General features: G+C 73.2%; 52 protein-coding genes (2 of these 52 running past the window's edge). 40 read left to right on the top strand and 12 right to left on the bottom strand.

Going from position 1 to position 57,181, the window contains the following annotated elements; genetic code table 11:
* A protein-coding gene (locus tag D5H75_RS21550; RefSeq protein ID WP_119928307.1) for an anti-sigma factor crosses the window boundary here: on the top strand, positions 1-134 show its 3' portion. Its footprint begins 598 nt before the window's first position; the window shows 134 of its 732 coding nt (coding positions 599-732); the start codon falls outside the window, past its left edge; it ends in the stop codon at positions 132-134.
* Positions 135-355: 221 nt separating this feature from the next.
* Here D5H75_RS21550 and D5H75_RS21545 read toward each other — a convergent pair whose 3' ends face one another.
* Entirely contained in the window at positions 356-1,090 is a 735-nt protein-coding gene (locus tag D5H75_RS21545; protein WP_242454410.1) for a GntR family transcriptional regulator, read from the bottom strand.
* A gap of 148 nt (positions 1,091-1,238) precedes the next feature.
* On the opposite strand from D5H75_RS21545, the gene D5H75_RS21540 reads away from it, so the two are divergent.
* From D5H75_RS21540 to D5H75_RS21500, 10 genes are all read left to right on the top strand, one after another.
* Positions 1,239-2,510 carry an extracellular solute-binding protein gene (locus D5H75_RS21540; RefSeq protein WP_119928306.1) on the top strand — a complete coding sequence of 424 codons (1,272 nt, stop codon included), beginning with the start codon at positions 1,239-1,241 and terminating at the stop codon, positions 2,508-2,510.
* A gap of 105 nt (positions 2,511-2,615) precedes the next feature.
* Entirely contained in the window at positions 2,616-3,587 is a 972-nt protein-coding gene (locus D5H75_RS21535; RefSeq protein ID WP_202638368.1) for a carbohydrate ABC transporter permease, read from the top strand.
* Positions 3,584-4,405: a carbohydrate ABC transporter permease gene (locus D5H75_RS21530; protein ID WP_119928305.1), complete on the top strand. Its 822-nt coding sequence runs from the start codon at positions 3,584-3,586 to the stop codon at positions 4,403-4,405. Before D5H75_RS21535 ends, D5H75_RS21530 begins: the two co-directional genes overlap by 4 nt.
* 190 nt (positions 4,406-4,595) lie before the next feature.
* Positions 4,596-5,870 (top strand): beta-N-acetylhexosaminidase, encoded by a 1,275-nt coding sequence (locus D5H75_RS21525; protein WP_119928304.1) that lies wholly within the window; start codon positions 4,596-4,598, stop codon positions 5,868-5,870.
* 112 nt (positions 5,871-5,982) lie between these two features.
* On the top strand, positions 5,983-7,395 hold the full coding sequence (locus D5H75_RS44205) for a cellulose binding domain-containing protein (protein ID WP_119928303.1): 1,413 nt from the start codon (positions 5,983-5,985) through the stop codon (positions 7,393-7,395).
* A gap of 177 nt (positions 7,396-7,572) precedes the next feature.
* Positions 7,573-7,908, top strand: coding sequence for a TlpA family protein disulfide reductase (locus tag D5H75_RS21515; RefSeq protein ID WP_119928302.1), 336 nt, complete (start codon positions 7,573-7,575; stop codon positions 7,906-7,908).
* A gap of 129 nt (positions 7,909-8,037) precedes the next feature.
* The gene (locus tag D5H75_RS44635) at positions 8,038-8,121 is read left to right on the top strand and encodes a putative leader peptide (protein WP_422674046.1); all 84 of its coding nucleotides are present in this window, start codon (positions 8,038-8,040) and stop codon (positions 8,119-8,121) included.
* Positions 8,122-8,406: 285 nt separating this feature from the next.
* Entirely contained in the window at positions 8,407-9,246 is an 840-nt protein-coding gene (locus D5H75_RS21510; protein ID WP_119928301.1) for a sulfurtransferase, read from the top strand.
* Between the two features lies 1 nt (position 9,247).
* The gene (locus D5H75_RS21505) at positions 9,248-9,559 is read left to right on the top strand and encodes a DUF1416 domain-containing protein (RefSeq protein ID WP_119928300.1); all 312 of its coding nucleotides are present in this window, start codon (positions 9,248-9,250) and stop codon (positions 9,557-9,559) included.
* A gap of 143 nt (positions 9,560-9,702) precedes the next feature.
* Positions 9,703-11,061: a hypothetical protein gene (locus tag D5H75_RS21500; protein WP_147425237.1), complete on the top strand. Its 1,359-nt coding sequence runs from the start codon at positions 9,703-9,705 to the stop codon at positions 11,059-11,061.
* Here the strand turns inward: D5H75_RS21500 and D5H75_RS21495 are convergent.
* The 3 genes from D5H75_RS21495 to D5H75_RS41790 form a co-directional block, all read right to left on the bottom strand.
* Positions 10,964-11,455 (bottom strand): hypothetical protein, encoded by a 492-nt coding sequence (locus D5H75_RS21495; RefSeq protein WP_119928298.1) that lies wholly within the window; start codon positions 11,453-11,455, stop codon positions 10,964-10,966. The genes D5H75_RS21500 and D5H75_RS21495 overlap by 98 nt on opposite strands.
* A gap of 527 nt (positions 11,456-11,982) precedes the next feature.
* Positions 11,983-12,549, bottom strand: a complete 567-nt coding sequence (locus D5H75_RS21490; protein WP_119928297.1) for a hypothetical protein — start codon at positions 12,547-12,549, stop codon at positions 11,983-11,985.
* 425 nt (positions 12,550-12,974) lie between these two features.
* Positions 12,975-13,706, bottom strand: a complete 732-nt coding sequence (locus D5H75_RS41790; protein WP_202638367.1) for a hypothetical protein — start codon at positions 13,704-13,706, stop codon at positions 12,975-12,977.
* A 150-nt stretch (positions 13,707-13,856) separates the two neighbouring features.
* Between D5H75_RS41790 and D5H75_RS21475 the strand changes: the two genes are divergently transcribed.
* The 10 genes from D5H75_RS21475 (at position 13,857) to D5H75_RS21430 (ending at position 27,851) form a co-directional block, all read left to right on the top strand.
* Positions 13,857-16,457, top strand: coding sequence for a hypothetical protein (locus D5H75_RS21475; protein WP_242454409.1), 2,601 nt, complete (start codon positions 13,857-13,859; stop codon positions 16,455-16,457).
* A 68-nt stretch (positions 16,458-16,525) separates the two neighbouring features.
* Positions 16,526-17,179 carry a response regulator gene (locus D5H75_RS44200; protein WP_119928295.1) on the top strand — a complete coding sequence of 218 codons (654 nt, stop codon included), beginning with the start codon at positions 16,526-16,528 and terminating at the stop codon, positions 17,177-17,179.
* A gap of 315 nt (positions 17,180-17,494) precedes the next feature.
* Positions 17,495-19,009, top strand: coding sequence for a GumC domain-containing protein (locus D5H75_RS21465; protein WP_119928294.1), 1,515 nt, complete (start codon positions 17,495-17,497; stop codon positions 19,007-19,009).
* 107 nt (positions 19,010-19,116) lie between these two features.
* Complete coding sequence (locus tag D5H75_RS21460; protein ID WP_119928293.1) at positions 19,117-20,253, top strand: DegT/DnrJ/EryC1/StrS family aminotransferase; 1,137 nt, start codon at positions 19,117-19,119, stop codon at positions 20,251-20,253.
* Positions 20,244-21,722, top strand: a complete 1,479-nt coding sequence (locus D5H75_RS21455) for a polysaccharide biosynthesis protein (RefSeq protein WP_119928292.1) — start codon at positions 20,244-20,246, stop codon at positions 21,720-21,722. The genes D5H75_RS21460 and D5H75_RS21455 overlap by 10 nt, the downstream gene beginning before the upstream one ends.
* A 30-nt stretch (positions 21,723-21,752) precedes the next feature.
* Positions 21,753-23,039 (top strand): glycosyltransferase family 4 protein, encoded by a 1,287-nt coding sequence (locus D5H75_RS21450; RefSeq protein WP_119928291.1) that lies wholly within the window; start codon positions 21,753-21,755, stop codon positions 23,037-23,039.
* Positions 23,036-24,361 (top strand): O-antigen ligase family protein, encoded by a 1,326-nt coding sequence (locus D5H75_RS21445; RefSeq protein WP_119928290.1) that lies wholly within the window; start codon positions 23,036-23,038, stop codon positions 24,359-24,361. Before D5H75_RS21450 ends, D5H75_RS21445 begins: the two co-directional genes overlap by 4 nt.
* Positions 24,358-25,692 carry an oligosaccharide flippase family protein gene (locus tag D5H75_RS21440; RefSeq protein WP_119928289.1) on the top strand — a complete coding sequence of 445 codons (1,335 nt, stop codon included), beginning with the start codon at positions 24,358-24,360 and terminating at the stop codon, positions 25,690-25,692. The genes D5H75_RS21445 and D5H75_RS21440 overlap by 4 nt, the downstream gene beginning before the upstream one ends.
* A complete protein-coding gene (locus D5H75_RS21435) occupies positions 25,689-26,807 on the top strand; it encodes a hypothetical protein (RefSeq protein WP_119928288.1) in 1,119 nt (372 codons plus the stop codon). Before D5H75_RS21440 ends, D5H75_RS21435 begins: the two co-directional genes overlap by 4 nt.
* A gap of 3 nt (positions 26,808-26,810) precedes the next feature.
* The gene (locus D5H75_RS21430) at positions 26,811-27,851 is read left to right on the top strand and encodes a sugar transferase (RefSeq protein ID WP_119928287.1); all 1,041 of its coding nucleotides are present in this window, start codon (positions 26,811-26,813) and stop codon (positions 27,849-27,851) included.
* Positions 27,852-28,098: 247 nt separating this feature from the next.
* On the opposite strand, the gene D5H75_RS21425 is transcribed toward D5H75_RS21430, so the two are convergent.
* Positions 28,099-29,676, bottom strand: a complete 1,578-nt coding sequence (locus D5H75_RS21425) for an MBL fold metallo-hydrolase (RefSeq protein WP_119928286.1) — start codon at positions 29,674-29,676, stop codon at positions 28,099-28,101.
* 681 nt (positions 29,677-30,357) lie between these two features.
* Here D5H75_RS21425 and D5H75_RS21420 point away from each other — a divergent pair.
* The 5 genes from D5H75_RS21420 to D5H75_RS21400 all read left to right on the top strand — a co-directional run bounded on the left by D5H75_RS21420 (position 30,358) and on the right by D5H75_RS21400 (position 37,293).
* The gene (locus tag D5H75_RS21420) at positions 30,358-31,110 is read left to right on the top strand and encodes a sensor histidine kinase (RefSeq protein ID WP_119928285.1); all 753 of its coding nucleotides are present in this window, start codon (positions 30,358-30,360) and stop codon (positions 31,108-31,110) included.
* A gap of 5 nt (positions 31,111-31,115) precedes the next feature.
* Entirely contained in the window at positions 31,116-31,916 is an 801-nt protein-coding gene (locus tag D5H75_RS21415; RefSeq protein WP_147425236.1) for a response regulator, read from the top strand.
* A gap of 362 nt (positions 31,917-32,278) precedes the next feature.
* A complete protein-coding gene (locus D5H75_RS21410) occupies positions 32,279-35,464 on the top strand; it encodes an ATP-binding protein (protein WP_242454408.1) in 3,186 nt (1,061 codons plus the stop codon).
* A gap of 60 nt (positions 35,465-35,524) precedes the next feature.
* On the top strand, positions 35,525-36,070 hold the full coding sequence (locus D5H75_RS21405; protein ID WP_242454407.1) for an RNA polymerase sigma factor: 546 nt from the start codon (positions 35,525-35,527) through the stop codon (positions 36,068-36,070).
* Positions 36,067-37,293, top strand: coding sequence for a hypothetical protein (locus D5H75_RS21400; RefSeq protein WP_119928283.1), 1,227 nt, complete (start codon positions 36,067-36,069; stop codon positions 37,291-37,293). Before D5H75_RS21405 ends, D5H75_RS21400 begins: the two co-directional genes overlap by 4 nt.
* A gap of 39 nt (positions 37,294-37,332) precedes the next feature.
* Here the strand turns inward: D5H75_RS21400 and D5H75_RS21395 are convergent, their stop codons facing one another.
* Complete coding sequence (locus tag D5H75_RS21395; RefSeq protein ID WP_119928282.1) at positions 37,333-39,114, bottom strand: SpoIIE family protein phosphatase; 1,782 nt, start codon at positions 39,112-39,114, stop codon at positions 37,333-37,335.
* 811 nt (positions 39,115-39,925) lie between these two features.
* Between D5H75_RS21395 and D5H75_RS21390 the strand changes: the two genes are divergently transcribed.
* From D5H75_RS21390 to D5H75_RS21375, 4 genes are all read left to right on the top strand, one after another.
* Positions 39,926-41,137 carry a helix-turn-helix domain-containing protein gene (locus D5H75_RS21390; RefSeq protein ID WP_202638366.1) on the top strand — a complete coding sequence of 404 codons (1,212 nt, stop codon included), beginning with the start codon at positions 39,926-39,928 and terminating at the stop codon, positions 41,135-41,137.
* Positions 41,138-41,251: 114 nt separating this feature from the next.
* Positions 41,252-41,485: a hypothetical protein gene (locus D5H75_RS21385; protein ID WP_119928443.1), complete on the top strand. Its 234-nt coding sequence runs from the start codon at positions 41,252-41,254 to the stop codon at positions 41,483-41,485.
* Positions 41,482-41,775, top strand: coding sequence for a hypothetical protein (locus D5H75_RS21380; protein WP_119928280.1), 294 nt, complete (start codon positions 41,482-41,484; stop codon positions 41,773-41,775). The genes D5H75_RS21385 and D5H75_RS21380 overlap by 4 nt, the downstream gene beginning before the upstream one ends.
* Positions 41,772-42,095, top strand: coding sequence for a hypothetical protein (locus tag D5H75_RS21375; protein ID WP_119928279.1), 324 nt, complete (start codon positions 41,772-41,774; stop codon positions 42,093-42,095). Before D5H75_RS21380 ends, D5H75_RS21375 begins: the two co-directional genes overlap by 4 nt.
* Before the next feature lie 64 nt (positions 42,096-42,159).
* Here the strand turns inward: D5H75_RS21375 and D5H75_RS21370 are convergent, their stop codons facing one another.
* Positions 42,160-43,131 (bottom strand): NAD(P)-dependent alcohol dehydrogenase, encoded by a 972-nt coding sequence (locus tag D5H75_RS21370; RefSeq protein ID WP_119928278.1) that lies wholly within the window; start codon positions 43,129-43,131, stop codon positions 42,160-42,162.
* A 354-nt stretch (positions 43,132-43,485) separates the two neighbouring features.
* Here D5H75_RS21370 and D5H75_RS21365 point away from each other — a divergent pair, with 354 nt between their 5' ends.
* The 4 genes from D5H75_RS21365 (at position 43,486) to D5H75_RS21350 (ending at position 46,990) form a co-directional block, all read left to right on the top strand.
* The gene (locus D5H75_RS21365) at positions 43,486-44,724 is read left to right on the top strand and encodes a MurT ligase domain-containing protein (protein ID WP_119928277.1); all 1,239 of its coding nucleotides are present in this window, start codon (positions 43,486-43,488) and stop codon (positions 44,722-44,724) included.
* Positions 44,714-45,427 (top strand): type 1 glutamine amidotransferase, encoded by a 714-nt coding sequence (locus D5H75_RS21360; protein WP_119928276.1) that lies wholly within the window; start codon positions 44,714-44,716, stop codon positions 45,425-45,427. Before D5H75_RS21365 ends, D5H75_RS21360 begins: the two co-directional genes overlap by 11 nt.
* Positions 45,428-45,565: 138 nt before the next feature.
* Complete coding sequence (locus D5H75_RS21355; protein ID WP_119928275.1) at positions 45,566-45,928, top strand: DsrE family protein; 363 nt, start codon at positions 45,566-45,568, stop codon at positions 45,926-45,928.
* 552 nt (positions 45,929-46,480) lie between these two features.
* A complete protein-coding gene (locus tag D5H75_RS21350) occupies positions 46,481-46,990 on the top strand; it encodes a heme-binding beta-barrel domain-containing protein (RefSeq protein WP_119928274.1) in 510 nt (169 codons plus the stop codon).
* Here D5H75_RS21350 and D5H75_RS21345 read toward each other — a convergent pair.
* Positions 46,987-47,523 (bottom strand): MarR family winged helix-turn-helix transcriptional regulator, encoded by a 537-nt coding sequence (locus tag D5H75_RS21345; protein WP_119928273.1) that lies wholly within the window; start codon positions 47,521-47,523, stop codon positions 46,987-46,989. The two genes, D5H75_RS21350 and D5H75_RS21345, sit on opposite strands and share 4 nt — an antisense overlap.
* 93 nt (positions 47,524-47,616) lie before the next feature.
* On the opposite strand from D5H75_RS21345, the gene D5H75_RS21340 reads away from it, so the two are divergent.
* Complete coding sequence (locus D5H75_RS21340; RefSeq protein WP_119928272.1) at positions 47,617-48,900, top strand: amidohydrolase family protein; 1,284 nt, start codon at positions 47,617-47,619, stop codon at positions 48,898-48,900.
* 92 nt (positions 48,901-48,992) lie between these two features.
* Entirely contained in the window at positions 48,993-50,618 is a 1,626-nt protein-coding gene (locus tag D5H75_RS41785) for a PLL family lectin (RefSeq protein WP_202638364.1), read from the top strand.
* Between the two features lie 227 nt (positions 50,619-50,845).
* Here D5H75_RS41785 and D5H75_RS21330 read toward each other — a convergent pair whose 3' ends face one another.
* The gene (locus tag D5H75_RS21330) at positions 50,846-51,640 is read right to left on the bottom strand and encodes a GIDE domain-containing protein (protein WP_119928271.1); all 795 of its coding nucleotides are present in this window, start codon (positions 51,638-51,640) and stop codon (positions 50,846-50,848) included.
* 371 nt (positions 51,641-52,011) lie between these two features.
* Between D5H75_RS21330 and D5H75_RS21325 the strand changes: the two genes are divergently transcribed.
* Positions 52,012-52,953 carry a hypothetical protein gene (locus D5H75_RS21325; protein WP_147425235.1) on the top strand — a complete coding sequence of 314 codons (942 nt, stop codon included), beginning with the start codon at positions 52,012-52,014 and terminating at the stop codon, positions 52,951-52,953.
* Here the strand turns inward: D5H75_RS21325 and D5H75_RS21320 are convergent.
* Entirely contained in the window at positions 52,948-53,346 is a 399-nt protein-coding gene (locus D5H75_RS21320) for an iron chaperone (protein ID WP_119928442.1), read from the bottom strand. The genes D5H75_RS21325 and D5H75_RS21320 overlap by 6 nt on opposite strands.
* A gap of 210 nt (positions 53,347-53,556) precedes the next feature.
* On the opposite strand from D5H75_RS21320, the gene D5H75_RS21315 reads away from it, so the two are divergent.
* Both D5H75_RS21315 and ygfZ read left to right on the top strand, forming a co-directional pair.
* Positions 53,557-53,979 (top strand): Fur family transcriptional regulator, encoded by a 423-nt coding sequence (locus D5H75_RS21315; protein ID WP_119928269.1) that lies wholly within the window; start codon positions 53,557-53,559, stop codon positions 53,977-53,979.
* A 30-nt stretch (positions 53,980-54,009) separates the two neighbouring features.
* Positions 54,010-54,993, top strand: coding sequence for a CAF17-like 4Fe-4S cluster assembly/insertion protein YgfZ (gene ygfZ / locus D5H75_RS21310; protein ID WP_119928268.1), 984 nt, complete (start codon positions 54,010-54,012; stop codon positions 54,991-54,993).
* A gap of 203 nt (positions 54,994-55,196) precedes the next feature.
* Here ygfZ and lpdA read toward each other — a convergent pair whose 3' ends face one another.
* On the bottom strand, positions 55,197-56,579 hold the full coding sequence (gene lpdA / locus D5H75_RS21305; protein WP_119928267.1) for a dihydrolipoyl dehydrogenase: 1,383 nt from the start codon (positions 56,577-56,579) through the stop codon (positions 55,197-55,199).
* Positions 56,580-56,636: 57 nt separating this feature from the next.
* Positions 56,637-57,062, bottom strand: coding sequence for a D-aminoacyl-tRNA deacylase (gene dtd / locus D5H75_RS21300; RefSeq protein ID WP_119928441.1), 426 nt, complete (start codon positions 57,060-57,062; stop codon positions 56,637-56,639).
* Between the two features lie 19 nt (positions 57,063-57,081).
* On the opposite strand from dtd, the gene D5H75_RS21295 reads away from it, so the two are divergent.
* On the top strand, positions 57,082-57,181 hold the beginning of the coding sequence (locus D5H75_RS21295) for a beta-keto acid cleavage family enzyme (RefSeq protein WP_119928266.1). Its footprint extends 722 nt past the window's final position; only the first 100 of its 822 coding nucleotides appear in the window; its start codon is at positions 57,082-57,084; its stop codon lies off the right edge, out of view.

The following is a 57,181-nucleotide window of genomic DNA, read 5'->3' as shown; positions in this document are numbered from 1 at the left end:
ACACGTCGAGCTGGTTCGTGGACTACTACGGCCCGGCCCGCTACACCGGCATGACCAGCTTCCCCCGGGACCAGATCAAGGCCTTCGAGATAGTCACCGCCGACGGCCGCACCCTCCTCCGCATCCCCGCCTGAGGGCGCGAGGCGTCCTCCTCCGGCCGGCGGCGCGGGCCCTTCCTCCGCGGCCTGACGGCCCTCCTCCGGCCCGCCCGGTGTGACCGGAGAGCCCCGCCGCGTGGCCGTACGCGAGGGGCCGTACGCGAGGGGCCGTACGCGAGGGGCGCGGACGGAGGCGGCACGGCGGGGGCGCGCGGGGGGCACGTGCGGGGGGCGCGTGCGGGGAGCGCGTGCGGGGGTCAGCCGGAGGCGGCGTCGAAGTGGAGTTCGGAGGTGACCCGGTAGCGGTCGCCGCGGTAGATGGAGCGGGTGAACTCCACGACCCGGTCGAGGGTGTCGCGGGTGGTGCGCTCGACCAGGAGGGCGGGGGCGTGCTGGGGGACGTGCAGCAGCCCGGCCTCGGTCTCGTCGGTGACGGTGGCCTCGATGGTCTGCACCGCTCCGCTCACGTCCACGCCGAAACGCTCACGCAGGACGCGGTAGAAGACCCCCGACTCCAGGTCGGCGGGTTCGAGACCGGGGATCAGCGCGTGGGGCAGGTGGAGGCGCTCGATGGACATGGGCTCGTCGTCCACCAGGCGCAGCCGTACGATCCGGACGACGGGGTCGGGCGGGGAGATCTGGAGTCTGGCGGACAGCGGGGCGCCCGCGGGGATCACCCCGAACTCCAGGACCCGGCTGAGCCAGTGACCCTCGGCGGGGGGCGTGTAGAAGGCGTTCGTGCCGGTGCCGCGGAGGGCCTGGACGACGCGGCGCGGGCCGGTGAAGGTGCCGCGGCCGTGCTCGCGGACCAGCATGCCGGACCTGACCAGGTCGTCTATGGCGGCGCGCAGCGTGGGCCGGGAGACGCCGAGCTCCTTGCAGAGCGCCCGCTCGGACGGGATCGCCTCGCCCGCCTTCTTGTCCGCGATGAGGTCGAGCAGGAAGTCACGGACCCGATCGCGCTTGAGCCCGGCCGGCAGGTTCAGAGTCACACCGTCAACCTTACCAAGATCTTACCTCTTGAGCTGACCACCTGATCCGGAATTCCGGTCATATCCAGGTCTTGACGCGACAACTGGTAAGACACATGCTACCTGTCCAAGGCCAATAATTTACCAATATCTGACCTATGGAGCGCAGATGAGGTATCGCCTCCGCACCGCCCCCGCCCTGCTGGCGCTCACCGCCCTGCTCGCCGCCGCCTGCGGCTCCCCCGCCGGGCCCCCGGCGGGGGAGAAGAACGCGGGGCCCGTCACCCTCACCGTGTGGTTCATGCGCGACACCCTCTCCGACGCGCTCGTCTCCCGCTTCAAGGCCGACTTCGAGAAGACCCGCCCCGATGTGCGGCTGGACATCCAGATCCAGGAGTGGGACGGCATCGGCCAGAAGGTCACCAGCGCCCTGGCCAGCAACGACCCGCCCGACGTGATCGAGGTGGGCAACACCCAGGTAGCCGAGTACGCCGCGAGCGGCGGCCTGAAGGACCTCACCGACAAGACCGTCGACCTGGGCGGCTCCGACTGGCTCCCCGGCCTCGCCGAGCCGGGCGAGATCGACGGCAAGCAGTACGGCGTGCCGTGGTACGCCGCCAACCGCGTGGTGATCTACAACAAGGAGGTCTTCGAGAAGGCCGGGGTCAAGGAGCCGCCGAAGACCCGCGACGAGTGGCTCAAGGTGACCGGGAAGGTCAACGGGTCGGGGGCGCAGGGGATCTACCTGTCCGGCCAGACGTGGTACGCCCTCGCCGGGTTCGTCTGGGACGAGGGCGGCGACCTGGCCGTCAACGAGGGAGTCCGGTGGAAGGGCGCCCTGGACACCCCGCAGGCCCTGGCCGGGATGGACTTCTACAAGCGGCTCCAGGCGCTCGGCAAGGGCCCGAAGGACGCCGACGAGGCCAAGCCGCTCCAGGCCGAGGTGTTCGCCAAGGGCGACGTCGGTCAGATCATCTCCGTGCCCGGCGGCGCGGCGGCGGTCGAGAGGGCCAACCCCGCGATGAAGGGCAAGCTCGGCTTCTTCCCGATCCCCGGCAAGACCGCCGACAAGCCCGGCGCGGTCTTCACCGGCGGCTCGGACCTGGTCATCCCCGAGGCGTCCCAGCACCACGACGCGGCCTACGAGGTGGTCAAGGCCCTGGCGGGGGAGAGGTTCCAGACCGACATGGCCGTGGAGATGAAGTACGTCCCCAACCGCGTCGCCTTCGCCGGGGCCCTGAAGAACGACGAGGCCGGCGCCGCGATGGCGGCGGGCGCGGCGAACGGCCGGGCCACCCCCAACACGCCGCAGTGGGCCGCCGTCGAGGCCCGCGGCGTGATCAAGGAGTACATGACGAAGGTCCTCACCGGCGGCGACCCCAGGACCGAGGCCGCCAGGGCGAGCCAGGTCATCACCGAGATCCTCAACACCAGGTCGTAGGGACCCACGTTGCCGACGACCCCCCTGACCGACCCCGGGACCGGCCCCGGCTCCGGCCCTGGTCCCGGCTCCGGCTCCGGCTCCGGGACCGGGACAGGGACCGGCGTGAGGCCCGGATCCGGGGCCGGGCGGCCGCCCCTCCGGGCCCGGTCCGCGCCGCCCGCCCCCGTCCCGGCGCGGGCGGCGCGCCTGGTCGGCCTGTGGCCGTACCTGCTCATCGCCCCGACCGTGGCAGGGGCCGGATACCTGCTGCTCTATCCGCTGCTGCGGAACGTGGTCATCTCCTTCCAGCACTTCCGCGCCGGGGAGCTGATCCGGGGCGGGGCCGCCTTCGTGGGGCTGGAGAACTACCGGCGGGTGCTCGGTGACCCCGAGTTCTGGGAGGTGACCCGGCGGACCCTGGTCTGGACCGGCGTCAACGTCGTCTCGATCATGGTGCTGGGCACGCTCACCGCGCTCGTGCTGGCGGCGCTCGGCCGGAGGATGCGGCTCGCGCTCATGAGCGGGATGGTGCTCGTGTGGGCGGTGCCCGTGCTCGCCGCGACCACGGTCTTCCAGTGGCTCTTCCAGTCCCGCCTCGGCGTGGTGAACTGGCTGCTGACCGCGCTGGGCCTGGAGTCGTTCCGGGGCCACACCTGGTTCGCCGACGGGACCTCCACGTTCGTGATCCTCGTCCTGCTCGTGGTGTGGCAGTCGGTGCCGTTCGTCGCGCTCACGCTCTACGCCGGGATCACCACGATCCCCGGCGAGCTGTACGAGTCGGCCCGGATCGACGGAGCGGGGTCGTGGCGGCTGTTCGGCCTGGTCACGTTCCCGATCCTGCGGCCGCTGTTCGGGCTGATCACCTCGCTGGAGGTGATCTGGGTGTTCAAGTGCTTCGCCCAGATCTGGGCGGTGAGCAAGGGCGGGCCCGACGGGGCGACCACGACCCTGCCCGTGTACGCCTTCCAGGTGGCGCGCTCGCTGAACAAGTACGACCTGGGGGCGGCGATCTCCACGCTCACGGTGCTGATGCTGGTCACCCTCCTGCTGTTCCACCTGCGGCGCCTGCACCGGCACGAAGGAGAGCCGCCATGATCCGCCGCGTCCTGCTCAACGCGCTCGCGCTGGCGATCCTGCTGGTCTCGGTGTTCCCCGTGTACTGGATGGTCGTCACCGCCGTCAAGCCCACCCTTGAGATCACGTCCGAGACCCCGGCGTTCTGGCCCTCCCGCCCGACGCTGGAGCACTTCGCCACGGCCGTCGCCGCGGACGGGTTCTGGGGGTTCTGGCGCAACAGCCTGCTGGTCACGGCGGGAGCCGTACTGCTGTCGCTGGCCGTGGCGCTGCTCGCGGCCTTCGCCGTGGCGCGGCTGCGGTGGCGGGGGCGGCGGGCGTTCGTGCTCATGGTGTTCATCGCGCAGATGGCCCCGTGGGAGGCGCTGCTCACGGTGATGTTCATCATCGCCAGGGACACGAACATGCTCGACCGGGCGGCGATGCTCACCCTCGTCTACTTCATGATCACCCTGCCCATCGCGATCGTGACCCTGCGCGGGTTCCTCGCCTCGATCCCGCCCGAACTGGAGGAGGCGGCGCTCACCGACGGGGCGAGCCGGCCGGCCGCGTTCCGCCGGGTCGTGCTGCCGCTGCTCGCCCCCGGGCTGATGTCCACCTCGCTGCTCGGCTTCATCACCGCCTGGAACGAGTTCGCCTTCGCCAACACGCTGATCATCAAGAACCAGGACGACCGCACCCTGCCGGTCTGGCTCTCGTCGTTCTCCAACGTCTTCGGCACCGACTGGGGCGCGACCATGGCCGCCTCGACCCTCTTCATGCTCCCCGTGCTGCTCGTCTTCCTCGTCCTGCAACGCCGCGTCGTCACCGGCGCCCTCGCCGGCGCCGTCAAGGGCTGACCGGTCCGGGTACGGCGGGGCGCCAGGGCACCGCCGCGCCCTGCGGGCCCTGGGGCGCCGCCGTACCGGACGTCCCGGCGCCGGGCCCGGTGGTCCCGGCGTCCTCCGACCCTCCGACCCTCCGACCCTCCGACCCTCCGACCCTCCGACCGTTCGGCGTGCCCGCGCACGCCGTGAAGGGATCCGCAACGTGATCATTCCCCGGCCGCGCTCGTCCGCCCTCCGCGACGGGTCCGTCGCCGTCCACCCTGGTCTCGTACGGCTCGCGCCGCACGACCCCGCGCTCGGCGAGGAGGGGTACCGCGTCGAGGCCGGCCCCCCCGGCGTCCTGCTGACCGCGGGCGGTCCCGCCGGGCGCTTCTACGGGCTGCGCACGCTGGAGCAGTTCGGGCCCGCGGTGCCGTACGGGACGATCGAGGACCGGCCCCGGTACGGCTGGCGCGGCGTGCTGCTCGACGTGGCGCGGCACTTCATGCCCAAGGAGTTCGTGCTGCGGCTCATCGACCTGATCGCCGCCCACAAGCTCAACGTGCTGCACCTGCACCTGACCGACGACCAGGGCTGGCGGCTGGAGATCAAGCGGTACCCGAGGCTGACCGAGGTGGGCGCGGCGGGCGGCGGCTTCTACACCCGCGAGGACGTCGCCGAGATCGTCGCCCACGCCGCCGAGCGGTTCGTCACGGTCGTCCCCGAGATCGAGATGCCCGGCCACGCCCAGGCGGCGATCGCCGCGTACCCGCGCCTCGGCAACCACCCGGACCGGCGGCTCGGCGTCTGGGACGGGTGGGGGATCAGCGAGCACGTGTTCAACCTGGAGGAGAGCACGCTCGCGTTCTGCCGGGACGTGCTCGACGAGGTGATCGAGCTCTTCCCCGGAGAGTTCGTCCACGTCGGCGGTGAGGAGTGCCCGCACGCCGAGTGGGCCGCCGATCCCCGGGCGCTCCGGCGGATCGGGGAGCTGGGGCTGAGCGGCCCGGAGGCGGCGCGCGGCTGGTTCGTCGGGCGCATGGCCGAGCACCTGGCCGCGCGCGGCAGGCGCCTGGTGAGCTGGGACGACCCCGCCCAGCCGCCGCCCCCGGGCACGACGGCGATGGTGTGGCTGGAGGAACGGGCGGGGCCCGGCCGCGACGACGTCGTCCTCACCCCGCACACGAGGACCTACCTGGACTACCGCCCCTCGCCGGAGGACCCCGGGGGCCTGCCCGCCCCGGCCCCGGTGCTGCCCCTCGCCGAGGTGTACGGCTTCGCGCCCGACCCCGGCGTGCGCGGGGTGCAGTGCCAGCTCTGGACGGAGTACATGCCCGCGCCGGAGCGGGTGGAGTACATGGCCTTCCCCCGCCTGTGCGCGTTCGCCGAGGTCGCCTGGGGCACGGCGGGCGACTACGGCGAATTCCTCGCCCGGCTCGGCCCGCACCTGGACCGCCTCCGCGCCCAGGGCGTCAACGCGGGCCCGCTGATCCCCTAGCCGATCCCGCCCCCTCGCCCCGCCGTCGCCGCCCGGCCGTTCCCGTCACCCGCGACGCGGGCCCTGATCCCTCAGCCGTTCCCGTCCCCCACGAGGAAGGAAGAGCCAGGAGATGTCACGAGGAAGGAACCTGCTGCTGGGCGGCGTGCTGACCGCCCTGCTGGCCACCGTCGCCGCCGTGGCCGCCGGCCCGGCGGGCGCCGCGCCCGGGCTGCGGCTCCAGTACAAGACGAGCGCGCCCGGCGCCACCGCGGACCAGGCCGAGCCCTGGTTCGACCTGATCAACGAGGGGACGTCCCCCGTCTCCCTCGCAGACGTGAGGATCCGTTACTTCTTCCGGGCCGACTCCCCGGCGCAGCAGTACCGCTTCGCCTGCTCCTGGGCGGTGGTGTCCTGCTCCCGGATCACCGGGACGTTCGGCGCCGTCTCCCCCGCCACGCCCACCGCCGACCGCTACCTGGAGGTGGGCTTCACCTCCGGCCACCTGGCCGCGGGCGCGCGCACGGGCGACATGCAGCTCCGCTTCCACCGCTCCGACTGGCAGAGGCTCACCCAGAGCGACGACTTCTCCTTCGGCCCGGCCCGCACGACGTACGGCGACTGGACCAAGGTCGCGGTCTACCGGGGCGGCGAGCGCGTCTGGGGCGAGGCCCCCGGCGGCGCGGACCCCACGCCGACGCCCACCCCGACCGTGACGCCCACCGGGCCGCCCGGCGGCTCCGGCGTCGTGTTCGACGACTTCGCCTACTCCGGCCCCGACGACCCGGCGCTCTCGGCCCACCACTGGACCGTCCGCACCAACGCCGGCGGCCCCGGCGTGCCCGGCGCCTCCTGGCCCAGGGAGAACGTCTCGTTCCCGGTCCTGTCCGGCGGGAACCGCGCGCTCCAGCTCCGCGCCGGCACCGACGGCACGGCCGCGGGCACCACGCAGTCGGAGGTGCTGCACCAGCGCAAGTTCCTGGAGGGCACGTACGCCGCCCGGGTGAGGTTCTCCGACGCGCCCGTCGCCGGCCCCGACGGCGACCACGTCGTCCAGACGTTCTTCACGATCACCCCGCTCCGGTACGACCTGGACCCCGACTACAGCGAGCAGGACTTCGAGTACCTGCCGAACGGCGGCTGGGGAGAACCGGGCAACATCCTCTACGCCACGAGCTGGGAGACCTACCGCAACGAGCCCTGGCAGGCCGTCAACGTCCACACCGAGGTGCGCCAGAGCTACGAAGGCTGGCACGACCTGGTGCTCCAGGTGGCCGACGGCAGGATCCGTTACTACGTGGACGGCGCCCTGTTCGCCGAGCACGGAGGGGACTACTACCCCGAGACCGTCCAGTCGGTGAACTTCAACCTGTGGTTCATCTCGGGCGGCCTGCTCGGTTCGTCCACCCCGCGCCACTACGTCCAGCAGGTGGACTGGTTCTACCACTCCAAGAACGAGGTCGTGGCCCCCGCCGACGTCCTCGCCCGCGTCGGCCGCTACCGCGCCGACTCCGTCCCCTGGGTGGACACCGTCCCCGCCTCCTGACCCCCGCCCGTCCCGTACGGCTCGCGCCGCCCCGCGCGAGCCGTACGGCGTGCGGGTGAACCGCGCGGATGGGGGTGGGGGAGGCGGCGGGAGGCCCCGGCGGGAGCCGTACACGCGCCGGCGGGGCCGGTGGCGTAGCCTCGATCGCGAAGGGGACGGCGTTCCGGGAGGTCACGGGTGGAGGGCGAGCGGGTGATCACGGCGGCGGAGATCGGGGCCGAGCTGGGGGAGCGGGCGACGCTCGTGCAGTTCTCGACCGCGTTCTGCCAGCCGTGCCGCGCGACCCGGCGGGTGCTCGCCGACGTGGCCGCGCTGGTGCCCGGGGTGCGGCACGTCGAGATCGACGCCGAGTCGCACCTCGACCTGGTCCGCTCGCTCGGCGTGCGGAGCACCCCCGCGGTGTTCGTGCTCGACGCGCGCGGCCGGGTGACCAGGCACGCCGCCGGCCAGCCGCGCAAGCTCGACGTGCTCGCCGCCCTCGGCGAGGCCATCGAGCCCGGCACGGCCGCCTGACCCGGCCGCCTGACCCGGCCGCCTGACCTGGGCGCCTGTCCGGCCCGGCGCGGGCCGCCGACCTCCGGCGCCGTCTCAGGAACCGGACCACATGTGACAGATGACGAGACGCCGTGTAGCGTCGTGCCCATGCATCCGAGGACAGAGCTGCTGACGAAGCGGCGCGCGGTCGACTTCTGCCGCGTCGCCACCGCGCTCTGTCGCGCGGCCTGAGGCGATTCCCGCAGCGGAGCACACTCCGCGAACTCAGGTCCCGAAGGAGCATCCCGTGATGCGCGTCGATCCAAGCGGCGCACGTCCCGCCGCGATCTCAACCACCGGTCACCCGCCCGCCCTTCTCGCGCGGCCGCGGGTTCCCGTGGCGTACGACGGCGTCCATGCCTCCTCGTGGCCCTCTGTGACGCGGTCCCCGGCCATCCACGCCGGCCGCGTCCCGCACCTCACCGACGGATAACACCCGCCGAAACCGATAGACGAATACAAAACGGAGGTTCCCCCATGAGCCGTTCCGCCGTACTGGTGGACGCCGACTGGGTCGAGGCCCGCCTCGACGACCCGAAGGTCGTCCTGGTCGAGGTCGACGAGGACACCAGCGCCTACGACAAGGGCCACATCCGTGGCGCCGTGAAGATCGACTGGCGGCAGGACCTGCAGGATCCGGTGCGCCGCGACTTCGTGGACCGCACCGGGTTCGAGGCCCTGCTGTCCGAGCGCGGCATCGCCAACGACGACCTGGTGGTGCTCTACGGCGGCAACAACAACTGGTTCGCCGCCTACGCCTACTGGTACTTCAAGCTCTACGGCCACGAGAACGTCCGCCTGCTCGACGGCGGCCGCAAGAAGTGGGAGCTGGACTCCCGCGAGCTGGTCACCGAGGTCCCGCAGCGCGAGAAGACGTCCTACGTGGCCAAGGACCAGGACCTGTCCCTGCGCGCCTTCCGCGACGACGTGGTCAACGCGATCGGCAAGCTGAACCTCGTGGACGTCCGCTCGCCCGACGAGTTCACCGGCAAGCTGCTCGCCCCGGCCCACCTCCCGCAGGAGCAGGCGCAGCGCGCGGGCCACGTGCCCACCGCCCGCAACATCCCCTGGTCCAAGGCGGCGAACGACGACGGCACGTTCAAGTCCGACGACGACCTCAAGGCGCTCTACGCCGGCGAGGGCGTGGACCTCTCCAAGGACACCATCGCCTACTGCCGCATCGGCGAGCGCTCGGCGCACACGTGGTTCGTGCTGCACGAGATCCTCGACCTGCCCAACGTGAAGAACTACGACGGCTCGTGGACCGAATACGGCTCGCTCGTCGGCGTGCCGATCGAACTCGGGGAGGCCCGCTAACATGACCACCGCCGCTGCTCAGGGCTGCGGAGCCCCTGAAGTCACCGCCACCCTCCCGGCCGGCGTGGACCTGTCCACCCAGGCCGTGATCCAGGGCGTCGTCACCGGCTCCTCCGGTACGGCGTACGCCCGCCTCCTCGACTCCACCGGCGAGTTCACCGGTGAGGTCGTGGTCAACGACGAGGGCATCTTCCGCTTCTTCGCCGCCCCCGGCTCCTGGACCGTCCGTGTGATCGCCGGTGGCGGCCGCACCAAGGACACCAGCGTCCAGGCCAACCTCGGCGAGGTCGCCCAGCTCCAGGTAACCCTGTAACCACGTATCGCGCCCCCCTCCCTCGGGACGCGAACGACGCGAGGACCGGCCCCTCCCACAACCGGGGGGCCGGTCCTTCGTCGTTCCCCGATATCCCTCCGGTCTCCCCCACCTCGTCACCGCCCCCCGATACGATGCACCAGATGTCCAGATCCGCGCCCCCCATGCCTTCCGTCTGGTCCCTGCCGCTGCACACCCTGCGCCTGCTGGGCCGGAGCATCCTGCCGCTCCTCATCTGGTTCACGGCCGGGCAGCTCGCGCGCCACGGCCTCCTGGTGGCCGCCACCGAGCTGTCCCACGGATCGATGCGGCAGCTCCGGCTGGTCTTCGTGATCCTGCTGTTCTGCCTGATGGTGATGCTCTCGCTCATCGTCACGGCGGGCATGTTGTACTCGCTGCGCGGCGGGATGTGGGAGATCAGGGCGCGGCGCGAGGACGGCGAGAGCGACGAGCCGTTCATCGGCGGCCTCGGCCGCGCGATCATCGTCTTCGTGGGCCTCTATCTCACCTGGGGCCTGGCGAAGCAGGACGTGATCGACTTCTACCAGATGGACGTCGCGCGTCAGAGCGCCGAGAAGGGCTATCTCGGCGCGTGGCTCGACCGGACCACGGCCCAGGGGATCACCGGCCTGGACTGGGAGCTCTCGCTCTACCTCATGGGCGGCGCGTTCGTCATCCGGTATCTGTCCCAGCAGTGGCACGAGCGGCGTGAGAGCGGGCCCGCCGCGGCGCTGACCGCGCTGTTCGAGCTGATCTTCACGTACATCGGCATGAACGCGATGATCACGCTGGTGGGCGGCCGGTCCGAATGGGTCGGCAGCCGGGCGGTGACGGTCTGGCTGGGCGAGGTGACCGAAGAGCTGAGGAAGGCGATCCCCGGCTGGGAGGCGTTCTGGAACCTCGTCGGCGAGGTCCGGCCCTACGTGTTCGACTCGGTGGTGATGTCGCTCGTCTGGCTGACCGTGGCCATCCTGATCTACGGTGCGTACGCCGAGGACGCGCGCGAGGTGATCGCCGGAACGCGTCTGGAGACGGTGGCGACCCGGGGGCAGGCGCTCATGGCCGAGCGGACGCACACCTGGACGCGGAAGGCGCTGGCGCGGTTCGTCGGCCGCTGGGGCAAGTGGACCCCGCTGGCGAACACGCTCCGCCTCACGGTCAGGGCCGGCGCGCCGCTGTTCGGGCTGTTCGCCCTCTGCTACGTGTGCATCCAGGTTCTCGGCGAGCGGATCTTCCGGGCCGGGATCCACATCATCGGGGACGACCATCCGTTCATGTTCTGGAACGTCGCGCTCATCCCCTTCGACTTCCTCGGCGAGCTGGTACGGACGACGCTGACCATCGCCCTGCTGGCGGCGACCTTCGACCTGGCGGCCACCCGCGAGCGCGCCCGGAACGCCGCGGTCAGCGCGCGAACCGGAGAAGATCCCCCCGGTCCAGGTTCAGCGAATCCCCCATCACCAGCTCAACCTCCGACGCCTGCTGCGCCGGCACCACGCTGAGCAACTGGTAACTGTCCGACTTCCCGGGCTTGAGCGCGAAGGGCCGGGTGCTCTCCTCGGCGAGCCACGCCCTGTCCTTCTTGTCGCGCATCTGGAAGAAGACGCCGTACGTGGCCTCCTCTGCGCCCTTCGCGTTGAGCGGCGTCACGTGCAGCGTGATCCTCAGAACCTTCAGGCCGGGCAGGATCCGGTTCTTCGGGTTGTCCGGCATCACCTGGACGACCGGCCTCCACCGCGCGTTCTTGTGCGTGGCCTCCTGCCCGGCGGGGATCACGTGGACCCGCTGGACCGGCTCCCGGTCCTTGTAGACCGCGTACGCCTCGGTCAGCTGCCAGCCGAGCAGCCCGCCCAGGAGCACGAGCACGGCGAGCAGTTGAACGCCGACCCTGGCCATCGGGTTGGGCGCCGGCTTCCGCCGGGTTCCGCGCCTCGACGTGGCCTGCGGCTGGGGTCCTGTGACCGGTGCCGGCGGAGGCTCGGCCGAGGCGGGCATGTGGTGCCGCGCCGGCGGCGTCCGCGCGTCCGGCCCTGGCTCGTTCTGGTACGGCGAACCGCCGGGCACGCCCGAGGGTGCCGGCGGACTCGGAGGCGCGGGCGCGGCGCCGTAGCCGGAAGGCGGCGGGGCGTACCCGGAAGGCGGAGCGGGCGTCGCGCCGTACCCGGGGGCGTGGTGGCCCGGGGCGGGTGCGCCGAGAGGGGCGCCGGTGTGATCGGCGGGCATCCCCTGGTAGGGCGGCGCGGCGGGTGGCACGCTCCCGTGCCGCTGCGGGGCGGAGGCCCCGGGCCAGGACGGGCCCGGGGGCGGCACGGGAGGGCGGCCGGAGGGCGGGACCGCGTCGCGCCCGTCGGACGAGGGCGGCCAGACCGGGCCCCCGGCGGGATCGGAGTCGCCGTACGGAGGGCGGCGGTCCGCGGGGTCCGTCATCGTCTCACCACCTGGTAGTCGTTCTTCGCCTGCGCCGCGAGCTTCGCGGCCTTGTCCTCGTCGAGGCCCGGGTCCATGCGCGCGTAGAACTGGAACTGCTCGCCGAACAGAGGGCTCGGCTCGGGACCGACGACGATGCGCGCCCCCGGCAGCGCCTCCTTCGGCACCTCGAAGAAGTAGAGGCCCCTGAACCACCAGCCGACCTGCACGGATCTCGTGTTGAGGGACACTCCGGCGGGCAGCATGTCGGTCGTGTCGTACCGCTTCCCGTCCTCGGTGAGCAGGTAGGCGGTCCCCAGCTTGGTGGGACGTTTCGTCGCCATCCCCGCGACCTTGGCGATCAGGAAGAGGCTGTCCGTCTTCACCACGTCGGCGGGAAGGCCCTTCTTGACGATCTTCAGCGAACGGGCCGCCTCGATCCCCTCCAGCTTGACGGAGTAGTCGGCCCGCGAGATCACCTCGTTCAGACCGCCGTCGGTCATCACCGGCTGGGTGGCCTCACCCGGCTCGTAGACCAGCGTCTGGACCCAGGCGGCGGCCGCCGCGAGGAGCACGCCGAGCACGCCGGCTCCGAAGCGGCGCCACCGGGCCGGGCCTGGCCCGGTCCGGTGGCCTCCGGGCGGCGAGGCGGACGCGTCCGCGCCCTCGTCGGTACGCGTTTCCTGGGGGATGGAGAACGTCGCGGTCGCGCCTGGACCAGGCCTGCCGCCCGGAGGCGCCGAACCAGGCGGCACGGGCGCGGGCGGCGCCGCTCCGCCCAGCGCCGCCGGTCCGGCACCCGGGGGCGCCGCGGCCCCGGGGGGAGCGGATGCCGCGGGCGGCCACGCTCCGCCCGCGGGCGGCGGTGATCCGGGTGCTCCGTACTGCGGGGCCTGCTGGGGCGGCCACGGGGGCGCGGACTCGCCCTGCGGCGGAGGGGCCGGAGATCGCGGCGGGCCCGGGCGGAGGTCGCGCCCGGGCGGGGGCACCGAAGGCGGCGGGGGGATGCTCATGACACCTTCTCCATCCGCACGGGGAGCGTCACCTGAGCCTTGATCACGCCGACGTGCTGCTTCTTCCCATTGATCACCTTCTCCTCCCACAGAAGTTCCCAGTACGACTGGTCCTGAAGGGGAGTGGAGTACCACCTGAAAGCGCCGAGGTCGATCTTCAGCTGAGGTGGCGGCGGCGTCTTCAGCCGGTAACTGACGACGAGCGTGTACGGGCCGCCGGGATTCACCGAATCGCTGGTGGTGTTCTTGCCCAGGCGCTTCATCTGGCCCGTCTCGACCGCCGCCTGGTCCAGGGGGGCGACCTTGCGCAGAACCGCGCTCGGGCCGATCTTGGCCTCCCCGGGCGCCCGTGGGGGGAGGCCGATCTTCACCGTCCGCTTGTCCTTGTTGGTCAGGCGCAGGATGATCTCCAGGATCGTCTCGCCGGGCTCGGCCGGCCTGCCGCCGAGGATGGACTTCTTGCGGGCCACCGCCTCGACGTACTGGATCTCGAACTGGCCGTGGTCGAAGGTGTCGCCCGCCTTCAGCTGCTCCGGAGGGGGTTTGGGGGCTTCTTTGAGGCCGCCGAAGGCGGCGGTGACCGCGAGGGCGGCGGTGGCCAGGGCGGTGGTGACCAGGAGGGCCACGGGGCGGCGGCGCGGGGCCTCGGCGCTCGGCTGCGCAGGGGTCTCGGGGCTCTCCTGGGGGGAGCCCGGGCCGGGGGTGCCTGGTGTGGCGGGAGACGTCACGTCAGGAGATGTTAGTCGGAGCGCCTGTGGCACTTGTCGGGTTCGTCCCTTACGGGGTGGCGAACCGTTTTCGTGAGAAGGCTGCCCGGAAAGGGTCTTAGCTCATACGCTGTCACGGAGGAACGATCCGTACTGGCGGAGGTCTCGAAGGTGGCCGAGGTGACACCGGGGGACCCGGCGCAGCACGCGCAGCTCCAGGCCGACCGGATTTATCTGGGGTGGCAGTACGCCCTGCTCCACACCGATCCGGGGCCGCCGCCGAAACGGCCCACACCACCCGACAACGGGCAGACGCTCGACCCGGAGTGGGTGAAGGAGCGCTACCGCGAGGAGAGCCTTCTCAACCGGCCGGTGAAGTTCTTCTGCGGCGTCATGCTGACGATCGCGCTGCTGTTCGTCGTGCTGCTGCTCTCGGGGCTGCTGGCGTGGCCGTTCGCGCTGGTGGGGCTGGTCGCCTCGCTGGTCGTGGGCGGGATCGCCGGGTGGGCCGTGCACCAGGGGGAGCGGGCCGTGAAGGCGCGCATCGCCGAGGAGCGCGCCAAGGTCGAGGGCAAGCGGGCCGAGCGCGAGCGGGAGCTGTTCGCCGCGCAGGAGGAGCACGCCCGGCGCTACCGCGAGTGGGAGGCGCGCAAGAACGCCTTCGACCAGCAGGTCAACTGGTACGCCGTGGCGCTGCCCGACGACATCGACCGCGTGGACGTCGCCGGGGGCACGCTCGCCGGATGGTCCGCGCTGATCACGATCCTCGGCGCGACCCGGCTCTACAGCGGCGGGCACCTGACCGTGCTCGACCTGTCCGAGGGCGCGATCGCCAAGGACCTGATCGAGCTGGCCCGGCGCGGCGGCGACGACCCGCTGGTCTGGGTGCTCCCGGTGGACCTGCCCCGGCTCGACCTGGGCGCCTCGCTCCCGCCCGAGGCCTTCTCCGACGTACTCGCGCACGTCGTCAGCGTCAGCGAGGAGACCAGGACCAACCGCGACCTGTCGTTCGACAACGCGATCCTGGAGCGGGTGCTGGAGGTGCTCGGCCCGCACGCCACGATCCAGCAGGTCACCGCCGCGCTGCGGGCGCTGGCGCAGGTGGGCGACCCGCGCGACGACCTGAAGTACGGCCTGCTGACGGCCTCCCAGCTCGAACGCATCGGCACGCTCTTCGGCCGGGGCGCGACCGACCGCGTGGTGATCGAGCGGGCGTGGGCGCTGGAGTCGCAGCTCCGCAAGCTGGAGACGCTGGGCACCCAGGCCGTGCGGCTGCCGCCGGCGCGGCTGCGGGTGGTGTCCATGGACCGGCACGCGGGCGTGTTCGGCAACCGCGTCCTCGGGACGTACGTCGCGACGGCGCTGACCCACGTCCTGCGGCAGGCCCCGGCGGCGGAGCGGCCCTGGCAGCACACGATCATCGTGGCGGGGGCGGACAAGCTGCGGGGAGACGTGCTCGACCGGCTCATGGACGCGTGCGAGACCTCGCGGACCGGGCTCGTGCTCACCTACCGCTCCCTGGCCCCGCACATCCGCGAACGCCTCGGGCGCGGGCACGCCGCGGTGGCGTTCATGCGGCTGGGCAACGCCGAGGACGCCCGCGTGGCCAGCGAGCACGTCGGCACCGAGCACCGCCTCGAACTCGCCCAGCTCACCGAGGACACGCCCGCCGCCGAGGCCCCCGAGGCGTACACCTCGACCGTCGGGCCGGCCGAGCCGCTGGAGGCGGGCGCGGGGGGCGCCGGGGAGGACCCCTGGCTGGGCCGGTGCGACCACGACGAGCCGGGGGAGGAGGCCCCCGACATCGCGGCCGTGACCGCGTCCACCGCCTGGGGCCGGGCCGCCGCCACGCCGGGGCAGGGCGGCGTCACGATGCACCGGTCCCGGGAGTTCCTGGTCGAGCCGCACGAGCTCCAGCAGCTCCCGACCACCTCGGTGATCGTCACGCACGCCACCGCGCGCGGCCGCCGCGTGGTCCTGGCCGACTCCAACCCGGCGATCCTGACGTTCCCCCGCACCACGCTGGGCGAGCTGGAGGACGCGCGGCAGGCCGCCATCGCCGCCGCGCCCGTGGAGTGGACGCTCGCGGACCAGCCCGAGGAGGGCGAGGAGACGCCGCGCCGCCGCCACGCCCGTCCCGCCGGCGGCGGCCCCGACACCCGCCCGCCGTACGAGTCCCCGCGCCCGTCCCGGTCCGGTACGGCGGGCCCGCGCGCGTCCGGCGGCGACCAGCCGGGTCCCGGACGGCCCGGCGCGACCGGGTCCCGCCCCGGATCCCGGGCGTCCGACCAGCGCCCCGGGTCCCGGGCGAGCGGTCAGCGCCCCGGACCCCGAGCCGATGAGCCCCGCCCGGAATCCGGTACGGCGGAGCCGCGCGCGTCCGGCGACGGCGAACCGCGTGACGGCGTTCCCGGAGCGCGGCCGCCGTACACCCGGACCGGCGGCGCGGAGGCTCCCGGGACCGGCGGCTCGGAGACCGCCCGGACCGGCGGGGCGCGGACGCGCGGGCCGTACGGCGGGCTCCGGCCGGTGCCCGGCCCCCGCGAGGAGGCGGACCCCGGCGACCACGAGCGCGACGGGCGCGATGGGCGCGATGGGCGCGATGGGCGCGATGGGCGCGATGGGCGCGATGGGCGCGACGGGCGCGGCGCCGGCGGCCGGGCGGGTCAGGGCGGTGAGAACGGCGCGCGGAAGGACCGCGACGGGGAGCAGGTGTTCCCGCCGAACCTCGGCCCGCCGCCGCCCCGCCTCGACTGGCGCAAAGGCAGATGAATCCCGTGAAATCCCCGCAAAGCCCTGGGGGCGCGGGAATTCCGTAGATCTTCTGTCATCGTTGTGACATGGGTGGCATCCGCGTACTCATCGTCGATGATCACGCGCTGTTCGCGGAGGCGCTGGCCGTACGGCTGGGCGCCGAACCGGACCTGGACGTGCGCGCGGTGGCGTTCGACGCGCGGCGCGCGGGCGCGCTGCTGTCCACGGAACGGCCGGACGTCGTCGTGCTGGACCTGACCCTGGGCCAGGACAGCGGCTTCGAGGTGCTGGAACGCGTCCGCGACGAGCATCCGGGCACGCGCGTGGTGATGCTGACGGCGGTGCCGGGGAGCGAGGCGGTCACCCAGGCCGTGCGCCGGGGCGCGGTGGCGTGGCTGCCCAAGACGACGAGCGCCGACGAGCTGGCCCGGGTGATCCGGGGGGTCATGCGGGGCGAGGCGTGGATCCCGCCGCGGCTGCTCGCCGACGTGCTGCGGCGGCTGGCCGAGGGGGAGCCCGAGCCGGAGCGGGCCGACCCGCTCGCCGTGCTGACCGCGCGGGAGCGGCAGGTGCTCCAGTGCATGGTGGACGGCCTCAGCCGGCCGGAGATCGCCGAGGCGCTCGGCATGTCCGTGCACACCGTGCGCACGCACACGCAGAACATCATGGGCAAGCTCGACGTGCGCACCGCCCTGGAGGCGATCACGATCGCCCTCCGCGCCCAGTCCCCCTCCGCCTGAGACCCCGCGTCCGACGCACCTGCCCGGAAGCGTCCGCGCCCGGAACCCCTCACCCCTGAAACCCCCCGCTCACCCCTGAAACCCCCGCTCGGAAGCCCCGCGCCGGAAGCCCCCGCGCCCCGGAGCGCCGCGCGGGAGCGGGTTCACCCGGTCCTTCGCCCGGGTGCCGGTCCGCAGGTCCCCCAGATGCCGTAGTCGGCGGTGGTCACTTTGACCGATCCGGCCGAGCACGCCGCTACCTACGGTCGAGTGGACGACTTGTGACAGTCAGAGCAGACCTGCGACCTACCAGGGAATGAGGCCGGGGGTTCCCCCATGGAGATTGACGAAGCGTTCGCTCGACTCGTACGACGCCACTGGTGGGTCATCGTGCTCTGCGTGGTGATCCCGCTGGTCGGGGTCTACCAGTTCACCAAGGGCCAGCCCGCGCAGTACACGTCCACGGCGCGCGTCCAGGCCGACGACACCGTGCCGGCGTCCGACATCGAGGCGACCGGCCTGGTCTCCAAGGTGGACGGCATCGCCACCAGCCGCGACGTGCTCAACCGCGCGCTCAAGGCGGCGGGCGTCCAGCGCGACATGCGCAAGCTGGACGAGGACATCAAGATCACCGGGCTCGGCACCTCGGCCACGGTCGCGCTGGCCGTGACCGACACCGATCCGAAGGTCGCCCACGTGCTGGCCACCCACATCAGCAACGAGGTGGTCACCCGGATCAACGCCGAGAACAAGAGCGGCGTCCTCAAGCAGCTCGCGCCGATCGAGAAGAAGGTCAAGGAGCTGAACACCCGCCTGACGCGGCTCCAGACCCAGCTCACCGGCAACCCCACCAACACCGTGCTGTCGTTCCAGGTGGCCAACACCCAGGCGGAGCTGTCCGGGCTCCAGGCGCAGCGCAACACCCTGCTCCAGGAGCGCGACAAGCCCAACATCGCGCAGCACATCCAGCGCGCCGCGCTGCCCGACAAGCCCGACACCGACGTGAAGGTGCAGCTCATCGCCCTGGCCGGGGTGCTCGGCCTGATCCTGGGCCTGCTGGTGTCGGCGGTCACCGAGATCGCCAGCCCGTCGGTGCCCGGTGAGCGCCGGGTGGCCCGGCTGCTCGGCGAGCCGCTGCTCGGCCGGGTCCGGGGCCGCAAGGCCGACGTCGCGGACGTGGGCCGCAAGCTCCGGCTGGCCGCCAAGCGCGCCAAGGTGGACACGATCGTGCTGGCCGGGGTCAACGGCCCGGTGCCCGCCGAGGTCGTGGTCAAGGTGCAGGAGGCCGCCTGGGGCGACGACGTGCCGGGCCTGGAGGTCTGGGAGTCCGAGGACGGCAAGGCCAAGGCCGGCGCGGCCCGGAGCCTGGCCGACGTGGTCGGCAAGGGCGGCGACCGGGCGTTCCTGGAGGCCCCCGCCGACGACGTGACCTCCACCCAGGCGATCCCGATCGTGAGCCGCGAGGACGCCCAGAGCGGCGCCAACGGCTCCGCCGCGCGCGGGGCGGCGCGCTCCACCGCGCTGGCCCGCTGGTCCACCGGCGAGGCCGGCGGGGACGAGGACGTCAAGACGCCCGCGGTCGTGCTGAAGAAGGGCGGCGAGGTCTCCTCCGGCCCGTTCTCGGCGGCCCCGCCCCGCCAGCAGGCCACCGCCCAGCGCCGGCTGCGGGTCATGGCGCTGGAGGAGCTCGACCCGGCCACCGAGGAGGCCCGCTGCGGGCTCGTCGTGGTCGCGCCCAAGTCCTCCAAGCTGGCCCGGGTCAGAGCGGTCTCCGACCTGATGGAGCTGTCCGGCTGGCCGCTGCTCGGCATCCTCGGCGACCGCGGCCGGGGCCTGTTCCGCCGCCGCTAGCCGTACGGCTCGCGCCGGCCGGCGCCCGGACGCATCACGCACAACGCACACGTACGCACCACCACCGACGACGGCGGGGCTCCGCCGGGGAGAGACAGGGTCCGCAGATGAGCGTTCCGTTCACGGTTCCGGCGTTCGCCGACGGCGCGGCGGCGGCCGTGCTGGAGGTGCTCGGGTCCGGCTGGGTCACCACGGGACCGCAGAACGCCGCGTTCGAGAAGGAGTTCGCCGCCTACCTGGGCGCCGAGCACGTGCTCGCCGTCTCCTCCTGCACGGCGGCGCTGGAGCTGTGCATGCGGGCCCTGGACCTGCCCCCGGGCACGCGGGTGTTCACCCCCTCCCTGACGTTCTGCGGGGCGGTCGCCGCGATCGTCCACGCCGGGCACGAGCCGGTGCTCGTGGACGTGGACGAGGACACGCTCGTGGTCACCCCGGAGACGATCGCGCGGGCCGTACGCCTGCACGGGAGCCCGGGCGCGGTGATGGTCAACCACATGGCGGGGTACCCGGTGGACCCCGCGGCCATCGCCGAGGCGGCGGGCCTGCCGCTGAACCGCGTGGTCGAGGACGTGGCGCACGGGCCCGGCGGGACCGTGCGCGGCGAGCAGGCCGGGGCCCGGTCCTTCGCGGCGTGCTTCAGCTTCTACGCCACCAAGAACCTGGCGATGGGCGAGGGCGGCGCGATCGCGACGTACGACGGGGACTTCGCCGACCGGCTGCGCGCGCTGCGGCTGCACGGCATGAGCAAGGACGCCTGGCGCCGCTACCTGCCCGGCGGGAGCTGGCGATACGACGTCAAGGAGATCGGGCTCAAGGCCAACCTGTCCGACTTCCAGGCCGCGCTGGGCCGGGCCGCGCTCAAGGAGCTGCCGGTCTGGCAGGAGCGGCGCGCCAAGCTCGTCGCCCGCTACGACGCCGAGCTGGGCGAGCTGGTACGGCTGCCGGCCCGGCCGGACCCGGAGCGGCACGCGAACCACCTGTACGTCATCCGGGTGCCCGGCCGGGACGCCGTGATGGCGGAGCTGGCCGAGGCCGGCGTCGCCACCTCGGTGCACTTCATCCCGGTCCACCACCTCACCGCCTACCGCGACCTGCCCGGAGCGCGGGAGCTGCCGGTCACCGACCGGCTCGGGGAGGAACTGCTGTCCCTCCCGCTCTATCCGTCGTTGTCCGACGAGGACCAGGGCCAGGTGGTTTCGGCCCTGACGAGCGCTTTGCGCCGAAGGAGTGCACAGTGCGTTTGATCCCCCGGTTCCGCAAGTCGGCCAAGTCCGGACTGCCCACGCTGATCATCGGCGCGGGCGAGGCCGGCCGTACCCTCGCCAGGGCGCTGCGGTCGAGCCCCAGCTACGGGCTGACCCCCATCGGCTTCCTGGACGACGACCAGGGCATCCGCCGCGCGGCGGGCCTGCCGGTCCTCGGCCGCACCCATGACGTGGCCGAGATCGCCCGGTCCACCGGCGCCCGCGCCGCGCTCGTCGCGATCCCGTCCCTGACCCCCTCCAAGATCGCCGCGCTGATCGAGCAGGCGGCGGCGGCCGGGCTGCTGGTGCGCTACCTCCCGTCGTTCCTGGCCGCGGTCGAGCGCGACATGCGCGTCACCGACCTGCAGCGGCTGAGCCTGCCCCGGCTGATCGGCCGCGAGGAGGTGCACGTCGCCAGCGAGCGCGCGCGCCAGCTCATCACCGGCCGCCGGGTGCTGGTCACCGGCGCGGGCGGGTCGATCGGGTCGGAGCTGTGCCGGCAGGTCAAGCGGCACGGGCCCAGCGCGCTCTACCTGCTCGACCACGACGAGTCCAACCTGCACCAGCTCCACCTGCAGCTCAACGGGAGCGGGCTGCTCGACTCCAACGAGATCATCATCGCCGACATCCGGGACCGGAACCGGATCGACCAGCTCTTCGCCGAGCTGCGCCCCGAGCTGGTGTTCCACGCGGCGGCGCACAAGCACCTGCCGCTGCTGGAGCGCCACCCCTGCGAGGGCGTCAAGACGAACGTCCTCGGCACCCAGCACCTGGTCGAGGCCGCGCAGAAGTACGACGTGGAGCGCTTCGTGCTGATCTCCACGGACAAGGCGGCGGACCCGGCGAGCGTGCTGGGCGCGACCAAGCGGCTCTCCGAGCTGGTCGTGCAGGCCGCCGCCGACGGGCCGACGCGGGTCGCCTCGGTGCGGTTCGGCAACGTGCTCGGCTCGCGCGGCTCGCTCCTTTCGGTCCTGGCCGACCAGGTGTCCAGGTCCGAGGCGATCACCGTGACCCACCCCGACGTCACCCGCTTCTTCATGACCATCGAGGAGGCCGCCGCGCTGGTCGTCGAGGCGGCGGCGATGGCCGAGTACGCCGAGACGTTCGTGCTGGACATGGGCGATCCGGTGGCGATCGTGGACCTGGTCCACAACTACACCGAGCAGCTCAACGTCCCCGAGGTGACGATCAAGTTCACCGGGCTGCGGCCCGGCGAGAAGCTGAACGAGAAGCTGTTCTCCGAGACCGAGGAGCGGGTCCCCACCGCGCACCCCAAGGTCTGGGCCACCCGCGCCACCCCGCCCCCGCCCGGCCTGGACAAGCTGCTCGGCGAGCTGTACGACGCCGCCGCGATCAACGACGACATCCGGGCGCGGGCCCTCATGCGGCGGATCCTGCCGGAGTACCGGCCGGCCCAGCGCCCCGAGACCTCCGCGAGCGTCGGCGCCCCCTACCCCGACGGCTTCTAGATCTCCATATCCCCCCAAGGAGCACGACCAGTGACCAGGCTGCGTGTGGCAAACGTGATCACCAAGTTCACGGCGGGAGCGGGTCTCGTCGCCCTCCAGGGCGCCCTGGGACTCGACCCCGACGAGTACGAGGTGACCTTCATCGCCGGCGCGGACAGCGTGGACGGGGAGAGCGGCGCCGCCGGCGCGCTCGACGTGGTCAGGCACGGCGCCGAGGCGGTCAAGCACGCCCCCGAGCACGACATGATCGGCGACGCGTTCGAGGCGGGCATGCCGGTGATCCAGGTGCCCGCGCTGGTCACCGAGATCTCCCGCAAGGCCGACCCCGCCGCGCTCAGGCTCCTCACCACGATCCTGGCCGAGGGCCGGTACGACGTGGTCCACACGCACAGCCCCAAGGCCGGCCTGCTCGGGCGGGTCGCGGCGGCGCGGGCGGGGACGCCGCGCATCGTGCACACCTGGCACGGCTTCCCGTTCCACCAGTTCATGCCCTGGTGGCGGCGGCAGATCTACATCCGGGCCGAGCGGTACGCCTCGCGCCACACCGACGCGTTCCTGGCGGTCGGCAAGCAGATCGCGATCGAGGCGATGCGCCTCGGGCTGACCAACGCCGAGCGGGTCCGCGTGATCGACTCGGTCGCCGAGCCCGCGGAGTACGCCTCGGGCAACGCCGCCCGCGCCCGGGCGCGCTCGGAGCTGGGGCTGCCGCCGGGCGCGCGGGTCGTGGGCACGGTGGGCCGCATCGCGTTCGCCAAGGGCCCCGACACGTTCGTCAAGGCCCTGGCCCAGCTCCCGGCCGACGTGCACGGCGTGTGGGTGGGCGACGGGCCGGACCGGGAGAGCGCCATGGCCATGGCCCGCAAGGCGGCGGTGCAGGACCGGCTGGTGTGGACCGGCTACCGGCGCGACGTGGCCTCGCTGCTGCCCGCGTTCGACGTGTTCGCCCTGTCCAGCAACTACGAGGGCGTGCCCTGCGTGCTGGGCGAGGCCATGCTCGCCGGGCTCCCCGTCGTCGCGACGACCGTCAACGGGGTCCCCGACGTGGTCGTGCCCGGCCAGACCGGGCTGCTGACCCCGCCCGCCCGGCCCGACCTGTTCGCCGAGGCGCTGCGGTTCATGCTGGGTCATCCCCAGGAGGCGCGGCGGATGGCCGAGGCAGGCCGCCTGTCCATCGGCGACCGCTTCAGCGGGGCCCGCCTCGCCCGCACCCTCGACGAGACCTACCACGGCCGCTCCCAGCGGCCCGCGCCCGCCAAGCCGCGCACGCTTCCCCCCGTCCCGGAGGAGGCCGGACAGACGGCGGTCCGGACCGGATGATCACCAACGGCCTGCTGGGCGGAGCGCGCCTGGACCGCGCGGCGGGGGGACGCGTGTCCCCGCTCGCCCGCGTCAGGAACGCGGCGCGGCGCGACATCCTCTCACTGTCGGCCGTCGCCGCGATCTGCTCGCTCCCGCTGCTGCGCCCGGCCGGCCCGTCCAACACCGCCCTGCCCGACGCCACCCTGATCGGGTTCCTGCTGCTGACGATCGTGTGGGCGGCCGCGCGCGGGCTCCCGATGCGCATGCCGTACGTCTTCCCGATCGGGCTCTCGCTGATCGCGGCGGGCCTGGCCGGGCTGGCGGTGGGCGACGCCGACTTCGTCAACATGCTCAAGGACATCCTGGTCTTCGGGTGGGCGATCGTGATCGTCAACCACGGCCGGACCCTGAAGCTGTACTCGGTCATGGTCAAGGCCTGGGTGTGGTCCTCGCTGTTCTACGGGGCCATGCTGGTCGCGGGTGTCGTCCTGGGCATCGACGCGCTGGCCGGCCGTACCGTCCTGGAGGGGGAGCGGGCCGGCGGCACGTTCGGCGACGCGAACTACGCCTCCAACTACTTCCTGATCTCGATCTTCATCCTGCGCGCGACCCAGATCCCGAGGAACCGGTGGATCAACTGGGCCGCGTGCGCGGGGCTCGCCGCGGCGATCTTCTTCACCGGCTCGAACGGCGCGCTCCTGGCGCTGGTGGTGGCCGGCGTGCTCGGCGCCATGTTCTACCTGATCAGGAGCGGCCGGACCGCCGCGGGCATCGCGGGCGCGTCGCTGGTCACGGTGGTCGCGGGCACGGTGATCGGGTTCGTGGACACCGACGCGGTGATCCGTGACGTGTCCCAGATGCACCCGATGCTGCGCGACTCCATCGGCCGGCAGGTCGCGGCCGGGGACACCGGCAGCGCGGACAGCCGGGCCAAGATCTTCGCCCAGAACATGGAGCTCTGGCTGTACCACGACACGCCGTTCGGGCACGGCGCGGCCCGCACCGAGCAGGTGCTCAAGGACATGAACGCGGAGTACCCCAAGGAGGCGCACAACGACTACGTCGCCGCGCTGATCGAACGCGGGGTGCTCGGCGCGGTCGCGGTCGTCTTCCTGTGCTGGACGCTGCTCGTGCACGCGCGCCGCATCGCCCGCTCCGGCGTGCTGAAACCCGGGTTCGCCCAGATCCTGCCCAGACCCGAGCTGCTCGGCGCGGCCGTGATCGCCGTGCTCATCTCCGGGCTGTTCTACGAGGTCCTCCACTACCGGCACGTGTGGGCCTTCTTCGGCCTGCTCGCCGCCGCCGACGTGTGGGGACGCAAGTCGGAGGTGGAGCTGTGACCACTCGGCAGGCGGCCGAGCCGGAGACGGGCGCCCCCGGCGGCGGCCGGCTCGTCGGGCTGCTGCTGGGCAACGCGGGCGCGCGGGTGGGCGCCCTCGGCTCCCTCGGCCTGGCCAGCGTGCTCGTCGGCCGGGTCGGCGGGGCGGCGCTGGTCGGCGTGTTCTTCCTCATCCGCATGCTGCCCGGCGTCTTCACCGTGATCTCCAGCGGCGGGCAGCAGAGCGCGATCCCGTACTTCCTGGCCGGCGAGGAGCATCCGCGCGACCGGGTGAAGTCCACGCTGGCGATGCTGACCGTGCTCGGGTCCGGCTTCGCCGGGGTGCTCTGGCTGGTCCTGACTCCGCTGTGGTACTTCGTCTGGTTCCGCGACGAGCCCGGCCTCGGTCTGGCCATGGCCCTGGCCTGCGCGATCCCGGTGGCCACGCAGCTCTACGTCGCCAACACGCGGGCCCTCCTGCAGGGCATGGGCGACATCAAGGGCGGCAACGGGGCGCTGTTCTTCGAGGAGTTCGCGTTCCTGCCCATCTACGGGCTGATCGTGCTCACCGTGGCCCCGGCCTGGGGCGACCCGGCCGCCGTGGGCAAGCACGCCGCCTGGCTGCTCGTCGCGCTCGTGCTCGCCGACGTCGTGGTCGCCGCGGGCTCCGCCGTACGGCTGCGCAAGGTCGGCTACTTCTCCGGGTGGGGGCCGCCGGACCGGGCCCTGGCCGTACAGGTCGTGAAGTACGGCACGCGCAGTGAGATCGGCGGGCTGTTCCACCTGCTGAACAGCCGGCTGGACGCGCTGATCCTGGGGGCGCTGGGCGGCACCGCGATCCTCGGCGTCTACCAGGTCGCGGCGAAGGTGGCCGAGCTGCTGCGGGTGATCGGGCTGACCGGGCCGCAGGTCCTCTATCCGGTCTTCGCGGCCGAGGGGAGGGCCGCGGCGACCCGGAAGACGCAGCGGATGATGCCGCTGTTCCTCGGGGCGGTCGTGGCGGCCGCCGTGCCGCTGGCGGCCGGGGCGCTGCTCATCCCGTGGGTGTTCGGGCCGGAGTTCGACGCCGCGATCGTGCCGGCCTGGATCCTCATCGTCGGCCTGCTCGGCGACGGGGTCACCGGGCTGCTCATGGGCTACTTCCTCGGCGTCGGCCGCCCCGGGCTGACCTCGATCTCGCTGGGGGTCGGCCTGGTCGTCGTGGCCGTGCTGCAGGTCTCGCTGATCGGTCCGTTCGGGGTGGTCGGCGCCGCGATCGCCACCTCCATCGGCTACTTCGTCACGACCGGCATGCTCATCGGCTGGTTCGTCCGTGTCCGCGCCTCCATGCTGAGAGAAGGGGCTCCCGCGTGAACAGGCGGATCCTGCTCATCGTCGCCGCCGTCGCCGCGATCGCGGTGGTCGCGACCGTGGTCGTACTGATCACCCGGGACGACGAGCCCGAGAAGCCGCCGGTCGCGAAGCCGACCCCCACCGCGCCGCCGTCCCCCGGCACGCCCGCCCCCAGCTCCCCGGCGCGGGGTGAGCAGCCGCCCGAGTTCGACCGGGTGCCGCGGCCGGACACGACGCCCCCGGCGCAGACCGAGCACGACGAGTTCATCGACGAGGCCGACCGGCTGGGCATGCGCGTCTGGCTGGAGGCCGAGCTGATCGACCCGTGGCTGCGCGGCAAGGCCGACTTCGACAAGGCCGTCGCCGAGCTGGCGCGGCAGGCCAGGCGGCCCGGCGTGGTCGGCATCAAGTACACCGACGAGGTGGGCTGGGCCGACCCGCTCAAGAGCCCCGAGCAGATCACGAGGTTCCTGTCCGAGGCCTCCGCCGCGCTCCGCCGGGCCGCGCCCGGCAAGCTCCTGCTCGTCGACATGTTCGTGCCCGAGCTGGGCTGCGTGCCGGGCAGCGACGACGACGGCCCGCAGGAGTGCCGCGCCGAGATGCGCGGCGACTACCCCCTGATCCGGGTGGAGAACGCCGAGAAGTACCTGCTCACGGGCTACACCGACGCGGTCAACCTGAGCCCGGACCTGTTCGTGGACAAGTACCGCGAATGGGGTCTGCCCCCGGAGAAGGCGCACGAGGCGCACTGGCGCGAGGTCAAGCGGCGCGGCTGGGACAAGAAGGTCGTCCTCTACTCCCGCGACGCCGAGCTGGCCCACAAGGACGCCTCCACGCTGACCCCTCAGCAGGCCGAGTCGCTGGTACGGCTGCGCGTCGACCTCGCCCTGAAGGGCGGGGCGCGCATGGCCAACCTGTGGACCTGGCGGCAGGACTACGAGGGCGCCATCCACCGGCTCATGGACCCCGGCAACAAGCCGAACGCGCTGTGGGAGCGCCTCAAGGCCCGCAAGGCCGCGGGCGCGCGGATGTCCGTCCAGTGCAACCCCGGCGCGATGGAGGTCGGGATCAAGCAGGACCTGAAGGAGATGAGCGCCGTCTTCTCCGACGTGTTCATGTGGGCAGGAGTGGGATAGCCGATGACCGCCACGGATGACGTGAGTCGCCCCGACGAGCAGCGAGCGAACGTTCCCGACGCCGACTACGACGACCCGTCCGCCATGACCATGCCGCTCATGGTCGTCCTCGTGGACGAGGAGGGCCAGGTCATCCCGCCCCGGTCGCGCCGGCGGCCGCAGGCGGACCAGCGCCTCGTCCATCCACAGGTTGTGGAAGAACACCACGTGGGGGCGCCGCCCGTCCACTCGACGGTCGCCTCCTGGCCCGCGCAGCGCCCCCCGGAGCCGCGCGAGCTCCCGCGGACCGACCAGCGCGTGGCGCCGGTGTACCCGTCCGCCCCGCCGCCGGCGGCCGAGCGGCCCGACCCGCCCGACCACGGGCCGGTGCGCGCCAGCCTGGGCGTCTCGCCCAACCTGCCGCGCCGCCTGTTCGACATCGTGACCTCGGGCGTGGCGCTGCTGCTGCTCGCGATCCCGCTGTTCGTGCTGTGGGCGATCGTACGGCTGACCAGCCCGGGCCCGGGGTTCTTCGCGCAGGTCCGGCTGGGCCAGGGCGCCCGCCACTTCAAGATCTACAAGTTCCGGTCGATGCGGCCGGACGTGGCCGGGCCCGAGGTGACCGCCGACCGCGACCCGCGCATCACCCCGATCGGGCACTTCCTGCGGCGTACCTCCCTGGACGAGCTGCCGCAGCTCTGGAACGTGTTCAAGGGCGACATGACGCTGGTCGGGCCGCGTCCTGAGACCGAGTCGCTGGCGATGATGTACCCCGAGGAGCTGCGCTGGGTCTTCGCCCACCGGCCCGGCCTGACCGGCGCGTCCCAGGTGCGGTTCCGCGACTTCGACGTGCTCGCCCCCGGTGAGTCCGAGGTCGACCTCCACGTCTACATCAACAAGATCGTCCCGGCCCGCCTCCGGGTCGAGGCCGAGTTCCTGGAGCGTGCCACGCTCCGCGCCGCCCTGGGCGTCCTCTGGGACACCGCCATGATGATCCTCGGCCGCGACGTCGCCGCCGCCGTCCGCCGGCGCGGCAACAAGACCACCGCCCACGAAGCCGCCTGACCTCCCCGCCCCGCCCAGCCGGGCCCGGGCCGTACGGCGGGCACGGGCGCGCGGGAGACGAGACGCGGGGCGGGCGCGACGCCGCTCGGACGCCCCTGGAACGCCGGCGGACGCGGCGCGGCGCGGGGACACGGCGCGGGACGGGGACACGGCGCGGCGCGGGGGACGCGGGCGGCGGTGTGCGGGGCGCGGACAGGAAGAGACCCCCGGGAGCGGGGCTCCCGGGGGGCCGTCATGCGCTGGGGGGTCAGGTGGTGGTGGGGGTGATGGCGCGGGTGGCGAGGGGGAGGCAGCGGGCGTTGACGCATTCGCCGGACTTGAGGTCGAAGGCGAAGTTGTGGCCCAGGCACCAGACCTGGCCGTCGCGGACGACCGCGCCGACGGACAGGTCCTCGCCGGCGTGGGGGCAGTAGCGCCCGATCTCGTACGACGTGCCGTCATCGCCGGTGACGACGATGCGCTCGGACTCGTCGCGCCCGGTCTCGTACTCCTCGACGGCGCGCAGGGCGTCCTCGTTGGCGTGCTTGAGCAGGCCGACCAGGTAGTCGTTGTAGACGTCCGGGTCGCGGTAGAAGCTCAGCCGCATCGAGATCATCAGGTCCTCCCAGGCGATCTCGCCCTTGAGGACCGGCATCAGCCAGCGGCCGGCCACCGTGATGACGTAGCCGGGCTTCTCCTCCCGCGCCTCGCCGACCGTGATCCCCCCGGGCGCGAAGACCACGTCCCACCGGCCCCCGCCCGGACCGGTGACGTCGAACCGCACGGTCATGTCGATGTTGCGGTTGAAGTACTCGCTGAGCGTGCCGAGGCGCTCGAAGTGGGAGACGAACAGGGGGTACAGCTCGTCGCCGGGCTCGGGGTTCTCGGCGTGGATGCGCGCGATCTGGGTCTTCCGGTCGTTCGCGTAGCGCTGGATGTACTCGTCGCGGCCCTCGGTGAAGCTGAACTTCGCCGACACCGGGTCCGGCGTGATCTCACCGGTGGCCAGGTCGATCTTGTCGCCCGGCTTGAACGCGTGCCAGCGCACGCGCGGCAGCCGTTCCGAGAGCCACTCGGCGGCCTCCTCCGGGTCGCAGTACGCGCCCGCGTCGCCCCGGTCGAGCACCCAGTTGAACCGCTGGAGCTCCGGGTCGAGGAAGACCGGCGGGCCGGCGAACGGCGCGGCCATGACCGGCTCGGTGGAGCGGACGAGGCGGGAGACGGCGCGCAACTTGGCGAGCTTCTTCTCCGCGGCGATCCGCGCGACCTCCTCGGGCGTGTAGTTGGTGTAGGTCATCGGGTGCCAGGCGGCACCGGAGGCCTGCACGCCCATGAGGTCCAGCTTCCCGCCCGCCAGGTGCTTTGCGCGGCGGGCCTGCGCGGCGGTGAGCCGGGCGTCGTTGCAGTTCAGGACGGAGTGCCCGTCGGCGACGACGAGGAACGCGGCGTCGTGGCACATCGGGGAGACCTCGGGGATCGCGGTGATCCAGGACCCGTGGTTGTCCAGCGCGAACGGCTCCCACGGCTCGATCTCCACGAGGTTGCGCACGCCGGCGGCCATCATGCGGTCGCGATAGGCGCTCGCGGGGTACTTCGGGATGAGCACGCGGGTGCGCGGCGAGAGCTGGGAGAGGAACCAGGGGTCCATGTGGTCGAGGTGCTCGTGGGACACGGCTACCCAGTCCGCGTCGGCCAGCGCGGCGACGTCGAGGTGGTCGTTGCGCGGGTACTGGTGCCAGGAGCCCAGATACGCGCCCCGGGGATCCAGCCACGGGTCGCAGAGCAGCGTGAAGTCCGCCGCCTCGACCGAGAGACCGGCGTGTCCGAGGAAAGTCACGATGGCCATGAGAAGGAGTCTTCCGGCCGGCCCTCCCGGTCACATCAGCCGAAATCCGCACCACGCCTACGATCCCCGTACGACGGACGAGGGGTGATTTGTCATATTTGCGAGGATTGCGTAATGCGACGAATGAGGTTTTCGTGACTCCACGTGCTGAATGGACAATGTCCGTTACGGTGTGTTGCGGAAGGTAGCGGCATGCGTCCGAAGGTTATTGGTTCGTGACCATTGGTAGGTCATCCGCCCCTCAGGCCCCGGCGTCCAACAGGTTGACATGGGCACCCCGCGGATCTCGCGTTCACGGTTTCGGTCCTGGCAGTCGCCCTTGCGGCCCCTGGACGGAGTCTGAGAGTGAGAGTGTGTGAACGCGGGGTGGCCGAACCGAGCCGAACATCACAAAATTCAATATCAACCAGTAAATCGAACGGACCTCTCGATAAATTTGCCCGGCGATAGATGTGCGAATGCAGTCAGTGGCAGGACCGAGCCGGCGGCTCTCCGAGTGGGGTCGGGGGCGGGGGGCCGTCTCGCGCGGTGCACGCAGTTAGTCGTCTACGGGTCGAGGGTGAAGGGATGGCGAGGGATCTTCATGCCCACCGAGCAGCGACGCTCCAGGACACAAGATCAGGTCCAAGGCATCCGCTTGTCAATCACTCCGACGTCTGACATCGAACGGGGGAACGTCCGGTGACGTCCGAGTACCGCACCATCAGTCCCGTTCCGTCCACGGGTGACGGCGGGGCTCCCATCGACTCCCGGGAGCCGGCGGTCAACGGCGCCCCGGCCCGGGAGGGTGACCAGCGGGGCTTCGCCCCGGCCACCGACGCCAACCTCTGGCGGCGGCAGATCCGTCACGACATCCATCACGAGCTCGCCACGATCATGATGCTGGCCTCGGCGGTCGCCGTCTCCGACGACGTCGGGCCCGAGAGCCGCACCCGCATCGAGCAGCTTCTCGGCGAGACCCGCTGGCTCGACCAGCTCCTGCGCCGCCTCGACGAGGACGTGGTGCCCGACCAGGTCGGCCCGATCACCGAGCGCCTGGGCGTGGACACCCTCGTGGGGGAGGTCGTCGACGCCATCAAATTGTCGCGCTCCACCCGCGTCGCCTACGAGTCCATCCCGGCCTGGGCCCACGTGGACCGGCTGGCGATGTGGCGCGCGCTGCGCAACGTCATGGACAACGCCTGCCGGGTCGCCGGGCCCGGGGGGCAGGTCACCGTCCGCGTGTTCAGCGAGCGGGGCTGGACCATCGTGCAGGTGGACGACGACGGGCCCGGCTTCGGGTTCGGCTCGCGCGGCATGGCCTCCCTCGGCCTCGGCATCGTGCACGAGTTCGTCTCGGCCCACGGCGGCAGCCTGGAGATGCGGCAGAGCGAGCTGGGCGGCGCGTGCGTCCGCATCGTCCTGCCCGCCGCGCCCCCGCCCGCGGCCGCCTGAGCGCCATGACCGCGGATCCCCCCGGTTCCCCCGGTCTCCTCGACGGTACGGCGGGCCCGCCCGGCACGGCGGGTACGGCGGGTGCGCCCGGCTCCGCCGGTACGGCGGGTGCTCCTGGCGCCCGCCGTACCGGGCACGGGGCGGAGTCCCCGGCGATCCGGGTGCTCGTCTGCGACGACCACCCGGTCTTCGCCGAGTCCCTGGCGCTCGTGCTGGGCAAGGCGGGGTGCGAGGTCGTCGCGGTGGTGGGCTCTCCCGCCGCCGCGATCGAGGTCCTGCGCTCCCGCCCGGTGGACGTGTGCCTGCTCGACCTCAACTACCCGGGCGAGACGGCCCTGGAGCGGCTGCCGGAGATCCTGGCGGCCGCCCCCGCCGTACGCCCGGTCCTGCTGTCCGGCCTGCTCGACCCGTCCGTGGTCGAGGCGGGCCGGGAGGCCGGGCTGCGCGGGTTCGCCGCCAAGACCCTCCAGCTCGGCGAGATCGTGGACCTCATCACCCGCGTCCACGCGGGCGAGGTCGTGATCCGCCCCGGCGGGTCCGCCGCGCCGGAGCCGCCCCCGGCCGACCGGGACATCCAGCGGCTCGCCGCCTACCTCACCCCGCGTGAGCGCGAGGTCGTCACCGCGCTGGTCCGCGGCGAGAACACCACCAGCCTCGCCAGGACCCTGGGCGTGAGCCGCAGCACCGCCCGCACCCACGTGCAGAGCGTGCTGACCAAGCTCGGCGTGCACTCCCAGCGCGAGGCCGTCCTCGCCGTCGCCCGCGGGGGACTGGTCAGCGTCCAGACCGGGGAGTGGCTCGCGTAGCCCCCGCCCGCCTCATCCGCGGCCCCGCCCGTCGCACGCGCGGGGCCTGGCCCGCCGTTTGCCTGTGCCGGTGCGACCTGTGGTCGTACGGTGGGACGGGGTATCCGGGGGCAGGGGTTTCGGGGGTGTCATGAAGGACGGTTCCCAGGGCGGGGTCACACGCCGTCAACGGCGGGTAACCGCCTCGCCAAGGGCGATGGCGCGAGGGGCGGGTGCTTGATATGCAGGCGGACGTGTCCAGCACACAGCCGTCCACGCCGAGGTCCGCGTCACCGTTCGCCTCGTCTTCGCCGGCGTCGTCTTCGTCTTCGCCGGGGTCGGCGGCGTCGGCGGCGTCCGAGCCGGGAGCGTCGGCGTCATCGGTGTCATCGGCGGCGTCGTCCGCGTCATCCGCGTCGTCGTCGTCCGCGTCGTCGTCGTCCGCGTCGGCGTCCGCGCAGCCGTCGGCGCCTCCGCCGCCGCTGAGCGGGCCGTGGTACCGCATCCAGGCGATCACCGCCCCCTCGCGGATCTCCTCCGCCGAGTGGGACTTCGTCACGGTCCTGCCCGCCGTGCTCAGCGCGGCCCAGCGCGGGCAGCCGTTCGTGATCGGCTGGCTGTCGCGCGGCTGCGGGGCCCCGCTGGAACTGATCACGAACGCCGGGCCGCTCACGCCGCCCCGCCCGCCGCGCCGCGCCCGCACGGTGGCGCCCGACCCGACGGCCGTGCCGCCGCCCGGCGCCGCGGGGACCGCGCCGCAGCCGCTGCTCTTCCCGAACGGCGCCCGGGGCGTCCCGATCGGGGACGACTGGCTGGAGGACCTGGCCGACCTGGTGTGGACGCCGTGCCCGGGACGGCAGGCGCCGCCGCTCGGCGGGTCGCGCGAGCCCGAGCCGCAGGACGCCCGGCGGCCCACGCTGTTCGAGTCCACGCTGGTCACCCTCATGTCGCGGCCGTTCGCGTGGGTGGTCGCGGCCGAGCCGACCGAGCTGCTGGACGAGGAGGTCGCGCACCTGCGCACCCAGCTCAACGTGCTGCGGCAGTACGCCGAGGCGTCCGAGCGGCACCGGTTCGACGTGGAGCGGGCCGAGCGCCGCATGCAGGAGCTGGACGCGTTCCGCGAGGCCGGGCTGTGGAACGTCCGGGTGCTCGCGGGCGCGGCCAACCCCGACGAGCTGCGCCAGATCGCGCCCGTGCTGGTCGGGTCGGTCGAGCTGAGCCACCACCCCTACCGGCTGCGCAGCGCCCGCGAGGTGTACGGCTTCGCGGAGGCGCTGCGGGCCGAGGTCGAGGACGCCGCCGACGGGGCGGGGGCGCCGTTCGCCGCGACCGCGGGGGCCCTGGCGGCGCTGGCCGGGCTGCCGCGGCGCGAGGTGCCGGGCGTCCGCGTGCTGGACGCCGGGTTCTTCGACGTGACCAGCGAGGCTGACGCCCGCGACCCCGGCGAGTCGTCGGTGGACCTGGGCGCGATCGTGGACGGGCAGGACCGGGCCGTGGGCGCGTTCCGGGTGCCGCTGGCCACGCTCAACCGGCACGCGTTCGTCACCGGCGCGACCGGCTCCGGCAAGTCGCAGACCGTACGCCACCTGCTCGAACAGCTCACCATCGAGGGCATCCCGTGGCTGGCGATCGAGCCGGCCAAGTCGGAGTACGCCGCGATGGCCGGGCGCGTCGAGCCGGACGCCGAGATCACGGTGATCAACCCGGCGGACCCCGACGCGGTGCCGCTGTCGGTCAACCCGCTCGCGCCCGAGCCCGGGTTCCCCGTCCAGGCGCACATCGACATGGTGCGGGCGCTGTTCCAGGCCGCGTTCGACGCCGAGGAGCCGTTCCCGCAGATCATGTCGCAGGCGCTCCAGCGGGTCTACGAGTCGAACGGCTGGGACGTCGTGACGGGGGCCGGGATACCCGGCGCCGCCGTACGCCCGGCCATCCCCACGCTGGAGCAGCTCCAGGCCGAGGCGCTGGAGGTCATCCGCGAGATCGGGTACGGCCGCGAGGTGCAGGCCAACGTCGAGGGCTTCGTCGGCGTACGGCTGCGCTCGCTGCGGGTGGGCTCGGCCGGGCGGTTCTTCGAGGGCGGGCACCCGGGCGACATCGGCGAGCTGCTGCGGCGCAACGTGGTGCTGGCGATCGAGGACGTCGCCAACGACGAGGACAAGGCGTTCCTCATGGGCACGCTGATCATCCGCATCGTGGAGCACCTGCGCATGCGCGCCAGGAAGGAACGCGCCGACGGCCTGCGCCACGTGATCGTGATCGAGGAGGCGCACCGGCTGCTGCGCGACCGGGGCGAGCACCGGGCCAGCGCGCACGCGGTCGAGCTGTTCGCGGGCATGCTCGCCGAGATCAGGGCGTACGGCGAGGGCATCATCGTCGCCGAGCAGATCCCCACCAAGCTCGTGCCCGACGTGGTCAAGAACACCGCGCTGAAGGTCGTGCACCGGCTCCCGGCCCACGACGACCGCCATGTGGTCGGCGCGGCGATGAACCTCGACGAGGAGCAGTCGCGGCAGGTCGTCTCGCTGGACCCGGGCGTCGCGGCGGTCTTCGCCGACGGCATGGACCGGCCGCTGCGCGTGCGCGTCCCCCTCGGGGAGGCCCGTGAGCGGCTGCTGCCGGCCCAGCCCAACATGGACCCGCCGATCAAGGGCCGCCGCTCCGCCGCCTGCGGGAACCAGTGCCGGACCGGCCGCGCCTGCACGCTCTACGAGCTGCGTGAGGCCGACCTGCTCGCCGCCGCGCCCGAGTGGGCCTGGCTGCGCATCTGGGCCGACTCGCTGACGCTGGCGTTCTGCACGAACCGGCCGCTGCCCGGCGTGCCGCGCGCCCTGGGCGACATCTGGACCGAGCTGCCCGAGCGCCGCCGCGAATGCCTCCTGGCCACCGTGGTCGAGCGCGCCGTGGCCCGCCGTTCCTGGGCCCTGCGCACCTGGTTCGACCCGTCGCTGCTGACGGAGAAGGCGTCCTCGGTGGCGGCCGAGCTGCTGGCCGGGGGAGAGCGCCGCCCGACGGGCACGCGGCAGGGCCCGGAGTGGGTGATACCGCAGGTCCGCTGGCTGCACGAGGTGGACAGGCTCTTCCCGTACGGCCACCGCCCGCCGGACCTGCGCAGCCCCGCCCCGCCCATGGAGTACGCCCTCTTCGGTGCGGACGCGACGCCGGACAGGGCGAACCCGGCGGCGCGGTCCTCGTCGCCGGGCACGCCCACCCTGGTGACGGTGCCGGCGGCGCGTCCGTCCTCGCCCGCGGTCACGCTGCCGCAGCAGGAGCTCCTGGGCCACCGGGCCCGCGCGCTGCGCCACCACCCCCTGTCCATGGAGGTGGAGCGCAACCGCGCCCTGGCCTGGGGCGTGCTGCTGGGCGACGACGAGCACGAGTCCTTCCAGCGGGACGTCACGACGGTCTCGATCGGCGTGGACCCGCAGGACCGGATCCGCCACGTCGCCCAGACCATGGCCGCGGGCTGGCTGGAGACCGTCCTGTCCTGGCCCCGCCGCTTCGTCCTCCCCTTCGAGGACACCGACGCCGAACTCACCTTCTTCGGCGACCATCCGGGGCCCGGGTAAGAACCCGCCCTGCGCCGCCATTCCCCTGTGAAGGTAATTTCCAGCAATGGGGGATGGCAGGTGACAGATGGGTACGAAGAGGACGTTCGGCGCTTCACCGCCCTGTACGACGACTTCCACGACCAGGTGTACGCCTACGCGGTGAGCCGGGCGGGCCGGCCGCTGGCGGACGACGTGACGAGCGAGACGTTCCTGGTCGCCTGGCGCCGTCGTGACGACGTGCCGGACGCGCCGTTGCCGTGGTTGCTCACGGTCGCCCGCAACGTGCTCCGCGACCAGTTCCGGGCCACCGTGCGGCGGGACTCGCTGGCGGCGGAGATGCGGATCTGGGCCGAGACGGCCTCCGGCGACGTCGCCGACGAGGTGACCGAGCGCGCCGCCGTGCTGCGCGCGCTCGCCGCGCTCGGTGACGCCGACCGCGAGGTCCTGACCCTGGCCGCCTGGCACGGCCTGACCAGCGCCGAGGCCGCGAGGGTCCTCGGCTGCTCGCGAGCGGCGTACTTCGTGCGGCTGCACCGCGCCCGGCGGCGCCTGGACGCGGCGCTGGCCGCGGCCGAGGAGCCCCCGGCCGTCCCCGTGCTCGTGCCCGTTGAGGAGGGGCGATGAAGAACGACGCGCTCAAGGCGCTGACCGAGGCCCGCCCGGCCCGCCTCGACCCCCCGGGGCCGCCCCGCCCGCCGGGCCGCCTGCCGGACCGCCTGGCCGCCGCGATGGAGGAGCCGCCCGCCCGCCGTACGGCTCGCGCCGCCGGTCCGGGCCGTGCCGCCGGTCCGGCTCGCGCCGCCGGTTCGGGCCGCGGGCGCCGTACGCGGATCGCGCTCGGGTTCTCGGGGGTGACGGCGGCGGCCCTGGTGGCGGTCGTGGCGCTGCTGGTGGCGGCGCCTGGCCCGCCGGAGCCGGAGAGCGCCCCGGTCGCGCTCTCCGCCCGGTCCGCGCTGCTGGTGGCGGCGGACGGCGCCGGGTCGGCCTCGACCGGCCGCTACTGGTCCATGCGGCAGGTTCTCACCGAGGCGCTGCTCGTCGGGCCCAGGAACGACCGGTACGTCGTGGGGGAGCGCGTCCGCGTCGAGATGTGGCTGGCACCGGATCACCCCCGCACGCCGAACCGCATGGGCGACGTCAACCTGGGCGCGGCGCCGCTGCGGGAGGAGGACCGCGCGGCGTGGCGGCGGAACGGGTCCCCGCGCTCGTGGTGGTACGTCTCCACGCACAACGGTCACTGCGCCGCGGACGACGAGTCGGACCTCTGCCGGGGCCGCCGGGTGGGCCCGCCCGCCCCGCCCAGGGTGTGGGAGCCGGGGGAGAGGTCCTCCTTCTGGCTCATCGACGGTCTCCCGCTGACCCTGGACCAGATCACGCGCCTGCCGGGGGACCCCGCCGGACTGCGCGCCCACCTGCGGCGGGCCTACGAGCGGCTCGGGCGCGAGGCGGAGCCCGCCGCGTGGGAGCCCGCCACGTGGGACGAGTGGATGTGGCGGACGGGCCTGCAACTGGTCGTCCGCGCCCCCGTGACGCCGGAGACGCGGTCGGCGACGTACCGGATCCTGGCCGACCTGCCGCAGGTGCGGTCGCTGGGCGGGACCACGGACGCGCTGGGCCGCGCGGGCACGGCGCTGGCGGCCCCCGGGCGGCGCGCGGAGGGTGTCACGCAGGTCCAGCTCATCCTGGACGGCCGGGGGCGGGCCCTGGGCGTGCGGGAGGTCCTGACGACGCCGGAGAAGGGCCCCCGGGGCGACGCCTACCCCGCGGGGGTCGTGCTGTCCGAGCGGGTCGTGGAACGCGCCGAGTGGACCGACGCGGACCCGCCGGCCCCGGCGATCAGGGAGTAGCCGGATCGCGGCGCGGGGAGGCGCGTCCGGGCCGGGGTCTCAGCCGGGGACCTCGGCCGGGACACCGGCGTGGTTCTCGCCCGGGTTCTCGGCCGGGTCTCGCTCGCGATGCCGGCCGGGTTCACGGTCGGGGTCGGGGATGCGGAGGGTGAGCAGGGCCACGTCGTCGTCGTTGTCGGAGGGGCGGACGCGGGTCAGGAGCGTGTGGCAGACCGAGCGCAGCGGGCGGTGGGCGAGCGCGGCGGCGTGCCGGCGCAGCACGGTCATGCCCTGGTCGAAGGGGCGGCCCGCGGACTCGATCAGGCCGTCGGTGTAGAGCAGCACGGTGCTGCGCGGCGGCAGGTCGATGACCGCGTCCTCCCGGGTGCTGGGCAGGCCGGTGCCGAGCATCAGGCCCGCCGCGTCCTCCAGGAAGCGGGTGCGCCCGTCGTGCTCCACCAGGAGCGGCGGCGGGTGGCCCGCGTTGGTCCAGCGCATCCGCCACTTCCCGGCCGCGCACTCCAGCCGGGCGAAGATCATGGTGGCCATCGCCGACTGGGCCATGCGGGAGATCGCCTGGTCCAGCCGTTCCACGATCTTGCAGGGGGACTCGTCCAGCTCCCCGGCGTACGCCCTGAGCATGTTGCAGACCTGCGCCATGCCCGCGGCGGCGTCCAGGTCGTGGCCGGTGACGTCGCCGATCACGACGCCGGTCGCGCCGTCGGGCAGGACGATGGCGTCGTACCAGTCGCCGCCGACCTGTGAGGCGTGCGGGGCGGGCAGGTAGCACTCGCGCATCTCCAGGCCGGGGACGCGCGGCAGCCGGGGCAGCAGGTGGCGCTGCATCGTCTCGGCGACCCGGCGCTGCCGTTCGTACAGCCGGGCGTTGTCCAGCGCCAGCCCGGCCCGCCGGGCGATGTCCTCGACCAGCAGCAGGTCGGCGGGGGTGAACGCGCCCGCCCGCTCGGCGCGTCCCAGGGTCAGCGCGCCGATCACCTCGCGTACGCCCCGGATGGGCGCGATGCTCGCCGAGTGGATGCCGGTCGCCTCGAACAGCTCCCGCTGGATGACCGCGATGCCCGAGTCGGGCGGCCCCTGGTAGTCCTGCGGGCCGGCCAGGGTCGCGGTCACGCCGCGCAGCGCCCGCGACAGGGGCATCGGGGACTCCTGCGGGACCGGGGGCATCGGCCCCTCCAGGTCCTCGCGGTGCACGACCGTGCCGCCCTCCCAGTGGACCACGGCCTGGCGCGACACCCCGCCCTCCTCGGTGAGCAGGTCCACGACCAGCCAGTCGGCCAGCAGGGGCACGACCAGGCGGATCAGGCGGCGCAGCGTCTCGCCGACGTGCAGGCTCGCGGTGAGGGTCGTAGTGGTCTCGGCGAGCAGGGCCAGCCGGTCCAGCTCGGACAGCGACGACGCCGCCGACTCCGGGGCGCGTTCGGCCCGCGCGGTCGAGGCGGTCTCGTGGAAGAGCACCAGCGCGCCCATCGCCCCCTTGTCCATCAGGCAGGCGGTGGACGTCCAGGAGGTCGCCATCAGGGTCGCGTCCCCGCGCTCCCACCACGCGTGGTCGCCCTGGGCGGTGCCGCCGGTGACGCGGGACCGCCGGAGCGGGCAGTGGCTCGGTGGAAGGGTCTCGCCGTGCTTGCCGCGGTGCAGCAGCTCGTGGGCGTCCCGCCCCAGCAGCTCGTCAGCGGTACGGCGGAGCAGCCGCACGGCCACGGAGTTCACCTCGATGATCAATCCGCGCTCGTCCACCACCAGGGCCCCGGCGTCGGTCAGATCATCCAGCCCCCGGCCCCGCACCCCCGCCACGACCAGCTCCCGCCCCGCCACGTCCACATCACCCCCTCCCGCCCTCCATACCCACCCCACACCCCCCTCCCGCCCTCCATACCCACCCCACACCCCCCTACCTGCCACTCCCCCCACCCACCCCACCGCCGCCCCCTCCTCCGCGCCGCTCTCCACGCACCCCTTACTCCGACGCCCTCATGGTGGTCGTCCCCCCCAGGCCCCTTCCGTCCCCGTCCCGCACCCCTTTCTCGCCGTGATCATGCAGTTTTGCGCACAGTGTGTGTTTAAAACTGCATGATCACGGCGAGGTTGTGCGCTTGTGACGTGTACGGGGGAGGGAGTGATCTCTCCCCGGCGGGCCCCTTACTCCGTGCGCCCCTTACTCTGCGCGCCGTTTACTCCGTGTGCCCCTTACACCGTGCGCCGCTTACTCTGCGCGTCCCCTTACCCCGTGCGCCGCTCTGTGCGCCGCTCCCTTTGCGCGTCGCTTTCTCCGCGCCCGCCGTTCTGCGCGTCGCTTCCTTCATGCGCGCTGTTTCTGCGCGCTTTGTCTGCGTGTCGCTTACTCCGCGCCGTTTTCTCTGTGCGTCGCTTTCTTGTGGGCGGTTTCTGGCGGCCGTTGCTCCGGGGCCGCGTGTGGATCCTTCGGCTCCTGGCTCCTGGCTCCTGGGTCTCCGTCCGCGTCCCTTTCTTCGCCGTGATCATGCAGTTTTGTGCACAGGGTGTGCTTAAAACTGCATGATCACGGCGAGGGATGGGCGGGTTGGTTTCTTGGGCTGGGATTGGGGGTGCGGGGAGCCTGCGGATCGGCTGGGCTCGCCGTAGCCTGAGGGGGCGACGATTGGAGGTGTCGCACGTGGCTGATTTCGGTGCCGAGGCCCGGCGGCGGCTGGGGCAGAACGTACGGCGGGCGCGACGCTATCGGGGCAAGAGCCTGGACGAACTGGCCGGGCTGATCGGGCGGTCGAAGAGCTGGCTGTCCAAGGTGGAGAACGGGTTGCTTCCGCTGGACAAGCGGTCGGACATCGCCCGGATCGCGCAGGTGCTCGATGTGTCCGCGTCGGACCTGGAGGGAGAGCCCACCTCCACCATTCCCCGGGTGCAACGGCACGGGGACATCATGCGGTTGCGGGACGTGCTCCTGGACACCGCGCTGAGCGACCCTCCGGATACGCGGGCGCGATCGCTGGGCGAGTTGTCGGCGGACTGGGAGGGCCCCATTCTGGCCGCGCGGCAGGCGGCTGACCACGCCACGCTCGGGCGGGTGCTCCCGGAGATCGTCGCGGAGCTCCACGTGCATGTGGCGACCGGCGACGAAGGGGAGAGGGCTCAGGCGCTGCGCCTCCTGGTGGACGCCTGCACCGCGGCCACCTTCCTGCTCAAGAACAACGGCCAGGCGGACCTGGCCTGGATCGCGGCCGACCGCGCGCGCCAGGCGGCGGAACTCCTCGACGACCCCGTGTGGACGGGGGCGGCCACCTTCGCCCAAGCGCACTGCCGTTTTTCGGCGGCCATGACACGGGCGCTCCGCGGGGCCGAGCGGGTCGCCGACGCCCTGGAGCCCCACCTGCGCCGCGACCGCCTGACACACGAGGTGTACGGCATGCTGCGGCTTTCCTCCGCACTCGCCCGCTCTGTGAACGGCGACCACGACGCCGCCCGGACGCAGGCGGACGAAGCGCAGCGGGTCGCCGAACGCGTCGGCGAGCACGCGGATTCCTGGCAATGGTTCGGGCCCAACAACGTCGCCACCTGGCGCACTCTCCTCGCCGTCGAGGCGGGCGAGCCCCGCGAGGCCCTTCATCACGCCGGAAGGGTGAGGGAGACCGGGTTCGTGAGCAAGGGCCGCCGCTCCGCGCTGCACATCGAGAAGGCGCGCGCTCACGCCCTGCTGGGCCAGGTGCGCGAGTCGGTGGACGAGCTGCGGATGGCGGAGCGGCTGTCGGCCCCCCGCCTCCACAACAATCCGCTCGCCCGCGAGCTCGTGGCCACCCAGCTCGAACGCGATCGCCGGGCGGCCGGCGGCAGGGAACTGCGCGGCCTCGCCTACCGCATGGGCGTGATCTGACCCACGTTTCCCCGAGGAAACCAGCCGCCGCAGGCCACGTCCTACCGTCCTCCCATGATTACCGACGGCTACCAAACGGGCGCGGAGAGATCAGAGGTCACCCTCGGGGCGGTTGTGGAGGGGTTTCCTGAGTGGGCCGTCTGGCGTAGTGACGCCGGGCGGGTCTGGGCGACGTTGCGGCGGGGGCTGACCGGGGAGGAGTGGGAGGCCGGGTGCTCCCGGACCGTGGACGGGGACGACGCGCGGAGGCTCGCCGAGGCGCTGGAGGAGCAGCGGCGCAGGCAGGCCGAGGCGCGGCGGCTGCGGCGGCTGCGGGAGACGGCGGCCCGGCGGGGAGCGGCGTCGTGAGCCGGTGGTGGGCCGAGCCGCTGCCGGAGAGCGAGCGGTACCGGCGGGACGCGCTGGCCGCGCTGTTCCCCGGCTGGGACCTCGCCAAGGAGCCGGACGGCACGTGGCGGGCCGTACGCCGGACGCCGCCGACGCGACGCCAGGCCGACCTGGGGCTCGTGGCCGAGGTGTCCGCGAGCGGCCTGCCGGGGCTCGGCCGGGAACTGGCGGCGCAGGACGCGCTCGCGGTGCCCTGGTCACGCGAGCGGCGGTCCTGGTCACGCGAGCGGCGGACAGGCGGCGCGGGATGACGGCGGCGGCCGGGGAGGCCGGGCGCGTGGCCGTACCCACGCCGCCCGGGGAGGCGTGCCTGGACCCGCACGTGGCGCTGCCGCGGCCGGACTGCGAGCGCTGGGTGTGGGCGCCGCCCGGCGGGGAGCGGGTGCGCGTCGTCGCCTGGACCTGCCCGTGCCGCGCCGTCTTCTACGAGCTGTGCCAGGTGGGCGGCAGCGCGTTCGTCCGCAGGACCGTGCAGCGCGACGGCGCGTGGGAGGTCCGGGAGACCGCCCGCGTCACCTGCGCGGCCGGGCACCGGATGTGGCAGGCCCTCCTGTCCGGCGAGGCCCGGTGACCCCGCGCCCGTCCGCCGGCCCCGGGTCCGTCAGGTGACGCCCGGGCCGTACGCCGCCTGGAGGTCAGGGGACGGTGATGACCAGCTTCCCCCGCACCTCGCCCCGCTCCAGGCGGCGGATGGCCTCCGGGGCCTCGCGGAGCGGGTAGGCGCGGTCCACGTGCGGGGTCACCGCGCCGGACTCGATCAGCCCGCGCAGTTCGTCGAGGTCGCGGGTGCGGGTGAGCGCGATCGGCGCGCGGAGGCGGTGGCGGGCGAACGGGGACAGCAGGAGGAGCCGGAGGTTGCGCTCCATGCCGCCCAGCCAGCGCCCGCCCTCCTCGCCGCCGACGATCACGAGCGTGCCGCGCGGGGTCAGGAGACGGCGCAGCCGGGACAGCGGCCGGTTCCCGGCGATGTCGATGACGGCGTCGTAGCGGACGGACGGCGCGGTGAGGTCGTCGCGCGTGTAGTCGATCACGTGGTCCGCGCCGAGGGACCGGACGAGGTCGGCCTTGGCCGGGCCGCACACCCCGGTCACCTCCGCGCCCAGCGACTTGGCGATCTGTACGGCGAAGCCGCCCACGCCGCCGCTCGCGCCGATGACCAGGACGTGCTGGCCTTGCCGTACCCGCGCCTGGTCGCGGAGGGCCTGGAGGGCCGTCGAGCCGGAGGTCGGGACGGCCGCGGCCTGCTCGAACGTGAGGTTGCCGGGCTTGGCGGCGAGGCGGTCCTGGCGGGCGCGGGCGAGCTCGGCGAACGTGCCGCCGGTGCCGCTGCCGTACACCTCGTCGCCCGGCTGGAACCGCGTCACCTGCGGCCCGACCGCCTCGACGACCCCGGCGAGGTCCATGCCGGGGACGGGTGAGACGGGGCGGCGGGGGCTGACGACGCGGACGAGGTACGGCAGGCCCCGCATGAGGTGCCACACGCCCCGGTCCACCCCCGCCGCGCGCACCCGCACCAGCACTTCGCGGGCCTTGGGGACCGGGGCGTCCATCTCCCGGAATCTCAGGACGTCGGTGGAGCCGTACCGATCCTGTGTGATCGCCTTCATCGCGGCCTCCCGGTCGCAACCGGCCCGGGGTGTCGTGGCACACCCGGGCACGTCCTGGCGGCCCCCCGACCGCGGGCCGCTCCCGGCGCCGCACCTCGAAGGGGGAACGCCCGCGCCCGCCCCCGGGTTCCGCCCCGCCCCGTGCCGGCTCGTCCGGCTCGCCCGCCCGCCTGGCCCGCCCGTCCGGCTCGCCCGCCTGACTCGCCCGCCCAGCCCCGCCCGCGCCACCCGGCCCGCCGCGGCCGCCGGCGGCAGCCGTACGGCTGGCCGGGCGGGGCCGCGCGCGAAGGGGCGGGGCCGGGTGATGCGGGGACGTGGCGTCCGGGACCGGAGGGGGTGGATAGTCTTGTCGGCATGACCCAGCTACCGTTGCGCGCGCAGCTTGCGGCGACGCTTGGCCGCACCGCCGCCACCCTCTCGCGGATGACCGGGCGGGGAGACGGCTCGGTGATCGGGGGGCGGGTCGGGCTCGTGCTGGAGCCGGATCTGCTCCGCAAGCTGGCCAAGGACCGCAAGCTGGTGCTGGTCAGCGCCACCAACGGCAAGACGACCACCACGCGCCTGATCGTGTCGGCGCTGCAGGAGCTCGGCGACGTCGCCAGCAACGCCTTCGGCGCGAACATGCCGGCCGGGCACGTGTCGGCGCTGGCGCAGGACAAGCACGCGCCTTACGCCGTCCTCGAAGTGGACGAGAAGTACCTCCCCGAGGTGATCGACACGACCGGCGCCGGCGTCGTGGTGCTGATGAACCTCAGCCGCGACCAGATGGACCGCGCGGCGGAGATCTGGCTGCTGGCGCAGAAGTGGCGCCGCGCCCTGGCCGGGAAGAACACCCACGTCATCGCGAACGCCGACGACCCGCTGGTCGCCTGGGGCGCCTCGACCGCGCAGCACGTGACCTGGGTGTCCGGCGGGCAGCGCTGGCGCGAGGACTCCTGGTGCTGCCCCGAGTGCGGCGGCCCGCTCGACCGCAAGGACAACGACTGGGCCTGCCGCGAGTGCGCGTTCCGCCGCCCGCAGCCGACCTGGTGGCTCGACGAGCAGAACGACCTGGTCATCGACCCGTACGGCCAGCGCTGGCCGCTCCACCTCCAGCTCCCCGGCCGGGCGAACGCCTCCAACGCGGCGATGGCGCTGGCGACCGCCGCCCTGTTCGGGCTCGCGCCCTCGACCGCGCTGGACCGGCTGCGGCAGGTCAAGTCGGTGGCCGGGCGCTACACCACCGTCGAGCGCGACGGGCGCGTCATCCGGCTGCTGCTGGCCAAGAACCCCGCGGGCTGGCTGGAGGCGTTCGACGTGCTCGACCCGCCGCCGGTGCCGGTGATCCTGTCGGTCAACGCGCAGGGCCCGGACGGCCGCGACACCTCCTGGCTCTGGGACGTCGACTACCGCGTGCTGCGCGGGCGGCCCGTCTACGTCACCGGGGAGCGCCGCCTCGACCTCGCGCTGCGGCTCGACGTCGCCCAGGTGCCCTTCCAGCTCGCCGAGCACATCGGCGACGCGTTCGCCGCCGTGCCCCCGGGCAAGGTGGACGTGATCGCCAACTACACCGCGTTCCAGCAGATCCGAGCGGAGTTCGGCCGTGCCGTCTGACAACGCCCTGTCCATCGTCTGGATCTATCCGGACCTGCTCAGCACCTACGGCGACCAGGGCAACGTGCTGGTCCTGGAGGAGCGGGCGCGCCGCCGCGGCATCCCGGTCCAGACCGTGCACGTGCGGTCGTCCGACCCGGTGCCGGAGTACGGCCACATCTACCTGATCGGCGGCGGCGAGGACCGGCCGCAGATCCTCGGCGCGCAGCGGCTCAAGCGCGACCCGGGCCTGCGCCGCGCGCTCGACCGGGGCGCGGCGATGCTCGCGGTCTGCGCCGGATACCAGATCATGGGGTCGGTGTTCGGCGGCGAGGAGGGCCAGCCGGTCGAGGGCGTCGGCATCCTGGACATCTCCAGCGGCCGGGGCCAGGGCCGCGCCGTCGGCGAGCTGGTCGCCGAGACCGCCCCCGAGCTGGGCGTCCCGACGCTGACCGGGTTCGAGAACCACATGGGCGTCACCCACCTGGGTCCCGGCGTCCGCCCGCTGTCGCGCACGGTCGTCGGCACCGGCAACGGCGACGGCACCGAGGGCTGCTACGCCGGCAAGGTGATCGGCACCTACCTGCACGGCCCGGCCCTCGCCCGCAACCCGGGCCTGGCCGACCTGCTGCTGCGCTGGATCGTCGGCCCCGAGCTGCCTCCCATCGACGACACCTGGCACGAGCGGCTCCGCGCCGAGCGCCTCGCCGCCGTGCGCCCCTGACCCGTCGTCCCCGCCCCTCCGCTCCGGAGGCGGGTGGGAGCCGTACGGCGGGGCGGCGGGAGCCGTACGGCCCGCGCGAGCCGTACGGCGGGCGGGGCGGTGGCTGACGGGTGGGGGCCGGTGTCCTAAGGTCTCGGTATGTCTCGTTCTCTGGTCATCAAGGTGACCGCGGGGGCCGATGCCCCGGAGCGGTGCAACCAGGCGTTCACCGTCGCCGCCGCCGCGCTCGCCAGCGGGATCCCCGTCTCGCTGTGGCTCACCGGGGAGTCGTCCTGGTTCGCCCTGCCCGGCCGCGCCAAGGAGTTCTCGCTCCCGCACGCGGCCCCGCTGGAGGACCTGCTGTCGGCGATCCTCGCCGGGGGCCGGGTCACCCTGTGCACCCAGTGCGCCGCCCGGCGCGACATCACCGTGGACGACGTGATCGACGGCGTCCGCATCGCCGGCGCCCCCGCCTTCATCGAGGAGATCTTCGCCGAGGGCGCCCGCTCGCTGGTCTACTGACCCTCCCGGCCCACGCCGTACGCCCCGCGCGCGCCGTACGCCCGCGGCGCGCGCCGTACGCCCGCGGCCCACGCCGTACGCCCGCGGCCCACGCCGTACGCCCGCGGCCCACGCCGTACGCCCGCGGCCCACGCCGTACGCCCGCGGCCCACGCCGTACGCCCGCGGCCCACGCCGTACGCCCGCGGCCCACGCCGTACGCCCGCGGCCCACGCCGTACGCCCGCGGCCCACGCCGTACGCCCGCGGCCCACGCCGTACGCCCGCGGCCCACGCCGTACGCCCGCGGCCCACGCCGTACGCCCGCGGCCCACGCCGTACGCCCGCGGCCCACGCCGTACGCCCGCGGCCCACGCCGTACGCCCGCGGCCCACGCCGTACGCCCGCGGCCCACGCCGTACGCCCGCGGCCCACGCCGTACGCCCGCGGCCCACGCCGTACGCCCGCGGCCCACGCCGTACGCCTCGCGCACGCCGTACGCCCGCCGGGAGGCCGGCGGCGCGCGCCGTACGGGGGGAACGGCCAGGGTGGCGGGGGTCGTAGGCTGTGGTCACATGGAGCAACCTGAGATTCACGCGGCCGTGCCCGAGCTGCACCCCGACCTGGAGCCGATCGCCTTCCTCGTCGGGCGCTGGGAGGGGGCCGGCGTCGGCGGCTACCCCACGATCGAGAGCTTCAACTTCGGGCAGGAAGTCGTCTTCGAGCACAACGGCAAGCCGTTCCTGTCGTACACCAGCCGCACCTGGCTGCTGGACGACGAGGGGAACAAGGTGCGGCCGCTGGCGACGGAGACCGGGTTCTGGCGGGCGCAGAAGGACCGGCAGATCGAGGTGCTCCTGTCCCACCCGACCGGCATCGTGGAGATCTACGTCGGCGAGGTCGTCTTCCACAAGATCGAGCTGCGCACGGACGTCGTCGCACGCACCGAGTCCGCCAAGGAGTACACCGCGGGCCACCGGCTGTACGGCCTGGTCGAGGGCGACCTGATGTACGCCTTCGACATGGCGGCGATGGGACAGCAACTCCAGTCGCACACCTCCGCCCACCTGAAGAAGGTCGGCTAGCCCTCGCCGGGGAGGGCCGGGGGCGCGTCGCCGAGGGACACGAGCACGTCCCGGAGCAGGTCGGCCAGGGCGCGGAGGTCCGCCTCGGGGACCGGGGCGAACAGCCGGCCGTGCGCGTCCCCGGTCGCCCTGGCCAGTTCCTCGGCCCGCCGCACGCCGAGCGGCGTCAGCCGTACCCAGGAACTGCGGCGGTCCGCGGGGTCGGCCTCGCGCTCGACGAGACCCGCGGCGGACAGCCGCTGCAGGATGTTGCTCGTGCCGCCCGTCGTGAGCATGGAGCGGGCGGCGAGCTGACCGGGCTTGAGCCGGTGGGGAGGGGCGGCCCGGCGGAGCGTGGCGAGCACGTCGAACTCGGCGTACGTCAGACCGGCGGCCGCCAGGACCTCCTGTGTCGCGAACTCGGCGCGGCCGGACAGCCGGCCCAGGCGCTTGACGATCTCCAACTCGACCGTGGCCGCCTCGGGGAGCTCCCGTCGCCACGCCTCGACCATCTCGTCGACGCGGTCACGTCTCCGCTGCGGATCCTCGGCCATGGGGTTGAGGATAATCCCGGGCACTGATAGCTTTCGCGATAGCTTTTTCAAAAGCTTTTACGACAGCTTCTTCCGTCCCCCGAGGGAGACCCCATGCGCGTGCTCATCACCGGTGGCGTGCTGATCGACACCGTGCCGTCCCGCCCCCGCGCCCTGCCGGGCACCGATCTGCTGATCGAGGACGGCGTGATCAGCGCGGTCGGCCCCGGTCTGGGTGGCACTCCCGCCGACGAGGTGATCGACGCCGCCGGCCACCTCGTGCTGCCCGGCTTCGTCGACACCCACCGGCACCTGTGGCAGAGCGTGCTCCGCTCGATCGCGCCCGACGCCACCCTGGACGACTACTTCGCGCTGGTGATCGGGCGGCTCGCCCCCGCGTTCCGGCCTGACGACGTGTACGCCGCGAACCTGTGGGGCGCGCTGCAGGCCCTCGACGCGGGCGTGACCACCGTCTACGACTGGTCGCAGATCCAGCTCACGCCCGCGCACACCGACGCCGCCGTCGCCGGGCTCAGGGAGTCGGGCGTGCGAGCCGTCTTCGGGTACGCGCACCGCGGCACCCGCGACGAGGACCGCGAGGAGGGCGAGGTGCGCCGGGTGCTGGCCGAGCACTTCCCCGCGGCCGGTCTCCTCACCCCCGCCCTCGCCGCCTGGGGCCCGGTGTACGGCACGGCCGGGGCGACCGCCGCCGACTGGCGCCTGGCGCGGGAACTGGGCCTGCGGATCAGCCTGCACGCGATGGGGCCGGAGCCCGTGGAACTGCTCGACCGGCTCGGGCTGCTCGGGCCCGACGTGTTGTTCGTGCACTGCAACGGCATGCCGGACGCGGCGCTGCGGCGGATCGCCGACACGGGCGGCGCCGCCTCGGTGGCCCCCGTCGTCGAATGCCAGATGGGCCACGGCCTCCCCGAGACCGGGCGGCTCCGCGCGCACGGCGTCCCCACGGGGCTCGGCGTCGACACCGTCACCTGCGCCGCCGCGGACATGTTCGGCGTGATGCGGGCCGCCTTCGCCGCCGAGCGCGCCCGGTGCCTGGCGAACGGCGAGACGCCGCCGACCGCCGGGGACGTCCTGCGGCTGGCCACGATCGAGGGCGCGCGGGCCCTCGGCCTGGCGGACTCGATCGGCTCCCTGTCCCCGGGCAAGCAGGCCGACGTCGTCCTCCTGCGCACCGGGACCGCCGGCCTGGCGCCGGTGCACGACCCGGTGGGGGCGGTCGTCACCGCCGCGAACCCGGGCGACGTGGACACCGTCCTGGTCGCGGGCCGCGTGGTCAAGCGCGCGGGCGCCCTCGTCCCCGACGTACGGCGGAGCCTCCGCCTCGCCCAGGACGCGGCGGCGCGGGTGACCGAGGGCGTGGTGGCGGCGGCGCACTGAACCCGAGCCGGGTTTTGGGTAGGGGGCTACTCATGACCCGGGCCTCTCCCGGCCGGAGCCTGAGGGCTACCGAGACCCGAGGAGGGGCCGACATGGGATGGAACAGGTACACCATCGAGGGCGCGGGCGGGGCCGCGCCGCAGAGCGCGATCACGTCCGTGTCCCGGATCCCCCGCAGCATGGAGCTGTGGTGGGCCGCGCCGAACGGGGCGGTGGACGCCGCGTTCTGGTACGAGGGCGGCCGGTGGGAGCAGTACACGCTGGCCGGGGCGGGCAGCGTCTCGCCCCAGGGCGGCATCACGGCGGTCTCACGGATCCCCGGCAGCATGGAGCTGTGGTGGATCACGCCGGACGGGGCCGTGGACGCGGCCTTCTGGTACGAGGGGCACCAGTGGTCGAGGTACACCCTCGCCGGCCCCGGCAGCGCCTCGCCCGACGGCGGGATCACCGTGCTCTCCCGCAGGCCGAACACCATGGAGCTGTGGTGGGCCGCGCCTGACGGGTCCGTGAACGCCGCCTTCTGGTACGAGGGGCACCAGTGGTCGCGGTACACCCTGTCCGGGCCCGGGAGCATCGCGCCGGAGGGGCAGATCACCGCGCTCTCCCGGAAGCCGAACACGATGGAGCTGTGGTGGCCCGGCCCGGACGGCTCCCTCCAGTCGGCGTTCTGGTACGAGGGCGGCCAGTGGCAGCGGTACAACCTCGGCGGCGCGGGCACCGTCTCCACCCGGGGCGGGATCACGTCCGTCTCGCGCATCCCCAGCAGCATGGAGCTGTGGTGGATCACGCCGAACGGGGCCGTGGACGCCGCCTTCTGGTACGAGGGGCACCAGTGGTCGCGGTACACGATCGCCGGCCCCGGCAGCGCGTCCCCGCAGGGCGGCATCACGTCGGTGTCCCGGATCCCGCAGAGCATGGAGCTGTGGTGGGCCACGCCGAACGGGGCCGTGGACGCCGCCTACTGGTACGAGGGCGGGGCCTGGCAGCGCTACACCCTCGCGGGGCCGGGCAGCATGTCCCCGCAGGGCGGCATCAGCGCCGTCGCCCGCATCCCGCAGAGCATGGAGTTCTGGTGGGTCGCCCCGGACGGCGCGGTGCAGGCCGCCTACTGGTACGAGCCGCCGCCCATCAACGTCGCCGTCCGGTACCGGGGCCTGGTCTGCTTCGGCGAGACCGACTGGGACCAGATGTCGGACTCCGACGAGCCGTACGTCATCACCACCGTGATCCGCCCCGACGGGCCCCCCGGCACCGTCACCAGCCGCGTCTACGAGGACGTGGACGCGGGGGAGGGCCGCCCCGACGAGCAGGAGCTCTACCGGGGGCCGGCGTACGGCCTCACGCTCGGCGTCGTCTGCATGGAGCGGGACGAGGGCGACCCCAACAAGTACCGCGACCAGGTCGCCCAGGGCGTGGCCAAGGCCAGCGACGCCATCGTGGCGGCGGTCACCGCGATCGGCGGCCCCAAGCTGGGCCCGCCCGTCGCCGCGATCCTGGCCAAGTTCGCGCCCGACATCACCGACGCGATCAACAGCCTGCTCGACACCGGCGACGACCAGCTCGGCCACGACACGATCCTGCTGCCCGGCGACCGCCTGACCGCGCTCGCCCACGCCCCCTGGCAGAGCACCCACGGCGTCTCGTACAAGTTCGAGAGCCGCCTGTTCACCGGTGAGGGCTCGTCCTACAAGGCCTACTTCGACGTGGTCCCCGTCTGACCGCCGTCCGTCCCGCCGCCGTCCGTCCCGCCGCCGTACGGCCGGGCGCCGCGTCCGGCCGTACGGCGGCGGCGCCCGGCCGTACGGCTGCGCGGCGGCTCGGCGCGGCATCTCAGCCGGGCGTCAGCCGGGCAGCTCAGCCGGGCAGCTCAAAGGGGCGTCTCAGCGGGGCCTCTCAGCGGGGCCTCTCAGCGGGGCAGCTCAGCGGGGCAGCTCAGCGGGGCGTCTCAGAGGGGTATCCGGTGGACCGCGAAGACGGTCGGCAGGGCCGCGGCGGCGAGCAGCAGGGCCGCGCCGAGGCCGTACCCGGCGAACATCTGGATCCGGGAGCTGCCCGCGAGCTGCTCCTCGGTGCGGGTGGAGATGATGTACGGCCCGCGCGCGGGCGGCCGGATGGCGACGGCGTCCCGGGTGAGGTCGCGGGTGGCGGCGCCGAGCGCGTACACGGGGGTGCCCTCGGTCAGGATCCACTCGTGGTACTCGAAGCCGATCGTGTCGTCCCCGTCGAGCAGCCGGGCGCCGATGGCCAGCGCGATCTCCCCGAAGCCGCCGTCGGCCGGGAGCGGCTCGGCGGCCTTGCGCTCGAACCTGTCCACGGACTCGGTCGGCCGGTCCACACCCGCCTTCTCCGGATATATCAGGACCTCGCCGCTCACGTCGGTGATCCGGAAGGGCTCGAAGGACCGTTCGTCGCTCACCGTCTCGGACTTGGTGACCGTACGGCTGCGCCCCTGGCTGTCGCGCTCGGTGGCGCGGTAGCGGCGCTTGACGACGGTGCGGTGCCACAGGCAGGGGGTGCCGGAGAAGGGGGCCTTGAGGAGGCCGCCGGGCCCGGGGCCCGCAGTGCCCTTGACCTCGCAGGTCACCGCGCCCGTGTCGTCGGCGACGTCGCGCACGTCGCCGCAGCCGATCGTGGGGGCGGCCGCCATGGCCCGATGGCGGATCTGGGCGGTCACGCCCCAGGCGATGGCGGCGACCCCGAGGACCGCCAGGACCAGCGCGAAGACGGTGGTGGGCTCCATGGAACCTCACAGGGGGAGGGGACAGTCCCCCAACGATCCCAGATCAGGGCATATAAAAACCCCCGAACTGCTCCTCCCGGGATTGGGAGGACCGGCTGGACCAATGGGCACGAATGCCCGCCGGTGGTTCGGGGGTCCGGTGATTGCCGTGTATTCGCCAGGCGTCGAACGCCCGGACGGGTCCGGAGTCGGCGACCTAGCGGACAGCCACCTCGCTAGTCCAATTATGATCAACCATTGTTTGGACCACCTCCTTTCCGCGTGCTTGCACGTTATGCGAGGGACGAGAAGGGAGGCAAGTGTTTTTCCGGTGGCGAACACCCCTCCTCTCGCCCCTCGCGGGGTCCGCGCACCTGACATACGTTCGCCCCATGCTCCCCGAGATCCTGGGCGTCGCCGGTGGTCTCGCCGCCGCCGGAGTGGGCGCGTGGGCCGCGTTGCGGGCGCGCGACCGTAGCGAGTCCGAACTGGAGCTGGTCGACGTCGGCCTGTTCCGCGATGACGAGGAGGCCTGGCCGCCGTCACCTCCGACTTTGGACGTCAAGCTGCGGAACCTGGGCGGGCAGCCCGCGTTCCTCAAGCGCTTGGACTTGGAGATCGCCGACGCCGCGTCCCCCCGCAATCCCTTCCTGCCCTGGTGCGGCTTTGGGGGGATACGCGGGGGAGTGCCCGCCTCCGAGACGTACGAGGCCCTGTTGCCCCCGGTCGCCGAGGCCGCGGGGACGACGGTCGCCGTGCCGCTCTCACAGGTGATCAGGGGCGGGGACGTGGACCGGTTCCAGGTGCGGCTGGAGACGCGCGCCTCCCCTGGCAGGATCTTCTACCGCCTTCGGCCACGCCTGGTGTACGACGGCCGAGATCGGGCATTGGCCGGCCCCTGGCTCGCCGTGTACTGGCACACCTCCATGTCGGGTCGGCCGACGGTGGAGACGCCGGCCGACGTCCAGGCGGAGCTGGAGGAGTTCGCCGGGAGGGTACGCGAGGAGCGGTCGTCCTTGGCGCACAAGTGGCCGTATGCGCGGGATGAGGACGTCCCGGAATTCGGCTACTTCCGCGCACCCGAGTTCTGGTATCCCGAGGAGGCGATGCGGCGCTACGTCGAGCAACACCGGAAGGCCCTGGGGCGGATCATAGAGGTCCTCGCCCCGGCGGAGGTACGGCTCGCGCCGCTCGACGACTTGCTCCGGCAGGCCCGGGAGACCCTCGACGGGCTCGACGGGCTGGCCCTGCCGTACCTGGAGGACTGGGACGTGGATCCGCCGGAGTGGGCGCGGGTCTCCTGGTCGGATGAGTCGGATGATTCGTCGTCATGAGCCGGCCGCGCGCTTGACGAGATCGGCGATGCGCGCCTCCACCTCGGGGGTCACCTCGGTCAGGGCGAACGCGGTGGCCCACATCGGGCCGTCGTCGAGCCGGGCGGGGTCGCTGAAGCCGAGGGTCGCGTAGCGCGTCTTGAACTTCGACGCGGGCTGGAAGAAGCACACGATCTTGCCGTCCAGGGCGTAGGCCGGCTGGCCGTACCAGAGCCTGGGGGCGAGGGCGGGCACGGCGGCGGTCACGACCGCGTGGACGCGCTCGGCCATGACCCGGTCCGAGCCCTCCAGCTCGGCGATCTTCGCGAGCACGTCCCGCGCGGCCTCCGCCGCCTTCTCCGCGGCCGAGGTGCGGCGGGCCGCCTTCTTCATCTCCTGGGCGTGGTCCTTCATCGCGGCCCGCTCCTCGGCCGTGAACCCGTCGTAGGCGGTGGTGGTCTCGCTCACGGTGTTCTCCCTCGTCGTTCGGTGTGAGAGAAGTCTGCCTGTTACGGCATATACGTCCGCTATGTGTTCGCTATGCGGGGCGCGCGGGCCGGTTCGCCGCCCCCCCGGCCGCGGACGGAATCCGGAGCGGGTGAAGGACGCCATAGACTCGGCGTCATGGCCGAGACGTGGCATGAGGAACTCCGGGCGCGGGGCTACCGGGTCACCCCGCAGCGGCAACTGGTGCTGGAGGCCGTGGCCGAGCTGGAGCACGCCACGCCGGAGGAGATCTGCTCGCGGGTGCAGCGCACGGCCCGCGGCGTCAACATCTCCACGGTCTACCGGACGCTGGAGCTGCTGGAGGAGCTGGGCCTGGTCACGCACACCCACCTGGGGCACGGCGCGCCGACCTACCACCTGGCGTCCGAGGCCGACCACGTCCACCTGGTGTGCCGCGACTGTGACAAGGTCACCGAGGTCAAGCCGGAGATCGTCGAGGGCCTGGTGGCCGAGCTGGACTCCCGGCTCGGGTTCGAGACCGACGTGCACCACCTGACCGTCTTCGGGCGCTGCAGCGACTGCCGCGCCGGCTCAGCCTGACCATCGCGATCACCTCATAGGCTTGGAGTCATGGAGAGCCCACTGTTGAGCCTGCCCGGGGCCGTGGCCGCCTCGTCCCCCGACGAGGGCGTCGCCGCGCACTACGGGGACCCCTTCGCCGAACAGCGCGCGCTGGTGCGCGGTGAGGGGCTGGTCGATCGCGGCGACCGCGAGGTCGTCCGGGTGTCCGGGGCCGACCGGCTGCGGTGGCTCAACGACCTCACGTCGCAGAAGCTCGACGACCTCGCGCCGGGCACCCCGGCCGAGGCGCTGATCCTGGACGTCCAGGGCCACGTCGAGCACCACCTGACGCTGGTGGACGACGGCGAGTCCGTGTGGGCGCACGTGGAGCCGGGCTCCGCCGGGCCCCTGGTGAAGTACCTCGACTCGATGCGCTTCATGCTCCGCGTCGAGGTCACCGACGTCACCGCCGAGCGCGCGGTCGTCACTGTGTCCTCCGACGCCGAGGTCCCGGGCGCGATCGCGGTCGGCCGCGACCTGCTGGTCCCGCGCGACCGCCTCGCCGCCGTCGTGGACGAGCTGGGCCTGCGCCCGGCGGGCATCTGGGCGTTCGAGGCCCTGCGCATCGAGGCCCACCGGCCCCGCTTCGGCCTCGACACCGACCACAAGACCATCCCCCACGAGGTGGGCTGGATCGACAGCGCCGTCCACCTCACCAAGGGCTGCTACCGGGGCCAGGAGACCGTCGCCCGCGTCCACAACCTGGGCCACCCGCCCCGCCGCCTGGTCTTCCTCAACCTCGACGGCAGCGTGGACACCCTGCCCCCGCACGGCGCCGAGGTGGAGCTGGACGGCGCCAAGGTCGGCTTCGTGGGCTCCTCGGCCCGCCACCACGAGCTCGGCCCCATCGCCCTGGCCCTGGTCAAGCGCACGGTCCCCGTGGACGCCACCCTGCTGGCGGGCGGCGTCGCGGCCACCCAGGACGTCATCGTCCCCCCGGACGCCGGCCGCAACGTCCAGATCGACCCCAGCCTGCGCCGCCGCATCCGCTGACCCCTCCCGCATCCGGGAGGCCGCTCCCGCATCCCGCGGAGGCCGCTCCCGCCCCGGCCGTACGGCTCGCGCCGGGGCGGCCCTGGCGCGAGCCGTACGGCCGCGCGGGCCCGGCACGAGCCGCCCGGGGAGGCCGGCGAGAGCCGTACGCCCGGGAAAGGCTGCGGGCCGGGACGGATCCCGGCCCGCTCACAGCGCGTGGGTCACATGTTGATCATGTGGCCGGCCAGGCCGTGGATCGCCTCCTTGACCGCCTCGCCGAGGGTCGGGTGGGCGTGGACGTTCCGGGCGACCTCGTGGACCGTGAGGTCCCACTGCTGGGCCAGGGTCAGCTCGGGCAGCAGCTCGGTGACCTCCGGGCCGATCAGGTGCGCGCCGAGCAGCTCGCCGTGCGTGCCGTCAGAGATGATCTTGACGAAGCCCGCGGTGTCGCCGAGGCCGTGCGCCTTGCCGTTCGCGGTGAACGGGAACTTCGCCACCTTCACGTCGTAGCCCAGCTCGCGGGCCTGCGTCTCGGTGAAGCCGAAGCTGGCGATCTGCGGCTGGCAGTAGGTCGCGCGCGGGATCATCGCGAAGTCGAGTTCCATGGTCTCGGCCCCGGCGATGGTCTCGGCCGCGATGATCCCCATCGACTCGGCGGCGTGCGCCAGCATCAGCTTGGCGGTCACGTCGCCGATCGCGTAGATGTGCGGCACGCTGGTGCGGCCCCGGCCGTCCACGTCGATGGCGCCGCGGTCGGTCAGCTTCACGCCGGTGTTCTCCAGGCCGTAGCCCTCGACGCGCGGCTGGAATCCGATCGCCTGGAGCACCTTGTCGGCCTCCAGCACCTTCTGCTCGCCGTTGGAGGAGACGGTGACGCGCACCTTCGGCCCGGACTCGTCGATCGACTCCACCCGGGTCGAGGTGAGCACGTCGATGCCGAGCCGCTTGTACCGCTTGGCCAGCTCGGCGGAGACCTCCTCGTCCTCCAGCGGCACGATCCGGTCGAGGAACTCCACGATCGTGACCTTGACCCCGTAGTTGTGCAGGACGTAGGCGAACTCCACGCCGATCGCGCCCGCCCCGGCGATCACGATGCTCCCGGGCAGGTCGGAGCTGAGGATCTGCTCCTCGTACGTCACGACCCGGTCGGACACCCTGGTGCCGGGCAGCAGCCGCGTGGTCGCGCCCGCCGCGATGATGCAGTGGTCGAAGGTGACGGTCTCGCCGTTGACGCGGATCGTGTTGGCGTCGAGGAACTCGCCGCGCCCGTCGTACTCGGTGATGCCGTTCTTCTTCATCAGGTAGTGGACGCCCTTGACCCGGCCGTCCGCCACCTTGCGGCTGCGCGTGAACGCCTCGTTGTAGTCGAAGGTGACGCTGCCCTCGACCTTGATGCCGAAGGTCTTGGCCTCCTTGGTGAAGATGTGCGCGAGCTCGGCGTTGCGCAGCAGCGCCTTGGACGGGATGCATCCGACGTTGAGGCACACCCCGCCCCAGTACTTCTCCTCGATCACCGCGGTGCGCAGGCCGAGCTGGGCGGCGCGGACCGCGGCGGTGTAGCCGCCCGGGCCCGCGCCGAGAACGACGACGTCAAAGTGGCTCATACCTGGACACTAGTAACCCCGTCACGGTGGTTCGTCGCGGGGTGGCCCATGTCCGGCTCAGAGGTCGAGGATGAGGGTGACCGGGCCTTCGTTGGTCAGGGTGACCTTCATGTCCGCGCCGAAGACGCCCGTCTCCACGTGGGCGCCCAGCGCGCGCAGCTCCTCCACCACCGCGTCCACCAGGGGCTCGGCGACGGGGCCGGGGGCGGCGGCCTGCCAGGTGGGGCGGCGGCCCTTGCGGGCGTCGCCGTACAGCGTGAACTGGCTGACGACCAGGAGCGGGGCATTCACGTCGGAGCAGGACTTCTCGCCTTCGAGGACGCGCAGGCCCCACAGCTTCGCGGCCAGCCTGGCCGCCTCGGCCCGCGTGTCCGTGTGGGTCACGCCCACCAGGACCATGAGGCCGGGGCCGGTGATCTCGCCCGTCACCGAGCCGTCCACGACGACACGGGCGGAACTGACACGTTGGACTACGGCGCGCATGGGGTGCATTGTCGCAGGTATGACGGCAGAGACGCTGATCACTGTGGCGCCCACCGGCGCCGAGGCGGACAAGGCGGAGGTCCCGGCCCTTCCGGTCACGCTGGAGGAGCTGGTGGAGA

This window comes from Bailinhaonella thermotolerans, assembly GCF_003594875.1.
GTDB classification, from domain to species: Bacteria; Actinomycetota; Actinomycetes; order Streptosporangiales; family Streptosporangiaceae; genus Bailinhaonella; species Bailinhaonella thermotolerans.
Note: the sequence above shows the minus strand (reverse complement) of the source record. Positions and strands in the feature narration are given on the sequence as shown.

Excerpts from the sequence above, each read along its gene's own strand:
- D5H75_RS21460 (WP_119928293.1), top strand. The coding sequence starts at position 19,117 with ATGAGCGTTCCGTTCACGGTTCCGGCGTTCGCCGACGGCGCGGCGGCG.
- D5H75_RS21340 (WP_119928272.1), top strand. The coding sequence starts at position 47,617 with ATGCGCGTGCTCATCACCGGTGGCGTGCTGATCGACACCGTGCCGTCC.
- D5H75_RS21330 (WP_119928271.1), bottom strand. The coding sequence starts at position 51,640 with ATGGAGCCCACCACCGTCTTCGCGCTGGTCCTGGCGGTCCTCGGGGTC.
- D5H75_RS21495 (WP_119928298.1), bottom strand. The coding sequence starts at position 11,455 with ATGGCCAGGGTCGGCGTTCAACTGCTCGCCGTGCTCGTGCTCCTGGGC.
- D5H75_RS21430 (WP_119928287.1), top strand. The coding sequence starts at position 26,811 with ATGACCGCCACGGATGACGTGAGTCGCCCCGACGAGCAGCGAGCGAAC.
- D5H75_RS41785 (WP_202638364.1), top strand. The coding sequence starts at position 48,993 with ATGGGATGGAACAGGTACACCATCGAGGGCGCGGGCGGGGCCGCGCCG.
- D5H75_RS21505 (WP_119928300.1), top strand. The coding sequence starts at position 9,248 with ATGACCACCGCCGCTGCTCAGGGCTGCGGAGCCCCTGAAGTCACCGCC.
- D5H75_RS21415 (WP_147425236.1), top strand. The coding sequence starts at position 31,116 with ATGACCGCGGATCCCCCCGGTTCCCCCGGTCTCCTCGACGGTACGGCG.
- D5H75_RS21320 (WP_119928442.1), bottom strand. The coding sequence starts at position 53,346 with ATGAAGGACCACGCCCAGGAGATGAAGAAGGCGGCCCGCCGCACCTCG.
- D5H75_RS21500 (WP_147425237.1), top strand. The coding sequence starts at position 9,703 with ATGTCCAGATCCGCGCCCCCCATGCCTTCCGTCTGGTCCCTGCCGCTG.
- D5H75_RS21370 (WP_119928278.1), bottom strand. The coding sequence starts at position 43,131 with ATGAAGGCGATCACACAGGATCGGTACGGCTCCACCGACGTCCTGAGA.
- D5H75_RS21355 (WP_119928275.1), top strand. The coding sequence starts at position 45,566 with ATGTCTCGTTCTCTGGTCATCAAGGTGACCGCGGGGGCCGATGCCCCG.
- D5H75_RS21445 (WP_119928290.1), top strand. The coding sequence starts at position 23,036 with ATGATCACCAACGGCCTGCTGGGCGGAGCGCGCCTGGACCGCGCGGCG.
- D5H75_RS21375 (WP_119928279.1), top strand. The coding sequence starts at position 41,772 with ATGACGGCGGCGGCCGGGGAGGCCGGGCGCGTGGCCGTACCCACGCCG.
- D5H75_RS21365 (WP_119928277.1), top strand. The coding sequence starts at position 43,486 with ATGACCCAGCTACCGTTGCGCGCGCAGCTTGCGGCGACGCTTGGCCGC.
- D5H75_RS21530 (WP_119928305.1), top strand. The coding sequence starts at position 3,584 with ATGATCCGCCGCGTCCTGCTCAACGCGCTCGCGCTGGCGATCCTGCTG.
- D5H75_RS21540 (WP_119928306.1), top strand. The coding sequence starts at position 1,239 with ATGAGGTATCGCCTCCGCACCGCCCCCGCCCTGCTGGCGCTCACCGCC.
- D5H75_RS21400 (WP_119928283.1), top strand. The coding sequence starts at position 36,067 with ATGAAGAACGACGCGCTCAAGGCGCTGACCGAGGCCCGCCCGGCCCGC.
- D5H75_RS21315 (WP_119928269.1), top strand. The coding sequence starts at position 53,557 with ATGGCCGAGACGTGGCATGAGGAACTCCGGGCGCGGGGCTACCGGGTC.
- D5H75_RS21465 (WP_119928294.1), top strand. The coding sequence starts at position 17,495 with ATGGAGATTGACGAAGCGTTCGCTCGACTCGTACGACGCCACTGGTGG.
- lpdA (WP_119928267.1), bottom strand. The coding sequence starts at position 56,579 with ATGAGCCACTTTGACGTCGTCGTTCTCGGCGCGGGCCCGGGCGGCTAC.
- D5H75_RS21350 (WP_119928274.1), top strand. The coding sequence starts at position 46,481 with ATGGAGCAACCTGAGATTCACGCGGCCGTGCCCGAGCTGCACCCCGAC.
- D5H75_RS21425 (WP_119928286.1), bottom strand. The coding sequence starts at position 29,676 with ATGGCCATCGTGACTTTCCTCGGACACGCCGGTCTCTCGGTCGAGGCG.
- D5H75_RS21510 (WP_119928301.1), top strand. The coding sequence starts at position 8,407 with ATGAGCCGTTCCGCCGTACTGGTGGACGCCGACTGGGTCGAGGCCCGC.
- D5H75_RS44200 (WP_119928295.1), top strand. The coding sequence starts at position 16,526 with ATGGGTGGCATCCGCGTACTCATCGTCGATGATCACGCGCTGTTCGCG.
- D5H75_RS21325 (WP_147425235.1), top strand. The coding sequence starts at position 52,012 with ATGCTCCCCGAGATCCTGGGCGTCGCCGGTGGTCTCGCCGCCGCCGGA.
- ygfZ (WP_119928268.1), top strand. The coding sequence starts at position 54,010 with ATGGAGAGCCCACTGTTGAGCCTGCCCGGGGCCGTGGCCGCCTCGTCC.
- dtd (WP_119928441.1), bottom strand. The coding sequence starts at position 57,062 with ATGCGCGCCGTAGTCCAACGTGTCAGTTCCGCCCGTGTCGTCGTGGAC.
- D5H75_RS44635 (WP_422674046.1), top strand. The coding sequence starts at position 8,038 with ATGCATCCGAGGACAGAGCTGCTGACGAAGCGGCGCGCGGTCGACTTC.
- D5H75_RS44205 (WP_119928303.1), top strand. The coding sequence starts at position 5,983 with ATGTCACGAGGAAGGAACCTGCTGCTGGGCGGCGTGCTGACCGCCCTG.
- D5H75_RS21345 (WP_119928273.1), bottom strand. The coding sequence starts at position 47,523 with ATGGCCGAGGATCCGCAGCGGAGACGTGACCGCGTCGACGAGATGGTC.